54 protein-coding genes (1 of these 54 running past the window's edge) are annotated in these 57671 nt (G+C 40.3%); 24 read left to right on the top strand and 30 right to left on the bottom strand.

Annotated elements, in window-relative coordinates:
* The 3 genes from ACFSR6_RS08935 to ACFSR6_RS08925 all read right to left on the bottom strand — a co-directional run.
* A protein-coding gene (locus tag ACFSR6_RS08935; RefSeq protein WP_379077834.1) for a response regulator transcription factor crosses the window boundary here: on the bottom strand, positions 1–210 show its 5' end (the start). Its footprint begins 486 nt before the window's first position; only the first 210 of its 696 coding nucleotides appear in the window; it begins with the start codon at positions 208–210; its stop codon lies beyond the left edge, outside the window.
* A 154-nt stretch (positions 211–364) separates the two neighbouring features.
* Positions 365–2185 carry a sensor histidine kinase gene (locus tag ACFSR6_RS08930; RefSeq protein WP_379077831.1) on the bottom strand — a complete coding sequence of 607 codons (1821 nt, stop codon included), beginning with the start codon at positions 2183–2185 and terminating at the stop codon, positions 365–367.
* A gap of 247 nt (positions 2186–2432) precedes the next feature.
* The gene (locus ACFSR6_RS08925; protein ID WP_379077828.1) at positions 2433–2798 is read right to left on the bottom strand and encodes a DUF3127 domain-containing protein; all 366 of its coding nucleotides are present in this window, start codon (positions 2796–2798) and stop codon (positions 2433–2435) included.
* Positions 2799–2869: 71 nt separating this feature from the next.
* On the opposite strand from ACFSR6_RS08925, the gene ACFSR6_RS08920 reads away from it, so the two are divergent.
* The 12 genes from ACFSR6_RS08920 to ACFSR6_RS08865 all read left to right on the top strand — a co-directional run bounded on the left by ACFSR6_RS08920 (position 2870) and on the right by ACFSR6_RS08865 (position 19139).
* Positions 2870–4048, top strand: coding sequence for a THUMP domain-containing class I SAM-dependent RNA methyltransferase (locus tag ACFSR6_RS08920; RefSeq protein WP_379078734.1), 1179 nt, complete (start codon positions 2870–2872; stop codon positions 4046–4048).
* A gap of 67 nt (positions 4049–4115) precedes the next feature.
* A complete protein-coding gene (locus tag ACFSR6_RS08915) occupies positions 4116–4610 on the top strand; it encodes a hypothetical protein (protein ID WP_379077825.1) in 495 nt (164 codons plus the stop codon).
* Between the two features lie 284 nt (positions 4611–4894).
* Positions 4895–5173, top strand: a complete 279-nt coding sequence (locus ACFSR6_RS08910) for a helix-turn-helix domain-containing protein (protein ID WP_379077822.1) — start codon at positions 4895–4897, stop codon at positions 5171–5173.
* Positions 5174–5242: 69 nt separating this feature from the next.
* The gene (locus ACFSR6_RS08905) at positions 5243–5887 is read left to right on the top strand and encodes an HD domain-containing protein (protein ID WP_379077819.1); all 645 of its coding nucleotides are present in this window, start codon (positions 5243–5245) and stop codon (positions 5885–5887) included.
* An 84-nt stretch (positions 5888–5971) separates the two neighbouring features.
* Entirely contained in the window at positions 5972–6502 is a 531-nt protein-coding gene (locus tag ACFSR6_RS08900; protein WP_379077817.1) for a hypothetical protein, read from the top strand.
* Between the two features lie 91 nt (positions 6503–6593).
* Positions 6594–7850, top strand: coding sequence for a putative DNA modification/repair radical SAM protein (locus ACFSR6_RS08895; protein ID WP_379077814.1), 1257 nt, complete (start codon positions 6594–6596; stop codon positions 7848–7850).
* Between the two features lie 119 nt (positions 7851–7969).
* On the top strand, positions 7970–8734 hold the full coding sequence (locus tag ACFSR6_RS08890; protein WP_379077811.1) for a TIGR03915 family putative DNA repair protein: 765 nt from the start codon (positions 7970–7972) through the stop codon (positions 8732–8734).
* 384 nt (positions 8735–9118) lie between these two features.
* Positions 9119–9409: a co-chaperone GroES gene (locus tag ACFSR6_RS08885; RefSeq protein ID WP_379077808.1), complete on the top strand. Its 291-nt coding sequence runs from the start codon at positions 9119–9121 to the stop codon at positions 9407–9409.
* 134 nt (positions 9410–9543) lie between these two features.
* Positions 9544–11181, top strand: coding sequence for a chaperonin GroEL (gene groL / locus ACFSR6_RS08880; RefSeq protein ID WP_183766384.1), 1638 nt, complete (start codon positions 9544–9546; stop codon positions 11179–11181).
* 353 nt (positions 11182–11534) lie between these two features.
* Positions 11535–17435: a PKD domain-containing protein gene (locus tag ACFSR6_RS08875; RefSeq protein WP_379077805.1), complete on the top strand. Its 5901-nt coding sequence runs from the start codon at positions 11535–11537 to the stop codon at positions 17433–17435.
* Positions 17436–18455 carry a PorP/SprF family type IX secretion system membrane protein gene (locus ACFSR6_RS08870; protein ID WP_379077801.1) on the top strand — a complete coding sequence of 340 codons (1020 nt, stop codon included), beginning with the start codon at positions 17436–17438 and terminating at the stop codon, positions 18453–18455.
* A 24-nt stretch (positions 18456–18479) separates the two neighbouring features.
* Positions 18480–19139 carry an MgtC/SapB family protein gene (locus ACFSR6_RS08865; protein WP_379077798.1) on the top strand — a complete coding sequence of 220 codons (660 nt, stop codon included), beginning with the start codon at positions 18480–18482 and terminating at the stop codon, positions 19137–19139.
* On the opposite strand, the gene ACFSR6_RS08860 is transcribed toward ACFSR6_RS08865, so the two are convergent.
* Complete coding sequence (locus ACFSR6_RS08860) at positions 19120–19611, bottom strand: RDD family protein (protein ID WP_379077796.1); 492 nt, start codon at positions 19609–19611, stop codon at positions 19120–19122. The two genes, ACFSR6_RS08865 and ACFSR6_RS08860, sit on opposite strands and share 20 nt — an antisense overlap.
* Positions 19612–19723: 112 nt before the next feature.
* On the opposite strand from ACFSR6_RS08860, the gene ACFSR6_RS08855 reads away from it, so the two are divergent.
* Both ACFSR6_RS08855 and ACFSR6_RS08850 read left to right on the top strand, forming a co-directional pair.
* Positions 19724–21151, top strand: a complete 1428-nt coding sequence (locus tag ACFSR6_RS08855; protein ID WP_379077793.1) for an L-serine ammonia-lyase — start codon at positions 19724–19726, stop codon at positions 21149–21151.
* A gap of 112 nt (positions 21152–21263) precedes the next feature.
* The gene (locus tag ACFSR6_RS08850; RefSeq protein ID WP_379077790.1) at positions 21264–22457 is read left to right on the top strand and encodes a C1 family peptidase; all 1194 of its coding nucleotides are present in this window, start codon (positions 21264–21266) and stop codon (positions 22455–22457) included.
* A gap of 196 nt (positions 22458–22653) precedes the next feature.
* Here the strand turns inward: ACFSR6_RS08850 and ACFSR6_RS08845 are convergent, their stop codons facing one another.
* From ACFSR6_RS08845 to ACFSR6_RS08800, 10 genes are all read right to left on the bottom strand, one after another.
* Positions 22654–23565, bottom strand: a complete 912-nt coding sequence (locus ACFSR6_RS08845; protein ID WP_379077787.1) for an AEC family transporter — start codon at positions 23563–23565, stop codon at positions 22654–22656.
* 81 nt (positions 23566–23646) lie between these two features.
* Positions 23647–24120: a Dps family protein gene (locus tag ACFSR6_RS08840; RefSeq protein ID WP_183766398.1), complete on the bottom strand. Its 474-nt coding sequence runs from the start codon at positions 24118–24120 to the stop codon at positions 23647–23649.
* A 157-nt stretch (positions 24121–24277) separates the two neighbouring features.
* Positions 24278–25507 carry a DEAD/DEAH box helicase gene (locus ACFSR6_RS08835; protein ID WP_379077784.1) on the bottom strand — a complete coding sequence of 410 codons (1230 nt, stop codon included), beginning with the start codon at positions 25505–25507 and terminating at the stop codon, positions 24278–24280.
* A gap of 189 nt (positions 25508–25696) precedes the next feature.
* On the bottom strand, positions 25697–26143 hold the full coding sequence (locus ACFSR6_RS08830) for an Hsp20/alpha crystallin family protein (protein ID WP_379077781.1): 447 nt from the start codon (positions 26141–26143) through the stop codon (positions 25697–25699).
* 57 nt (positions 26144–26200) lie between these two features.
* Positions 26201–26581, bottom strand: coding sequence for a glycosyltransferase (locus ACFSR6_RS08825; protein WP_379077778.1), 381 nt, complete (start codon positions 26579–26581; stop codon positions 26201–26203).
* A gap of 6 nt (positions 26582–26587) precedes the next feature.
* Positions 26588–26827 carry a hypothetical protein gene (locus tag ACFSR6_RS08820; RefSeq protein WP_379077776.1) on the bottom strand — a complete coding sequence of 80 codons (240 nt, stop codon included), beginning with the start codon at positions 26825–26827 and terminating at the stop codon, positions 26588–26590.
* Between the two features lie 8 nt (positions 26828–26835).
* On the bottom strand, positions 26836–27102 hold the full coding sequence (locus ACFSR6_RS08815) for a hypothetical protein (protein WP_379077773.1): 267 nt from the start codon (positions 27100–27102) through the stop codon (positions 26836–26838).
* Positions 27103–27428: 326 nt separating this feature from the next.
* Entirely contained in the window at positions 27429–27773 is a 345-nt protein-coding gene (locus tag ACFSR6_RS08810; RefSeq protein ID WP_379077770.1) for a hypothetical protein, read from the bottom strand.
* Positions 27774–27784: 11 nt separating this feature from the next.
* The gene (locus ACFSR6_RS08805) at positions 27785–28336 is read right to left on the bottom strand and encodes an RNA polymerase sigma factor (protein ID WP_379077767.1); all 552 of its coding nucleotides are present in this window, start codon (positions 28334–28336) and stop codon (positions 27785–27787) included.
* A gap of 404 nt (positions 28337–28740) precedes the next feature.
* Complete coding sequence (locus ACFSR6_RS08800) at positions 28741–29502, bottom strand: DUF4197 domain-containing protein (protein WP_379077765.1); 762 nt, start codon at positions 29500–29502, stop codon at positions 28741–28743.
* A 208-nt stretch (positions 29503–29710) separates the two neighbouring features.
* Between ACFSR6_RS08800 and ACFSR6_RS08795 the strand changes: the two genes are divergently transcribed.
* On the top strand, positions 29711–30289 hold the full coding sequence (locus ACFSR6_RS08795) for an RNA polymerase sigma factor (RefSeq protein ID WP_379077762.1): 579 nt from the start codon (positions 29711–29713) through the stop codon (positions 30287–30289).
* The gene (locus tag ACFSR6_RS08790) at positions 30282–31580 is read left to right on the top strand and encodes a carboxypeptidase-like regulatory domain-containing protein (RefSeq protein ID WP_379077759.1); all 1299 of its coding nucleotides are present in this window, start codon (positions 30282–30284) and stop codon (positions 31578–31580) included. The genes ACFSR6_RS08795 and ACFSR6_RS08790 overlap by 8 nt, the downstream gene beginning before the upstream one ends.
* 297 nt (positions 31581–31877) lie before the next feature.
* Here ACFSR6_RS08790 and ACFSR6_RS08785 read toward each other — a convergent pair whose 3' ends face one another.
* The 8 genes from ACFSR6_RS08785 to miaB all read right to left on the bottom strand — a co-directional run bounded on the left by ACFSR6_RS08785 (position 31878) and on the right by miaB (position 39802).
* Entirely contained in the window at positions 31878–32888 is a 1011-nt protein-coding gene (locus ACFSR6_RS08785; protein ID WP_183766416.1) for an inorganic phosphate transporter, read from the bottom strand.
* A gap of 12 nt (positions 32889–32900) precedes the next feature.
* Positions 32901–33542 carry a DUF47 domain-containing protein gene (locus tag ACFSR6_RS08780; RefSeq protein ID WP_379077756.1) on the bottom strand — a complete coding sequence of 214 codons (642 nt, stop codon included), beginning with the start codon at positions 33540–33542 and terminating at the stop codon, positions 32901–32903.
* A gap of 179 nt (positions 33543–33721) precedes the next feature.
* Positions 33722–34747: a sensor histidine kinase gene (locus ACFSR6_RS08775; RefSeq protein ID WP_379077753.1), complete on the bottom strand. Its 1026-nt coding sequence runs from the start codon at positions 34745–34747 to the stop codon at positions 33722–33724.
* 122 nt (positions 34748–34869) lie between these two features.
* Positions 34870–35232 carry a preprotein translocase subunit SecG gene (gene secG, locus ACFSR6_RS08770; protein ID WP_379077750.1) on the bottom strand — a complete coding sequence of 121 codons (363 nt, stop codon included), beginning with the start codon at positions 35230–35232 and terminating at the stop codon, positions 34870–34872.
* A gap of 14 nt (positions 35233–35246) precedes the next feature.
* Positions 35247–36410, bottom strand: a complete 1164-nt coding sequence (locus ACFSR6_RS08765; RefSeq protein WP_379077747.1) for a hypothetical protein — start codon at positions 36408–36410, stop codon at positions 35247–35249.
* Positions 36411–36483: 73 nt separating this feature from the next.
* Positions 36484–36999: an LptE family protein gene (locus tag ACFSR6_RS08760; protein WP_379077744.1), complete on the bottom strand. Its 516-nt coding sequence runs from the start codon at positions 36997–36999 to the stop codon at positions 36484–36486.
* A 69-nt stretch (positions 37000–37068) separates the two neighbouring features.
* Positions 37069–38316 carry a sigma 54-interacting transcriptional regulator gene (locus ACFSR6_RS08755; RefSeq protein WP_379077741.1) on the bottom strand — a complete coding sequence of 416 codons (1248 nt, stop codon included), beginning with the start codon at positions 38314–38316 and terminating at the stop codon, positions 37069–37071.
* A 70-nt stretch (positions 38317–38386) separates the two neighbouring features.
* A complete protein-coding gene (gene miaB, locus ACFSR6_RS08750) occupies positions 38387–39802 on the bottom strand; it encodes a tRNA (N6-isopentenyl adenosine(37)-C2)-methylthiotransferase MiaB (RefSeq protein ID WP_379077738.1) in 1416 nt (471 codons plus the stop codon).
* Positions 39803–40077: 275 nt separating this feature from the next.
* Here miaB and ACFSR6_RS08745 point away from each other — a divergent pair, with 275 nt between their 5' ends.
* The 5 genes from ACFSR6_RS08745 to ACFSR6_RS08725 all read left to right on the top strand — a co-directional run bounded on the left by ACFSR6_RS08745 (position 40078) and on the right by ACFSR6_RS08725 (position 45595).
* Positions 40078–40347, top strand: coding sequence for a hypothetical protein (locus ACFSR6_RS08745; RefSeq protein WP_379077735.1), 270 nt, complete (start codon positions 40078–40080; stop codon positions 40345–40347).
* A gap of 13 nt (positions 40348–40360) precedes the next feature.
* Positions 40361–42148 (top strand): AsmA family protein, encoded by a 1788-nt coding sequence (locus tag ACFSR6_RS08740; protein WP_379077733.1) that lies wholly within the window; start codon positions 40361–40363, stop codon positions 42146–42148.
* A 68-nt stretch (positions 42149–42216) separates the two neighbouring features.
* On the top strand, positions 42217–44031 hold the full coding sequence (locus ACFSR6_RS08735; protein ID WP_379077730.1) for a hypothetical protein: 1815 nt from the start codon (positions 42217–42219) through the stop codon (positions 44029–44031).
* A gap of 50 nt (positions 44032–44081) precedes the next feature.
* A complete protein-coding gene (locus ACFSR6_RS08730) occupies positions 44082–44639 on the top strand; it encodes a LemA family protein (protein ID WP_379077729.1) in 558 nt (185 codons plus the stop codon).
* A complete protein-coding gene (locus ACFSR6_RS08725; protein ID WP_379077726.1) occupies positions 44639–45595 on the top strand; it encodes a DUF3137 domain-containing protein in 957 nt (318 codons plus the stop codon). The genes ACFSR6_RS08730 and ACFSR6_RS08725 overlap by 1 nt, the downstream gene beginning before the upstream one ends.
* A gap of 87 nt (positions 45596–45682) precedes the next feature.
* Here the strand turns inward: ACFSR6_RS08725 and ACFSR6_RS08720 are convergent, their stop codons facing one another.
* The 8 genes from ACFSR6_RS08720 to gltX all read right to left on the bottom strand — a co-directional run bounded on the left by ACFSR6_RS08720 (position 45683) and on the right by gltX (position 55208).
* Positions 45683–46048, bottom strand: coding sequence for a response regulator (locus ACFSR6_RS08720; RefSeq protein ID WP_379077723.1), 366 nt, complete (start codon positions 46046–46048; stop codon positions 45683–45685).
* Positions 46049–46068: 20 nt separating this feature from the next.
* Positions 46069–46653 (bottom strand): chemotaxis protein CheB, encoded by a 585-nt coding sequence (locus tag ACFSR6_RS08715; protein WP_379077720.1) that lies wholly within the window; start codon positions 46651–46653, stop codon positions 46069–46071.
* Positions 46638–47456 carry a CheR family methyltransferase gene (locus ACFSR6_RS08710; RefSeq protein ID WP_379077718.1) on the bottom strand — a complete coding sequence of 273 codons (819 nt, stop codon included), beginning with the start codon at positions 47454–47456 and terminating at the stop codon, positions 46638–46640. The genes ACFSR6_RS08715 and ACFSR6_RS08710 overlap by 16 nt, the downstream gene beginning before the upstream one ends.
* A 3-nt stretch (positions 47457–47459) precedes the next feature.
* Positions 47460–47831: a response regulator gene (locus tag ACFSR6_RS08705; protein ID WP_379077715.1), complete on the bottom strand. Its 372-nt coding sequence runs from the start codon at positions 47829–47831 to the stop codon at positions 47460–47462.
* 15 nt (positions 47832–47846) lie between these two features.
* Positions 47847–51437, bottom strand: coding sequence for a response regulator (locus tag ACFSR6_RS08700; protein ID WP_379077712.1), 3591 nt, complete (start codon positions 51435–51437; stop codon positions 47847–47849).
* An 18-nt stretch (positions 51438–51455) separates the two neighbouring features.
* The gene (locus ACFSR6_RS08695; protein WP_379077709.1) at positions 51456–52589 is read right to left on the bottom strand and encodes a sensor histidine kinase; all 1134 of its coding nucleotides are present in this window, start codon (positions 52587–52589) and stop codon (positions 51456–51458) included.
* A gap of 104 nt (positions 52590–52693) precedes the next feature.
* On the bottom strand, positions 52694–53536 hold the full coding sequence (gene ypfJ / locus ACFSR6_RS08690) for a KPN_02809 family neutral zinc metallopeptidase (RefSeq protein WP_379077707.1): 843 nt from the start codon (positions 53534–53536) through the stop codon (positions 52694–52696).
* 163 nt (positions 53537–53699) lie between these two features.
* The gene (gene gltX / locus ACFSR6_RS08685; RefSeq protein WP_379077705.1) at positions 53700–55208 is read right to left on the bottom strand and encodes a glutamate--tRNA ligase; all 1509 of its coding nucleotides are present in this window, start codon (positions 55206–55208) and stop codon (positions 53700–53702) included.
* Positions 55209–55431: 223 nt separating this feature from the next.
* Here gltX and ACFSR6_RS08680 point away from each other — a divergent pair, with 223 nt between their 5' ends.
* Genes ACFSR6_RS08680 through ACFSR6_RS08670 form a run of 3 tightly spaced genes read left to right on the top strand, consistent with a single transcriptional unit; the run spans position 55432 to position 57542 of the window.
* Positions 55432–56640, top strand: coding sequence for a sensor histidine kinase (locus ACFSR6_RS08680; protein WP_379077702.1), 1209 nt, complete (start codon positions 55432–55434; stop codon positions 56638–56640).
* A complete protein-coding gene (locus tag ACFSR6_RS08675) occupies positions 56621–57130 on the top strand; it encodes a DinB family protein (protein WP_379077699.1) in 510 nt (169 codons plus the stop codon). The genes ACFSR6_RS08680 and ACFSR6_RS08675 overlap by 20 nt, the downstream gene beginning before the upstream one ends.
* On the top strand, positions 57120–57542 hold the full coding sequence (locus ACFSR6_RS08670) for a hotdog fold thioesterase (protein ID WP_379077696.1): 423 nt from the start codon (positions 57120–57122) through the stop codon (positions 57540–57542). The genes ACFSR6_RS08675 and ACFSR6_RS08670 overlap by 11 nt, the downstream gene beginning before the upstream one ends.
* The last annotated feature ends 129 nt before the right edge of the window (positions 57543–57671 follow it).

The following is a 57671-nucleotide window of genomic DNA, read 5'->3' as shown; positions in this document are numbered from 1 at the left end:
TTTCCTAATGTCTTTACCTAAGGTAAATCCATCTTTTTTGGGCATCATTACATCCAGAATACATAAATCGAAACTTTGCTTTCCAAAAGCCCGTAATCCCTCCTCGCCGTCAGTGCACAGCACAACATCAAATTTACCTTTTAACTGTAAATAGTCCTGTAATAATAAACCTAAGTTTGGATCGTCTTCTACCAAAAGTATTTTCTTCATTTTCTTAATTTTATTCACATGTGTAGTGTTACCTACTTTGAAAGTTTGATTCGAAATCGGCCTAACAGTTTAATCTCTACATCACTTTAAATTAATGCGCCAGCTATAAGTAAATTAAAGCTGTTCCGTTTTAATGTACCCATGGTTAACAGCATTATAAAGGTAAACATATTTCGAACGTGGTTCCCTTATCTTTTTCGCTACTTACCTTAACTGTTCCATTCAATTTTTTAATCACATCCTGAACGTAATTTAAACCTAAACCAAAGCCTTTAACATCGTGCAAATTACCTGTTGGCACCCTATAAAACTGATCGAAAATCCGTTTAGATTGCTCCTTGGTCATACCAATGCCCTTATCGGCTATTTCGATAATTAAATTTTTGGCGGTATTACGGGTGGTAATGGTAATCTCAGGGGTATTGCTGCTGTATTTGTTTGCATTATCGATGAGGTTGTAGATTACATTGGAGAGATGCAGCTCATCGCCATATACAACAGCATGCTCTGCATCGGTATTTACGTTAATAATGGCATTTCTTTTCTGTAACTGCAACTCCATGCTATCCAATACAATGACGATCAAATCGTTTACATCTACTTCGGCATTCTCCATTTTAAGCTCGCCTTTTTCTAAGCGTGCTATACTTAAAACACGCTCGATATGACTCCCCAGGCGAACATTTTCATCATAGATAATCCCTGCCAAACGTTTTAACCGGGCTTTATCTTCTGTTACTTCCGGATCTTTTAAAGCTTCGCTGGCAATCATAATGGTGGCTACAGGTGTTTTAAACTCATGTGTCATGTTATTGATGAAATCTGTTTTCATTTCCGATAGCTTTTTCTGCTTCAAAATAGCATAAAGCGTATAGGAAAAAATAAAAACAAGTACCAGTAACAGACCAATTGATGATGCAAGCGTTGCACTGAGGTTGGATATAATAGCTGAATTTTTATTCGGGAAACTAACAAAAAGCATTCCTGGATCGCGAAAGATATCGTTTCCGAATAAAGGTGTTTTATAGGTGTTTTCAGGCAAAAACTCTCCTTTTATATTAGATGCTGCCATAAAAATGGTCGAATCTTTTCTGGCTAACGAAATGCGGTAAGAGGGCTTCAGTGTAATGTTATTGGCCAGGAGTTCCTGCTTTAGCAATGTGCCCAAAGAACTAAAATTAATCCGTTTATAGATCGGCACATTGGTTTCCTGCAATTCCTTTGATACGTCTTCTACCATGCTTAAACGATTGTAAGAGAAAGTATCTTTTCCTAAGGCAGCGATTTTAAGCTCCAGCTTTTTGCGTGCAATTTCATCATCACGCTTAAATTTCTTATCTAAATCTGTCGGGATTTTCGGCACATTGGCAAAACCCGGACTACCATCTCTCGGATCGAAAACCAAATACCTCAAGGTATCGGGTAAATTTTGTAAACTTTTAAATTCAAATGTCTTTGGCGGGGCAGAAAAAGGCTTGGTACGCATGCTGTAGCCTTTCAAGATCAGGCTTTTGATATCAATAAAAGCATCCATCTGCAGATCCAGCTTATCCCCGTTTTTCGATGTTAAAGAGGTATATTCTCTTTCCGAAATCACATTTGGTGCGCGGTACGATACCCTGATAATACTATCCTGCTGGTTCAGGTAAGCCTCAATTTGGTTTTCCCTTTCGGCCTGCCGCAATTCGGCTTCCTGCATATACTGCTGCCTCAGCTCTTTAATATCGAGCGCACGCTGCCTGGAATCCTGGATTTGTTTCAGTTTATTTTCAGCATCCTTGCGGGTTAGATGATCGGCAACATTTCTGCGCTGGATTTTATTCACCACGGTAGAAAGTGTCTGGTTTACCTGTTCATCAAAGAGCTGGGATTTTAGTTTGTACGATTCCCGGATGTAATACAGCTGCATTACAAAAACACCAAGTAAAGCCACCGTCATTAAAACGGTAATTAACCAAAAACTCTTTTTCTTCATGAACTAGATTGGTTTTAAAGCTAAAAAAACCAGGGCATAATCTTCTTAAATCTAAACAGATATCAAAAATACTGATTAGCTAAGCGAAGTGTTTGTTTTTAACATATTTTAACAGCGCTGAGAAGACTTTCGAAGTTTTCGCGAGCACGGGCCTGGTAAACTTCGGAAGTCTGGTGCAGGCAAAAAAAATGCCGGAGCAAAAGCCCCGGCATGGTTCAAAATTGTTTGCTTAAAAAAGATTCTTTATTTAAAAAGGCAAATCATCATCTTCACCTGGTGCATTGCTTACATCAACAGGGGCTGCATAAGCCGGCGTAGCTGCCGGAGCGCCTGCTGCAACTGCATTGATACGCCAAATTACCAAGCTGTTAAAATATGATGTTTTACCTTGTTTATCTGTCCAAGGGCGACCACGTAAATTAAAGAAAACCTCAACCTCATCGCCAGCTTTAAATGTATCTAATAATGCAGTTTTATCCTGTAAAGCCTCAAAACGGATATATTCTGGGTAAGTTGGATTTTCTGCATATTCTACTATTAAATCACGTTTTTTAAACGTTTCACTTACTTGCTGCGTGGCACCTACTTCGTGTACTTTTCCTTTAATTTCCATATCTAATACTACTTAATGTACTATAAACATCAAATCTCTATAATTTTATTGATAACTTCGCATATATTATGATGCAAGTTTTCCACAATAAAAGCAAGGTAATTATTACCTGCAACAAGCGCCTTTCGCCTTACTTACAAGAAGAGGTTAAGGCTTTAGGTTATGTTATCGAGCGGTCTTTTGCAACGGGTGTTGAACTCAATATCACCCTTAAAGAGTGCATTAAACTAAATTTGAACTTGCGCTGTGCCAGCCAGATCCTGTATGCCGTAAAAAGTTTCAAAGCCGTTACGCCTGACGATTTATACAAAGAAATTAAAGCCATTGAGTGGGAAGAACTGATCGATTTTTCGGGTTATTTCTCCGTAACCTCTAATGTTGATAACCCAAATATTACCACACCGCTTTTTGCAAACTTAAAAGTAAAGGATGCAATTGTTGACCGCATAAAAGAGAAAAAAGGTATCCGCCCTAACTCTGGTTCGGATGCAAATAAAACGGTAGTGCATTTATACTGGAAAGATACCGATGCCGATGTTTTTATGGATACTTCGGGCGAAACCCTTGCCAAGCACGGTTACCGTAAAATACCCGGAAAAGCACCTATGCTGGAGGCTCTGGCTGCCGGGGTTATTTTAGCAAGCAACTGGGATAGGAAATCGCCATTTATTAACCCCATGTGCGGATCGGGCACATTGGCTATCGAAGCGGCTTTGATTGCCACCAACCGTGCGCCCGGATTATATCGCATGAATTATGGTTTTATGCATATCCTAGGCTATAATGAAGAAGATTTTTTCGCCGAACGCAGAATTTTAAAAGACCAGGTAATTAAAAATATCGACCTTAAAATTATAGCTTCCGACCTATCAGAAGATGCGGTTGAAGTAACCCGCAGAAATGCTAAAACTGCTGGTGTTGATACTTTAATCGAATTTGAAGTGTGTGATTTTGAACTGACGCCGGTTCCGGAAAATGGCACGGGTGTTGTAGTATTTAACCCGGAGTATGGCGAACGTTTAGGGGTGCACAGCAAGCTGGAATTAACCTATAAACGCATGGGCGATTTTATGAAAACAAAATGTAAGGGCTATTCGGGGTATATTTTCACCGGAAACCCTGATCTTGCAAAGAAAATTGGATTAAAGGCCACTAAAAAAATTGAATTTTATAATGGTAAATTAGACTGTCGTTTACTGGAGTATGAATTATATGATGGATCTCGCCGGGCGCCATTGATTGATGCTTAGTCTTTTTCATTGAAAATTAATATATTACACTCTCTTACGTACCATAACGTAAAAAATTTTGAAGAATATGGAATTTGATGACATGGATCATATGCCCGAATGGGAGCATTTTAGCCGATTTGGCCGAGATGATGAGGATGAAGAAAACCTATCAAGTGTTGATGCCGAAAAGGTGAGGTTGAAAGTAACCAGGGCCAAAAGCCTGTATAACCAGGCAAGAGCCGTGTACAAATATGCTGCCCTGTTCTGCGAAACACTGGAAGGAGAACTGGCAGAAATGACCGCTAACTTAATTATGCAGAATGCCCTGATGTTATGTCCTAAAATTGTTGGGGCAGAAGGTGCAGACATGTATATTTTAAGAATGGAAAATGCATCTATTATCCGAACCAACTGCCGTGAATTGGAAACCCAGGTAAGAGCAGCAGATATGTTCGAAATCTGCACCCCGGAATATAAAGACATTGTTCTGGAAGAAATTGAAAAATTTCGCCTGCTCTTTATCGAATGGGTTAAGTATTTCGAAAAAGACGATTTTGAAGATGACTGGGGATTATATTAGCCCCTCGTAATTAATTTTTGCTTTTTTGCCTTCCCTTTCTATTATTAATTTAACCTCACGCCTCATGTTTCTAAATATCATCGCTCGTATCTCTTCTATTCAGCACAACACCACCACACCAACCAAACAGAACGCTTAAACATTTGGGTCGTTCCTTTGTTGTATTAAACAGTTCTTTCTGCTGTTTACATGATTCCTATTCGTGCTAAAATGTACCGTTTCAGAAATCTGTTAAAACATGATTTTCGTAAATACTTTAAGAACATTAAAATTTATCCCTTTTTATGGAAGATTTGGCATTAAAGACAAAGAATGTTGCCGGGAATATTAGAAAAATCAGAGAATACAGAGATTATACTCAAGATTACCTGGCAGCGAAACTAAAAATATCACAAAATGCTTATAGCAAAATTGAGCTTGGTTATAGTAAACTAACTGTCGACCGCTTATTTCAGATTGCAGCTATTTTAGAAGTTGAAGTGTCTCATTTACTAACGTTAAATCACAGTGATTTGATTAAAATCATTGTTGACGATGAAAAGAGGACAGCAACGGCCAGTTAAACGCCGCTGTGGATATCATTTTTTTATTCCTGCAGGTAATTCCAATAACTTTGGAAAAAATTCAATTTTATGCAGGCTACCATAGAAAAAACCATCGATTTTGTAAAAGAAACCTTAGCACATGCTGAGGCCGGCCATGATTGGTTTCATATCGAACGTGTTTTTAAAACGGCTCAAACCATTAATCAGCAAGAAAACGGTGATGAGCTTGTAATAGCCCTGGCCGCATTGCTGCATGATATTGCCGATCCTAAATTCAATAACGGTGATGAAGAACTGGGGCCTAACATGGCTGCTTCATTTTTAGCATCGATCGCTGTTGATGCTGAGGTTATAGCACATGTTAAGCTGATTATTCAAAACATGTCCTTCAAAAATAGTTTTGATTGCGCAGGCTTTACTTCAAAAGAAATGCAGATTGTACAGGATGCAGACCGTTTAGATGCTATTGGGGCTATTGGGATTGCTAGGGCATTTACCTATGGGGGATTCAAAAACAGGGTGCTTTACGATCCGGCTATTTTACCTGAAGCACACCTTAGCAAAGAAAGTTATAAAAATACCACAGCGCCTACCATTAACCATTTTTATGAAAAACTGCTCTTGCTGAAAGATATGATGAATACTGAAGCAGGAAAAGCAATAGCAGCAGAAAGACATAACTTTATGCTGCTATACCTGGAACATTTTTATAAAGAGTGGGAAGGCAAATAACCTGCAAAAAGCCTGTTTTAAAATACCTATTAATAAGTATTTCAGAACGGCACATAAGGATTTAACTTTAAAAAAATTATCCTTATGTATCCTTATAAACTAAAATACCATAAAAATAGTGTTTTGTTAATCGCGATGGTTGGCATTCCGGTATTATTCATTTCCTTAATGTTGTATTGTCTTTTTAGTTTACCATCATCGCTTTCCGAAACTTCCACTTTGATATTTGTTTCGCTGTCGATTATCTTAATGGCACTCTTTTTATTATGGATTACCAAAACGCAGATTTTTGTACAAAGCAAGGTCTCTATTAGCGAAAAAGGCATAAGTTTTAAATTAAAAAGTACTTCTCTCCTGTACAGAAGAACTGAATTTTTTTCTGACTGGGAAAATGTAACCAGCGTAATTGAAATGTTTGATAACCATAATGGAGGTTACTTTTATCAAATTACATTTAAAAATCCGGCTTTTGTGGCGAACTTTAGTGCACTTAAGAATCATGAAATAGAGGCCGATCGTTTCTTTTCTGAACTAATACATTATCAGGAAAGTTATAATATTGCACATCAACTGCCTTTGAGCAGAAAGTTGAGCCCCTCAAAAAGTTTTAGTTAAATACGATTATTCCAAAAACGAATAGATTAAGCAGTCTTGTTTTGCTAATATTTTTAGTTATTAAGCTATCTTTGTTAGTAAAACACTTTCTATGTCTGACCGTATTCGCGAAAAATTAAATATTCTTGCTGACGCCGCTAAATATGATGTTTCTTGTTCATCAAGCGGCGGCACAAGAAAAAACGATAATAAAGGTCTTGGAAACAGTCACGTTTCCGGTATCTGCCATACCTATACTGAAGATGGCAGATGTGTATCCTTGTTAAAAATCCTGCTGACCAATCACTGCATCTACGATTGTTTATTCTGTGTTTCGAGAAAAAGCAACGACATTAAACGTGCCGCTTTTACTGTTGATGAAGTGGTAGAACTGACCATGAATTTTTACCGGCGCAATTACATTGAAGGCCTGTTTTTAAGTTCAGGGATTTTTAAAAATGCCGATTTTACCATGGAACGGCTGCTCCTGGTGGTAAAAAAATTACGGTTAGAACAAAATTATAATGGTTATATTCACCTTAAAACCATTCCGGGGGCCAGCGATGAGCTGATTAAAGAGGCCGGGCTTTATGCCGACAGGATGAGTATTAATTTAGAAATGCCCACAGAGGCTGGCTTAAAACTCTTGGCTCCTGAAAAAAACCATGCCGATGTAATTAAACCCCTCGATTTTGTACAAAAACAAATTACCCAGTTTTCGGCCGATAAAAAACTGATCAAACACACCCCTAAATTTGTGCCTGCAGGACAAAGTACCCAAATGGTTATTGGCGCAACGCCTGAAAGCGATAAAGACATTATGTATACTGCCAATGCTTTTTACCAAAATTTTTCACTAAAAAGAGTTTATTATTCGGGCTATGTGCCCATTAGCAACGATAGCCGCATGCCTGTTTTAGGCACCCAGCTACCTTTGCTAAGAGAAAACCGTTTATACCAGACAGACTGGCTGATGCGCTTTTACGGCTTTAAGGTGCAGGAAATTTTGAACGATGCCAATCCCAATCTCGATGTAGATATCGACCCCAAATTAAGCTGGGCCATCCGCAACATGCAGCATTTCCCGGTTGATATTAACCAGGCAGATTATAAAATGATTTTGCGCATTCCAGGAATCGGGGTAATGTCAGCCCAGAAAATCGTACAGGCCCGCAAGTTTGGTAAACTGCGCGTCGATCAATTGAAGAAAATAGGTATCGCCTATAATAAAGCCAAGCACTTTATGGTTTGCGCCGATAGTCCATATCAGCTGAGAGATTACCAGGGCACTCAGATAAAGGCCTTTATCCTGGCCGAAAGCAAGAGCAAATATTTAAAAACGGATAATAACCAGATGCTTTTGTTTTAACGATGTTGTCATCCTGAACGCAGTGAAGGATCTTTTAACCTTGAGCGGTTTTGGGTTCTATCTTCATCGTTTGCGGATTCTTCACTGCGTTCAGAATGATAATTTAAAGTAGCAATATAATGATCTATATCTTCGATGGTTCTCTTCCCGGTCTTTTAACAGCCGTTTTTGAATGGTTTGAGCGTAAACCCGGCAAAGTAGTGCTCAAATCAATCGGGATATTTCAGCCCGAAGCCTTTGCAGAAAGCTTTACGGTTACCACCGATATGGGAAAAGCCGACCGTGTTTGGAAAGGACTTCAGCAGAAATTATCAAAAATATGGTTGCGTAAATTTTACTGCAGTTATTTATCAGAAATTCCGGAAGCCTGTAACCATCTCTTTCATTTTTCAATATACATTTTTAAACACGAAGCCGGAGCGGAAGGCAATTACGGCAACGAAAATGTAATGGCCCTTTCTAAATATGCCAAAAGTGTGGAGCGCGAAAAACACCGGATGGAAGCCTTTATCCGTTTCCAAAAAACAGGAGATGGTTTGTTTTATGCCAGTATTGATCCTGATTTTAATGTGTTGCCTTTGATATCAAACCATTTTAAAAACCGTTACGCCGATCAGCCATGGGTAATTTATGATTTAAAACGCAAATATGGCTTATACTACAATTTAGATACGGTATCAGAAATAACAATAGGTTTTGCCGAAGGCATTAACAAGCAAAAACCTGCTCCCGGACTTATGGATGAAAACGAAGCACTTTATGCAGCACTTTGGAAAGATTATTTTAAAAGTGCGAACATTATCCCCAGAAAAAACACCAAATTACACGTACAGCATGTTCCTAAAAGATATTGGAAGTATTTAACCGAAAAGGCGATATTTTAAGGTTTGGAGCCGTCACCCTGACCTGGAGCGAAGCAGAAAGCTACGAAATAAACCGAGCCTTAAGCGAGTTCACCGAAGGTAATTTATTTCAAGGGGTGTCAGGAAAGATGCTGACCACGAAGTGACTATCAGACCTTTAAAACATTTAAAAAACGGATAATAACATAAATTCAGCATGACGACCGAGGGGAGGTTAAGAATTAAACTATAAATCTGGCTAAAAAAGTAAAACTTTACTGCCATGCTGACACGCTCATAAGCAATTAGCTTGAAAAGATTGACAGTTTGGGGTGAAAATTTGTCCCTACACACCTATTGGCATAAAAAGTGTTGACTGTAAGCTTAGTTAAAAAAACAAAATCAAAATAAAAAATAATAAAAGTTATGGCGTTAAACCTTAAACCAATTGCTGGCAGTTCGAACAGAGTAATCGTTGAACCAGCTGCAGCAGAAGAAAAAACTGCATCAGGTTTGTATATTCCTGATACTGCTAAAGAAAAACCATCTAAAGGAACTGTGGTTTCTGTTTCTGACGAAGATGCTGAAGGTAAAAAAGCCAGCGTAAAAGTTGGCGATGTTGTAATTTATGGTAAATACGGTGGCACAGAGTTTCCTTACGAAGGTAAAGATTACCTGATTATGCGCGAAACTGACATCTACGCTGTTGTTGGGTAAAAATCAATGATTAAATGACTGAATATCTTAAATGAGTAAATTCAGCATAAATCAACAAATAAAACAATAATGTTAGAATGAAAAACGGATAAAGTCAATCATTCTCTCATCCAATCATTCAAAATTTAAAAATAATGTCAAAACAAGTAAAATATAACGTTGAAGCACGCGACGCCCTGAAAAGAGGTGTTGATATTTTAGCTAATGCAGTAAAAGTAACTTTAGGTCCAAAAGGACGTAACGTAATTATCGATAAAAAATTCGGTTCACCGGCAATTACCAAAGATGGTGTTACAGTGGCTAAAGAAATCGAATTGAAAGATGCAGTTGAGAACATGGGTGCTCAAATGGTAAAAGAAGTAGCGTCTAAAACAGCTGATATTGCTGGTGATGGTACTACTACTGCTACCGTTTTAGCACAAGCAATTATCACTACTGGTATTAAAAACGTTGCAGCTGGTGCAAACCCAATGGATTTAAAACGTGGTATTGATAAAGCTGTTTCTGCCGTTGTAGAAAACTTAAAAACGCAATCGCAGACTGTAGGCGAAGACAATAACAAAATTAAACAGGTTGCCTCTATTTCAGCTAACAACGATGAGGTAATCGGTGCTTTAATTGCTGAGGCAATGAGCAAAGTTGGTAAAGATGGTGTAATTACTGTTGAAGAAGCAAAAGGTACTGAAACTGAAGTAAAAACAGTAGAAGGCATGCAGTTTGACAGGGGTTATTTATCTCCATACTTCGTTACCAATGCAGATAAAATGGAAGCTGAATTAGACAGTCCTTACATTTTAATTTACGACAAAAAAATCAGCAACATGAAAGAATTGTTGCCTGTTTTAGAAAAAACTGTTCAAACTGGTAAACCATTGGTAATCATCTCTGAAGATTTAGATGGCGAAGCTTTGGCTACTTTGGTAGTAAACAAAATCCGTGGTTCACTAAAAGTTGTTGCTGTTAAAGCTCCAGGTTTCGGCGACAGAAGAAAAGCAATGTTAGAAGACATCGCAATCTTAACCGGCGGTACCGTTATCTCAGAAGAAAGAGGTTACAAATTAGAAAATGCTGATTTAACTTATTTAGGTTCAGCAGAAAAAGTAGTTGTTGATAAAGACAATACCACTGTAATTAACGGTGCAGGTAACACTGACGATATTAAAGCACGTGTTAACCAGATCAAAGCACAGATCGAAACCACTACTTCTGACTACGATAAAGAAAAATTACAAGAGCGTTTGGCTAAATTAGCTGGCGGTGTTGCAGTGCTTTATGTTGGTGCAGCAAGTGAGGTTGAAATGAAAGAGAAAAAAGACCGTGTTGATGATGCTTTACATGCAACCCGTGCGGCTGTAGAAGAAGGTATTGTAGCTGGTGGTGGTGTAGCTTTCATCCGCGCTGTAGCTTCTATTGCTGATTTAAAAGGTGTTAACGAAGATGAAAACACAGGTATCCAGATTATCCGTCGTGCTATTGAAGAGCCATTACGTCAGATTTGCGAAAATGCAGGTATTGAAGGTTCTATCGTAGTACAAAAAGTTAAAGAAGGTACTGCTGATTTCGGTTATAATGCACGCACTGGTGCTTACGAAAACTTAATTGGTGCCGGTGTTATTGACCCAACCAAAGTAAGCCGTGTAGCTTTAGAAAATGCCGCATCTATTGCAGCCATGTTATTAACCACAGAAGTTGTTTTAGCAGACGAACCTGAAGAAGGTGGTGCTCCTGCTATGCCGCCAATGGGTGGCGGTGGTATGGGTGGTATGATGTAATACCATTCCATTACGAAACGATTTCGTGTAAAAATATACCCTCAGGGCAATTAAGCCCTGGGGGTTTTTTATGCCTTTTTACTACATAAAACCAAGTTTAGCGGAGCCTACAACCTACTCATTTAGTTGATGTTGGTGTAAAAAATTTACGAATGTGATCTAAAAAACATATTCTTTGTATTGAATATTTATTAGCGAACCTTTAAGTCTGAATACTCAACCTTGAGTACAGACCGGCAAGTTACCAACCGTAACTTCCGGAACGCAATAAAATCATTCCTTAGTGTTAGAGGTTTATGAAAATTCGCTGCAAACGGAAATGGCTTTTTTTTGTCCTGTTTTTCGGGGTATTTTTGTTCACGTCAAATGTTTTCGCGCAGGTAACCATTGGCACTGTAGACCCGGGACCATATACCCCGGGCAGTACCATTGCTGTTCCTTTTAAAATACCAACAAGCTGCATTTCACAGGGAAACCAGTTTCAGCTCTACTTATCAGATCAGAACGGAAATTTCGCAACAGAAACACTTATAGGCACTTATGCCGGCTTTTATAGCACTTACATAAACGGATTGCTCCCTGCAGGTCTTACACCAGGCACAGGCTATCGTGTTCGGGTAAAAACGACAGTTCCTGTAACAGCAAGCAGCCCTTCTACTCCTTTTGAGGTCAAGGCAGGAACCGCAGTTGAAGCCAAACTTACCTCAACCTATTTAAACAATACGAACAGAGAAACTTTTGGTACCTGCACCAGTAAACCCAATAATAGCTTTTTAATTAGCAACGAATCTACCGCAAACAGTACAGTTACCGCAACCGTAACCGACGAAGGCAGCGGAGGGGGCACTACTATAATTAATTTTCCAACAGACATACAGAGCTTCACCGCCCAGCAATCGCACTACACCATTTATACCAAAGCAGTAATGCCGGATGGTACCGTTGCCACTAAAGCCTACCTGCTGATTAATAATAAAACAATTACCGCTTTTGCCAACACCGGTAACACAGTAGTGTGTTTACCATTAGGAGCTTTAACTTTTAATGTTGATGTTACCTCGGGGGCCGGCATTCAAAATAACTTTCCTGGCGATATTTATACGATTAACTGGGGCGACCAAACCACCACCACCTATACACTTTGCGAGATTATAAATAATGGCGGTATTGTAGCCCACTCGTACATAAAATCATCATGCGGAAGCGTTTCAACCTCCAGTGCAGGTACCATTTTTAATGCGTTTGATGTATCCATCAATGTATCAAATCCCTTTTGTGGGATAATTGGTACACCGGTTTCCTCTTCGGCCAAAGTAGTGGTTAAACCGATAAATTCTTTTACTTTTAATACCCCTGGCTGTACCAACGCTGATATTACTTTTGTAAATACTTCTACACTGGGCGAAAATCCAAATACCAATACCTTAGGATGTACCCCCAATGAGGTTACTTACAATTGGTACGTAGATGGTGTACCGGTGAAGGCAAATCAGCCAAGGTCTTATAACCTGGTGTATAAATTTACCACACATGGCGAACACACCATCCGGTTAGAATCTAACAGTTCAGGCGCATGTAACGCCGATCCGGTAGAAATGAAAATCTGTATCCAGGACCCGCCAAAGCCAGCCTTTAGCTTGCCATCACATACGATTTGTGCCGGAACAACATTAAAAGCAACTGACCTTTCAGTTTTAGATAATACCTGCGAAGCAGCCAACAACTATTCATGGTCAGTTAGTCCAACTGTCGGTTTTGCAGGAGGCACCAATGCAGCCAGCAAAGAGCCCGAATTTAATTTTACCAATCCCGGCACCTATACTGTTCTTTTAACAATTACGACACCATCCTGTGGTCCAATTGCCAGTCTTCCACAAACTGTTGTGGTAAATGAAAGTCCAAATGCGAGCCTTTCGCCTAATATTACTTTGTGTAACCTCGCTACTTACGATTTTAACAATACCACTACCGGACCAACCAAAACGCTAATCAGCGGAACTACGCAGGAACTGTCTGATACCTATACATGGACCGTTAGCCCTTCTGGAGCTGGCACCTATAGTTTTACCGGAGGTACAACCGCAAACTCCAAATATCCATCGATAAAATTCGATAATTACGATACCTATACGATAAAAGTTGTTCATAAAAATAATTGCGGCACAGCCGAAGCTACCCAAACCTTAACATTCAGTACCGCACCGATAGTTAATGCCGGGACAGATCAGAGCATTTGTTTTAACGACCCTGGTTTTACCCTCAGTGGAACGGTAACAGGTACCACTACCTCGCAAAGCTGGATTGGGGGACAAGGTATATTTACACCTAACCGGAACGATTTAAATGCTGTTTATACACCAACATTGGACGAAAAGAGGGCTGGCATAGTTACTTTAACATTAAGGGTTACTACTGCACTGGCCCCTCCCTGCAATCAGATTGATGATGATATTATCTTAAAAATTAAGCCCGATATCAGTCTAACGAGTGCCGCAACCCAAACCATCTGTACAGGTAACAGCGTAGCGTATACCCCAACCTCTGCCATTGCAGGCGTTACCTACACCTGGACAGCCACCGGAACACCGTCTGCAAGCGGCTATACTACTACCGGAACGGGAAATATTAATGATATACTCAGCAATACCGACTTAAATGCCGATGCAAGCGTAACTTATACCATTACCCCACATTTAGATGGCTGCGACGGAACGCCTTTTAATTTAGTGGTTACCGTTAAGCCCAATCCCATTATCACCGCCACTCCACTTAGTTCAACTATTTGTAACAAAACATCATCAGCCATCACCCTATCGGGCAATTTTGCCGGGATAAATTATACTTATAGCAGTACAGTAACCGGGAGTATTACAGGCAACAGCAATAGAGCGGTGGCATCTGCAGGTAATCAGATCAACGATATTCTAAATAACGCTGGCACCACCGCAGGTACGGTAACCTATACCATTACCCCCATATCTGCAAATGGATGCCCCGGTACGCCCGCCAACATTACTATTACAGTTTTGCCAAGTGCAACACTGGCAAATGCCGGACCTGATGAAGCGATCTGTAACCAAAGCATTTATACCTTAAAAGGCAACACCCCTGTTGTAGGAACCGGCAAGTGGACCATCGTATCGGCCCCAACCGCCATAACTTTTACCGATGATACCCAAAACAACACACAAATTTCAGGTTTAGCTGCAGGTAACAGCTATGTATTACGCTGGACCATCAGCGATGCAGGCTGTTCGAGCTCAAGTGATGATGTTCAGGTTACGGTTAACCCACTTAGTGTTGGTGGCACTACAACAGGAGATGTAAATGTGTGTGCGGGTACAAATGGCGGAAACATCAATTTAACGGGGCATGTTGGAAATATTGTCCGTTGGGAAAGATCTATCGATAACGGCGTAAATTGGTCTACCATTACCTCAACTGCAAATCCTTATGTATTTTCTAACCTCACCATAACCACACAATACCGGGCAGTGGTACAAAGCGGAAGCTGTGCCGAAGCATTATCTACCGTAACCACCATAACAGTAAATCCCGGAACTGTTGTGGCCAATGCGGGTCCAGACCAAAATCTATGCAGCGGGAACAGCATTAGCCTGAATGGAAATAATCCGGCACCAAACAGTGGTACCTGGACTATCGTAACGGCTCAGACCGGCGTTGTCATTACCGATCCGACCCTGTATAACACTTCGGTTACGGGTCTTGTACCTGGGCAAACCTATACCTTCAGGTGGACCATTACTGGCTTTGGTGGTTGTCCGCCTTCTACTGACGATGTAACCATTACCTATTATTCGCCGGTTACCAATACCATTAATGCGGCGGTTGCCTCCATTTGCGCCGGCCAAAACATTACCCTTACAGGGGATGTGCCTACCGGCGGAACAGGTACTTATGCCTACCAATGGCAAAGCAGTGCCGATGGCAGTACCTGGGCCAATATTCCCTCGGCCATAAACCAAAATTTAACCACAACAGCAACCGTTTCCAGCTATTTCAGGCGGTTGGTAAATAGTACTATTTGTACTTCAATAAGTAATTCGGTTCAGGTTACTGTTTTACCTGGTTTGACAAACAATATTATTAGTGCCGATCAGAACATCTGTATCGGCACGGCTGCTGCAGCTTTAACAGGCACTACGCCAGGTGGCGGTAGCGGCACGTACACCTATCAATGGCAATCGAGTTTAAATGGAATCGATTGGAGCGATGTATTGGGTGCAAATAGTGTAAACTTTACCCCACCTATACCAACTGTAAGCATTTATTACCGCCGATCGGTAGCCAGTGGGGCTTGCAGCAACAATTTAAGCAACCAGATTAAGATCACGGTTAATCCACATGCTAAGGCAGAAATAACCTACATTACCAACACCGACTGCGCTCCTTTTAAACTCGAAGCAAGCAATATTGCGGCTAAATTATATCCCGATCGTAATGCAATCTACACTTGGTTTGCCAATAATGTACAGATCGGAGTAGGAGCAACATTTCCGGGTTATACCATCACAAATGGTAACGAAAGTGTAACCATAAAACTTGTTGTTACCAGTAGCCTGGGTTGTAATCCAGACGAAAAAAGCGAAGTATTTAGCACTTTATCTGTTGTTACGCCATCGTTTACACAAAGCGCTACCGAAGATTGCGGACCACTTAGCGTTACCTTTACCAATACCACCAATCCACTTAATGGAGCAACTTATAGATGGGATTTTGACAATGGCCAAACTTCTACCTTAGCACAGCCTGCAGCAGTAACTTTCCAGGCTGATCCAAGCGGGAAAGACAAAACATATCACATTACGCTAACAACAACCTCTCCTTGCGGTCCACCTGTGGTAACAAACGCCACAGTAATTGTACATGCCAAACCGGTTGCTATATTTTCGCCTGATAAAACAACAGGATGTGCTGATCTTCTTGTAAACTTTATAAATACCAGTCCGGAAAGCACAGGAACAACCTATACCTACGATTTTGGCGATGGCAGCGCCACTGAAACTTATACCGACAGGCAAACCGTAAGCCATACGTTTAAGACATTGGCAGTAAAGGATTTTACGGTAAACATGACCGCCAGGAATGCCTGCGGTGTTGCAAACGCCATCCCGGTTGTAATCAGGGTGTCGCCAAATGATATTATACCGGCTTTGGTCGTAAATGGTAATGAGAAAAAAGGCTGTGCTCCCTGGAAGGTAAACTTTTTAAACAATACCAGCGGAGCAAGCCGCTTTGTTTATACCATTATTAACGAAGATTCCGGAGAAGCGCCAATTTTAATCCCAACAACAAGCACAGGCATTTTTCCTTATACTTTTAGTAAACCAGGACGATATACCATCAGGTTAGATGCTGAAAATGATTGTTCCAAAAATTTCGCTACAGAAACCGTAACCGTACTTGCTCAACCTACGGCAAGTTTCAGTGCCGATAAAACTGTTGGTTGTACCAACCTCGTGGTTAAATTTAAAAATACAAGTGTTGGGGCTATTGGTTATGCCTGGGATTTTGGCGACGGCTCACCGGTTTCAAATGAGTTTGAGCCCCAACATACCTACACCGGTTCGGGGGTAAATTATACTGTTACCCTAACCACCACAAACAGTCTTGGCTGTACCAACAATTTAGCCCTGCCTGACTTTATCCAGATTGTTGCTCCACCGATAGCTGCTTTCACCGTAAGCCCGGGTAATGAGCTTTCCATACCGAATTACAGCTTTAGCTTTAAAGATGTAAGCACAGGCCCTGTGAGCTGGGAATGGTCTTTTGGTGATGGTGCCAAATCGACCTTACAAAACCCTAACCATACTTACGCCAACGAAGGCACTTACAACGTAACGCTGAAAGTGTTGAACAAAGAAGGTTGTTCGTCCAGCACTTTTCAATCAGTTCGCATTATCGGTGTACCTGGCTATCTGAACATCCCCAACTCCTTTATGCCTGCAAGTGCGAAAAATGAGATTAAAACCTTTAAAGCAAAGGGCCGGGGTATAAAAGAGTGGAACATGTCTGTTTTTAACAAATGGGGAGAGCTGCTTTGGGAAACAACCAAACTGGATGATGGTGCCCCTTTAGAGGGCTGGGACGGCACTTATAAAGGCCAGGATCAGCCACAGGGTGTTTATTACTGGAAAGTAGACATCAAATTTATTAATGGCAGCGATTGGAAAGGGATGACCTACGATTCCTCTCCTCCGAAAAAAACAGGCGTAATATATTTAATCAGATAGATGATGGAGAGAAGGATAACCATATTGTTGTTTTGCTTGCTGCCAATGGTTTCGTTGGCCCAGGATCACATTTATTCGCAATTTTATAATGCCCCGATTTATTTAAACCCTGCATTAACAGGTCAGTTTGAAGGCGACATCAGGTTTAACGCACTCTATCGTAATCAATGGACGGGTTTGGCCAGCGACTATTCTTATATGACAGCCTCAGGAGACCTCAATCTGCGTAAACTGAACAGCGGCATTGGGGTTATTTTTAACCGCAGCAGCGAGGGTACAGCCTACCTGGTAAAAAACAATATTGCTTTAAGCTATTCCTATATCATCGGCGGAGACGATTTCGCCCTCTCATTTGGTTTGCAGGGAGGCATTACTAACCAGAAGTTAAACTGGGATAAACTGGTGTTTGGCGACCAGATCGATATCAATACCGGTTACATCCCTGGCAGTGTATCGGGAGCAGAAAGGCCAAGTGTAGATAGCCGCTATTATTTCGATTCCAGTGCGGGTGCCAACCTGGTAGTCGGGAAATTTATGATGGGATTGGCAGTACACCACCTCAACCGCCCGGATGAATCTTTATCAGGTTTTCAGGCCAGGTTACCCATGCGTATCTCGGGCAACTTAAGCTACAAATTAACCCTGGTGCCTGATGAGTACGATCGCGACGGGAATTACCTCATCCCATCTATCGTTGCCTACAAACAGGGCAATGTAAAATCGTTCAGCGCGGGCATGCAATACAAATATGCCAGCATAAATGCCGGTATCTGGTACCGAAACGACGGCAATTCGAACGGAAATGATGCAATTGTATTCTCTGTAATCTTTGATATTTTTAACAGAAGAACCAATGGTGAAAAATTCAGGTTAGGGATCAGTCACGATGCTACCACTTCTAAAATCAACTACAGCAACACGGGCGGAACATCCGAAATTGGTGTAGGTTATGAAAAATATTTTCCAAATAGTTCAAATGGTGGCCGTGCAAATGGCTTAAGATGTTATGATTTTTATTAATTTGCTGTTGATAACCCAGGGGCAATGAACGATATCTTAAATCAACACCATTTTATTACGCAAAGCGAAATCAATAAGTTTTTATTGGCCACCCTTCTTTGTGGTATTATCGGCGCTGAACGTGAATACAGAAGTAAATCGGCAGGTTTAAAAACCATGATGATGATTGGTTTAGGCTCTACCTTATTTACCATCCTATCCATTAACATCGGGGCCAGCAGTCAGGACCGCATTGCATCAAACATTGTAACCGGCATTGGTTTTTTAGGTGCAGGAGTAATTTTTAAGGAAGAAAACCGGGTTAAAGGATTAACCACAGCCTGTATCATCTGGATTGTAGCCGCAATAGGTATGGCTGTTGGTTCAGGGCATTATGAACAGGCTATTGGAGTTACCGTTGTAGTCATGCTGGCCCTGATTATTTTTCCTTTTTTGGAAGAAATAGGCGACCGCCGTTTTACCAAGCGGGTTTACCGCATTGTTAAAAGACAACATAGCCACTTTAATTTAGAAAGCTATGAGGAAGTTTTTAGAGAAAGTAAACTGAAACCCCAGCGTGGTAAGCACCAGTTGGCAGGCAATATTATTACCGGAAACTGGGTAGCAACCGGCACCCCACAAAACCACCAAAAGTTTGTAGAGCGCATGCTTAGGGATACCGACATTATTGAATTTGATTTTTAACCGAATCGAACAGGTCTACCCTTTGGGTTTGTAATGCCAGTTTTTTCTCATCAATTACCATCGTATCCGACCAGCGATCGTGCCAGGGATCACAGGGATTACTGAGGGCACTAAGTGCATTAAAAGGAATTACGCGGATCATATTCCTTGTAAATGCTTTTTGTAAATCAATTTCACTGCCATCTAAGTTTACGGCTTTTGTTCCTGTAATGAGTTTACCGATCGATTTCCCATGTGAAACGGCTTCTATTAAACTCATTATAAAGCCGTAACAAAACATCGCAATCAACCGGTCTAAAAGACTATTAATCCCATCTAAAATTCCAGGAAATAAGATTTCTATAAAGATGTAAATACCAAAAAGAATAATGTAAAAGACAATTAAGTCGATAATATAGTTGGCAAGTCTTTTACCGGAACTGGCGCGGCAGTAATCCAGGTCAACTTCCTGGTAGCTAGTGTTAAAATCCATGTTTGAGCATTTAAATTAGATTTTCCTAAGGTAAAATATTTTGATGTTCGCTCAAAATTAATTTAACCAAAATCATAAAACAAATCATAGCTTTGTATAACTAACTTTCGTAATGATCAAGGAACAGATTTCAGTTTTCGATATTTTTAAAATAGGTATCGGTCCATCAAGTTCGCATACCCTGGGCCCTTGGAGGGCGGCACAGCAGTTTACTGCTTCGCTAGGACAAAACCATCCAATTGATACCGTAGAGGGCATAAAAATACTGCTTTACGGTTCGCTTGCCAAAACCGGCAAGGGCCATGGAACTGATGTGGCCATTTTACTGGGATTAACAGGAGCCGATCCGGTAACTTTTGATGTGGATGCCGTAACCCCAACCTTTGAAGCGATCCAGAAAGATAAAAAGCTGAATCTCGCCAATCAAATTATTATCGATTTCGATTACAGTGAAGATCTCCTGTTCCTCTTTTCCGAAAGTCTGCCGTTCCATCCTAACGCCGTTACTTTCCAGGCTTTTTTAAGCAATGGAAAAGCTTTTTCAGAAACCTACTACTCCATTGGTGGGGGTTTCGTCGTAAAAGAAGGTGAAGATAACAGCAAAAAGCCACAGGTAGACCTGCCTTTTCCGGTTGAGAAAGCCAAAGAGCTTTTGCACTGGTGTCTTTCTACAGGTTTAAAAGTGAGCGAAATTGTAATGGAAAATGAGCTGGCCTGGCGACCAGAAGCGGAAACAAAAAAAGGTATTTTACAGCATTTTGCCGTGATGCGCGATTGCATTTACCGCGGCTGCCATACTACAGGCTTCTTACCTGGTGGCTTAGATGTTGCCCGCCGTGCTTTCCCGCTTAACAAAAGGTTGATTGGCCAAAACGAATACACCAATTACGATACCTGGGTAGAGGCCATTAGAAACGGAGGAAATGGGTTTAATTACATTTTAGATTGGGTAAGCTGTTTTGCACTCGCTGTTAACGAAGAAAATGCTTCATTTGGCCGTGTAGTTACCGCACCTACCAATGGTGCTGCAGGCGTAATACCGGCTGTACTTCAATATTTTATTACCTTTTGCAATGGCTATACTGAAGAAAAAATTATCCAGTTTATTGCCTGTGCTTCAGAAATAGGCAGTATTTTCAAAAAAGGAGCAACCATATCAGCAGCTATGGGCGGGTGCCAGGCCGAAATCGGCGTTTCATCGGCTATGGCTGCAGCTGCACTTACCGAGTGCCTGGGCGGCTCGCAAAGACAGGTATTAATGGCTGCCGAAATTGCCATGGAACACCACCTGGGTCTAACCTGCGATCCGATTGGCGGACTGGTGCAGATCCCATGCATAGAACGAAATACCATGGGTGCCATAAAAGCGATTACGGCAAGTCAGCTAGCTTTACAAAGCAATCCCGATAAGGCCAAAGTAAGTTTAGACGCTGTAGTAAACACCATGTGGGAAACTGCCTTGGATATGAACGCAAAGTATAAAGAAACCTCTGATGGAGGCCTTGCAACCAATATCCCGATCAGTTTGCCAGAATGTTAAATCAACATTGTTGCATTTAAATGACGAATATTATGCATTTTATTGCAAACATTTCTGTCGTAAATCAGCAAGTATTTCTACATTCGCTCAATTTTAATATTATTCATAAAAAATGATCAACTACACCAAAATCAGTGTGATTGGTCTGGCTTTGTCGTTATCTACCTTGATAACCTATGGTCAGGACAATCTTGTTAACTCTTTAAAAAACAACCAAAGCGAAAACAGTAAAGCATCTTTTAAATTTACTGATGTTATTAATTTAGCCAATACACCCGTTCAAAACCAGGGTTCGTCAGGTACCTGCTGGAGCTATTCTACCAATTCATTTCTTGAATCGGAAATGATTAAAGCAGGCAAACAGCCTGTTCAGTTATCGCAGATTTTCTCAGCCCGTAATGCTTATGTAGAAAAAGGGATTAACTATGTACGCATGCACGGTGCGGTTTCTTTAGGCGATGGCGGTGCTTTGCACGATGTAATCAACATGTACAGAAAATATGGTGCTGTACCTCAGGAAGTATATACAGGCCTGAATTATGGCACTAAAATTAATAAAACGGCTGAGCTTGGCGACATCGAAAAGGGTGTTTTAGAGGCAGTAGTTAAAAATGCCAATGGCGAGTTAACACCAAACTGGTTAAAAGCCTATACTGGCGTTATTGATGCTTATTTAGGAGCCGTTCCGGAAAACTTTACTTACAAGGGCAAAAAATACACTCCTAAAACTTTCGCTAACGAAGTAGTAGGTATCAACCCTGATAACTATGTAGAATTATCTTCTTTCAACGATCATCCTTTCTACAGCAAGTTTACTTTATTGGTTCCTGATAACTGGTCGTTCGATCAGGTATACAATGTTAAAGTAAACGAGATTACCGATATCATTGACAATGCCTTGAAAAACGGCTACACTGTGGCCTGGGCTACCGACGTAAGTGAAAAATCTTTCAGCTATAAAAACGGGGTGGCTTTCGTTCCGCAAACACCTTATATGGAGATGACAGCGAAAGAAAAAGCCGATATGTTTAATGGTCCGCAGGCAGAGATGGAAATTACACAGGAAAACCGTCAGGCTGCTTTTGATAACTACCAGACTACTGACGACCATGGTATGCACATTGTGGGTTTAGCCAAAGACCAGAACGGTAAAGAATACTACATTGTTAAAAATTCGTGGGGTGTAACCAACGATTATAAAGGTTATTTATACGTAACCAAAAACTACGTAAAATATAAAACCACGGCATTTTTATTGAACAAAGCAGGCATTCCGGCCGCTATTGCCAAGAAATTAGGCCTGTAAAAAAATTAAAATGATGGGAGCCGCAGAAGAAATTTTGCGGCTTTTTTTTGCAATTAACAATAATAAGCATTGGTGGTATTTTTACCACAGCGCGAGCAGAGGTATTCACAGAGCACACTGATGGCTAACTTAAAACCGCAGTAAGATTATTATTAAAATAATCCGTGATTCCGTGCCCAATAATTTGCGGTCGAACCTAAACCAGCCCCGAGTAAGTAAGCACCAGCCACCATAAAGCCGTGGTCATAAAGGCCAGTACAATCCCCACTCCTACTACCAGATTAGCCAGTTTCGGGTTCAGGTTATACTGATCAGCAACCACACCAGCTGTTACCAAAGTGGGCATGGCCATTTCAAAAATGGTGATCTGTGTAATGGTACCATTCAAACCCAAAAACAAGGCAATGGCCAAAACTACCGTGGGTGCCAGTATTAATTTGTAGAGTAAAGCGAAGCTGATGTGTTTCAATTCGCCGAACCAGCCACCAAATTTAAGTTGTAAACCAATTGAAAATAAAGCCAGTGGGCCAACCGTTCCGGCCAGCTTTTCGAAGAGCAATTCGATGGGGTTAATATTAATAAAATGTGGTATAGTTAAGGCTAAAATACAGCCAATAAGCGGTGGAAATGTAAGCACCTTTTTAAAAACCAGCCCTGCGCTCAGTTTTTGGTTTTGCGAAGAACGGATGGCTACTATAATACCAATGGTAGATAAAAGCATAAACGTAGCCTGATCGCAGATAATGGCTATACCTTGATCTTTCTCGCTAAAATAGGCCGCAATTAAGGGAAAGCCCAGAAATGAGGTATTACTTAAAGCGCTCGTGAGCTTTAGCCCGCCTGTTGTTGCCTTGCTCAATTTCTGGCTGCGACTATATACGGTAACAAAGAGCCAGCCAAATAACCAAACACAGGCGGGTGCCAGTGCCGGAAAAAGCAATTCTTTTGTCCACACAATGTGCGGCAAATATTTAAATGAGGCCGCAGGCAAAGCGATATAAATAATCCAGGCGTTAATGCCCTTATGTGCATCTTTGGGCAGAGTTTTGCTTTTTCTAAAGAGGATGCCCGCCAGTATGCACAGACCGATGATGATGAAATTTGCCATGGAATACCGTAAAGATAGCCATAAAACAAAAACGCCAATAAGAATTTATCCCATTGGCGTTTAAAAAATCATTCTGATAATTTATTTGATATGCGCCCTTAAAAACCAGGCCATTTCTTCGTGGGTTTCCATGATTCCGGTAATAAAATCGCTGGTTCCGGCATCACCATAATCGTTTGCAATCGGATTGATGTTACCCCTTATAAATTCAATTACGGTTTCGTGATCGGCCAATAAATCTTTAATGTACCCCAGGCTATCGTTGTGGCGTTCGCTGTATTCAGTTAAATGCGTTAAGGCTAAAAAGTTTTTCAGGGTTGCAGGTGCGTAATGACCTATTTTACGGATACGTTCGGCAACACTGTCAATAAACTCATCAAGCTGGTTATACTGTTCTTCAAAAAACTTATGCTTGGCCAGAAAGTCGATCCCTTCCACATTCCAGTGTGCATTACGGGTTTTAGTGTACAAAACGTATTCGTCGGCCAATAGTTTAGCCAATTGTTCTGAAACGGCCTGTCTATGTTCTGCGGTTATTCCAATTTTTGCGTCCATTTTGATTCTGTTTTTATAAAGCTAATTTACTCTTTATAGTTGTCAAAACCACAATAGAATATCACCATATTGTTAAATAAATAACAAAATAAACTGCTTTTCAGAAGAACAAATCAATGAAAAATTGGCGTTAAATAAGAAGGCACGTGAACCGGAACTAACTCGTTGGCTTTGGTTTCGGTTTCTTCTTGCGCCAAACGCGTTTCTTGCCGTTATTGTTATGCTGAGGCCTTTTCTCCTCCACATGGGTAATTTCCATACCAGCAATGTGCTCAGGCAAAGGCATCCGCGGCACCTGCTTTTCAATCAGTTTCTCTATATTATCGAACTTACGCTTATCCCTGCCGTTAACCAGGGTAATGGCCGTTCCCTTAGTTGCGGCCCTTGCCGTACGGCCTATCCGGTGCACGTAATCTGCAGGATCGCCGGGTACATCATAGTTAATAACCAGGTCAATTCCTTCTACATCAATACCCCTTGATAATACATCGGTTCCGATTATAATCCCTAACCTCTTATTTTTAAATGCCAATAAAATATCTTCACGCTCTTTCTGGCCTAAATCCGAGTGGAAGGCTTCCGCTTTAATACCTAAGCTTTTAAAAGTTTTATACAAGGCCTTTACCTTCTCTTTGGTTGAAGCAAAAATGATACTGCTTTTATATTTGCCTTCTTTAAAAATCTCGGTCAGTAAAGCCTGTTTTTGCTGATCGTGAATATTGTAGGCTTGCTGGTCAATTCCTTCGGCAGGTTTAGCAATCGAGATGGTAATTTGTTTAGGCTCATGTAAAATTTTACCTGCCATATTTCTGATTTTCGGCGCCATGGTGGCCGAAAACAGAAGTGTTTGCCTTTTTTTAGGCAAATAGCTGATGATCCGGATAATATCATCGTAAAAGCCCATGTCCAGCATCCTGTCGGCTTCATCCAAAATTAAATGCTGCAAATGCTCCAGTTTTAACACGCCCGATGATAAGTGTGCCATTAAACGCCCTGGTGTGGCAATAATAATGTCAACACCTTCGCGCATCGAACGTTTTTGCTGCTCGTAAGCAATGCCATCGCCGCCGCCATAAACAGCTAACGAACTGATATTGGTAAAATAAGCCAATGCTTCTACCTGCAAATCGATTTGTTGGGCTAGCTCACGGGTTGGTGCCAAAATCAACGTATTGTTATGCCGATCCGTGGCGCGGCTAATTTTATCCATTACCGGCAAAAGATAGCTGGCCGTTTTCCCTGTTCCCGTTTGGGCGCAGGCAATCAGATCGTGATTATCCAAAATTACCGGAATGGCTTGTTCTTGTATCGGAGTAGCGCTTTTATACCCCATGGCCATTAAGCCTTCAAATAAATCGGGGTTAAAATTAAAGTCGTTAAAATTCAATCTGTTTATTTTTGTCTTTTAGCAAAAGTACCTCAAATTAAGGCCAATAGCAAACGCATTTCAATAACCTTGAAGGATTAACCATTTTAGTGGCAATAGCCCCGGTGTTAAATCCCATTCCAACACTAAAATTCAATAAAAAATGCCCCGGCATAACCGGAGCATCAGCGAAATTATAATAGACAAAACTTAGTCCACCAGAATAGCCTTTTCTGGTGTATTCGTTTCGGGGTTTTTAGGTAAGGTTACCTTTAAGATTCCATCAGTATAAGCTGCTGCAATCTGATCGTTAAGTACCTTTCCGTTTAAAGCAAAGGCTCTTTCAAAAGCACCATTGCTATATTCGCGGCGGCTAAATTTTTCGGTTGGTGCTTCTTCAGCCGGTTGATAAGAAATGGTTAAAACATCATCTTTTGTTAGCACTTTCAGGTGCTCTTTAACCAGGGCCGGTGCATAAAGGTGAATAATGAAACTACTTTCGGTTTCTTCGATATTTACAGGCACGCGCCTGAAACCGCGGTTAAACATTTCGTAACCGTGTTTAAAGCGGCCTCCAAAGTGATGGCCAAATCTGCCGACCCTGTGGCCGCAACCGTGATGCATTTTGCCTGAGTGGCAGCTATGTTCGTTGTACATGTTTTTAAAATTTAATGGTTTGTAATAATTAATTCGCAGGCCTTTATAGCCGGCATTTTAACTGGCAACACCAAACTGTGCTTTAGGTATTCCCAGTAATTGGGTAATGATACTGGCATATGGATACGCGGGAGAAAATACGGCGTAATCGAACTTTAGCCCCCTGATCTGTACCACAATATCATCGATAAATTTCATCGGTTCCAGCAATGCACTAATGAGTCCCGACTTAGTTTCGTCGCTTTTCTTTTGCTGAAAAACATCGAGGTCTGCTTTGTAAGACTTAAAATCAGCCCCTATGCCCTCTACAGGCTCCTGAAACTCATCCGAGCTGAAAAAGGTAACCTTCTGCCCTTTATTAATCAGCTCATTTGCAAGGCCTAAAATCGGGCGGGCAGAACCGTCGTATGGATTAGCTAAAAAAAGTACGCGCGACATATCAGTTTATTTTACAGGGATGATTCTTTCATGCCCTTCTGATTTAAGTTCAAAATTGCCTGTGGCGTTGTTCCTGTGATGATTGAAAGCATGGCTTTTCTGTCCTGGCCCGCAATCATGCTCATGGTAGTGTCTGTTTCTAAAGTCTAACCGATCGCGGTATCCGTTTTGAACGGCCAATACATTTAAACTGTAAAAAGTTGCTCCCGCAGCCGCTAAGGCTAAAAATATTCTAAATGCTCTCATGGCTAAATTTAATTTACGTTTATATTGTTTATTACACCGTTCCCCTGAATGTTCGGACGGTACCATTGACCATCAATTGGGGTAATCTGCTCAAAGGGATTAGGATAGTACCCGCCAAACCTTTGGCCGAAATGCCTGCGCCGTTTATAGGCAAACATCCTGAATACCATACCGATGAGCATAACGATTAAAATAAATTTGAATATGAATGGAACGAAGAATAAGGCTGCACCCAGTACAATTCCGAATCCTATGGCTTTTAATATTTTTTTCATGGCTGTTATTTCCTTGTTTGATTAGGTAGACGGCAGAGAAAAGATTTTACTTTAATTTTTTTGAAAATATTTTTTGAATGGGCTGAAGTGAAATCAGATGTTGCCATCTGACTTTCAGATAAGCAATCAGGTTAGAAGCACTGTTGAAATAAAAAGCCACAGATGCTCAGATTTAATTTATACGTCTGTGGTAATATTTTACTCCCCTTTATTAATCCAGAACAGTCCTTCGACAGGCTCAGGATGACAAACTTTCGTCATTGCAAGGACAATTTTCTGAGGAGACCAAAAACAAAAAAGCCAGCTTAGCTGGCTCCAAATATTCTTTAATGGTGGTCGTGGCGACCCCAGCCACCACAACGCCGTTTATATTCTTCTTTAAACTTTGCCCTTTCTTCCTCGTTCATGCTGTGCCATTTCTCGCGCATATTATGGGCTTTTTCGCGGAAAGCATGGCCACCGCCACCTTTATTAAAATTACCGAACAGTATCCGGCACAGCACGAGCAGGCCAAGTGCCTGCCAGAAATTAAGCCGCCCGGCATGGGCTACTTCAGGTAAAATCCAGTTCCACAAGTACATTACTATAAACCCCAATGCAGTGGCAATTAATGCTACCACAGGTAAAAAGAAAATGAATTTCTTGCCTTTACTAAACTTTCTATTTCTCATCTCCTGCAAATTTAATAATTGATAAATTCCTGATATAAATTTTGTAAGCGGTTGCGCAAATGCTTCACCGCATAACCTTTTCTTGATATTAAAGTTTTGATGTTTTCGCCGGTTTCGTCGGCCAGCTCCTGAAAGGTGCGTTCTTCAAGTTCGTTCTGCACAAACACATATCGCTGGTTTTCCGGCAGCTCTTCCAGTGCTAAAAAAAGCTGGTCCCAAAATAATTTTTTCAACCCCTCTTCTTCAGGTGAGTAAGATTCTGCCAGCAAGATATCCCTAAAATTAATTTCGCCATCCTCTCCTTCAAACGTAAAATCTTCGAGTCGTTCTTCTTTCTGTTTGCGGTATTTATCTGTTATTTTATTTCTCGCTACACGATATAACCACCCACTAATTTGCTCAATGGCGCCGGCTTCGGGCTGGTTGCTCAACTGAAACCAAACATCCTGCAGAATATCTTCGGCATCCTCATCCGTATTCACCCGCCCACGGATGAAACTAAAGAGGCGTTTACCGTAGCTGGCAACTGTAGAAATGATATTTTGAGGGTCGTTTTTTGGCACTATTAATCTTTTGTAAACCAGTAAACGGATGAAACCCAATATTACTTTAAATTTTCTTCACTTTTTTTAGAAAGGCTAATATTTTGAAAATCAATCACCCAGTTACTCTGGAAATGTTTTCCTGATGAGGCGTATCATAATTTAAATTGTCATCCTGAGCCTGTCGAAGGATCTCTTTTAAATGTCGCAAAGGCATTTCGACAGGGCTCAACGTGAAAAATTAGGGGCGAAATTATATCTTATGATAAAGTCTCTTACCTCTCCATCAAGCCCTATATAAAAATGGGCGTAAGCTGGCCAGCTGAATGTTAAACTTTAATATATAATTTTACAAATTGCTTTTAAACAAAAAAATCAGGCCCCTTGCAGAACCTGAATCTCCTCTTTCATGGTGTTATCCCGACTTAACTTTTCTTCTTATCGGCGTAACCAAATACTTTTTGCAATAAGGTAGAACTTCTCGAACTCAGGTTATCCCTTATTTTCAGCTCTTCTTTCGCTACCTCAATAAACAGGCCGTCAATCGCTTTTTGGGTAACATATTCGGTCAGGTTGGTGTTAACCGGTTTTACCAGCGGCAACCTATTATATTGTGTGGTTAGATCGCTGTAATACTTGGTTGCATTTACTTTGTTTAAGCTGGTACTTACAATGGGGCTGAACTTCTGTATCAACTGTGCGGTAGTTACCCGTTTAAAATATTCGGTAGCGGCATCTTTATTTCCTAAAAGAATATTGGTTGCATCAGTTAGGGTCATCTGTTTAATGGCCGAAATAAAAATGGGTTTAGCTTCAGTAGCAGCATCTTCGGCGGCACGGTTTAAGCTTACAATTACATTATCGCAAAGTTTGTTTAAGCCTATTCCACGTAGTGTTTTCTCCACCTTTTGTGCTTCAGGAGGCATCAGGATTTTTACAGCCAAATTGCCTAAAAATCCGTCTTTAACCGAAAGCCTGTCGGCGCCTGCAGAAACACCAATTTGCAGCGCTTCCTTAATCCCCTGTCCTATTTCAAAAGTAGATGGCGTTCCGGTAGCAGCAGTTGCGGTACCTTGCTTTTCGGTTACTTTTTTAAATATATCGCTCAGTTTAATCTGTGCGCTAACATTCAGGCTTGCAAATACCATTATAGTTAGTGATGCCGATAAAATATTAATCTTTCTCATTTTGTGTGTTTAATCATGCATAGCAAAACAACTGCCATATTTTATATCAAAGATAAGTCTTTGTGTAAGGCACAATATATAAACTGCTTAAAAATATCGCCGGGAACATAAAATATTTGACTGTTCTCTTCCTAAAAAATTAGTTTATGTCCCATCACTCAGAAATATTTTTTATACTTGAAATATAATTCGAAATAGCTGCCATTTTTTGAGATTTATAAAAAATACAGCTGGGAATTCCCAGCAAGATGATGCAAAATTGATTGCCGAGTATAAAAACACTGGCGATTTAGATGCATTGGGCACGCTTTACAACAAATACATGCACCTGGTTTTTGGGGTTTGCCTAAATTATTTCAAAGATGAAGAGCAGAGCAAAGATGCGGTGATGCAGATTTTTGAAGAATTGGTAACAAAGTTGAAAATACATGAGGTACAGAACTTTAAAAGCTGGCTTCATGTTTTAACGCGGAACCATTGTTTAATGGCATTGCGGAAATCGGCGAAGCAAAATAATGTCTCCATAGACGATACTTTTGTGGAAAACAGCGAGTTTGTGCATCTGGATATAGACAACACAAAAGAAACGCAGCTTACCATAATGGAAAAGTGTATGGAAACTTTGCCTGAAGAACAGCGAAAAAGCGTAGATTTATTTTATTTACAGGAGAAGTGCTATAAAGAAGTGGCCGACATTACAGGCTACGACATGCTAAAAGTTAAAAGTTACATCCAGAACGGCAAGCGGAATTTAAAGATTTGTATAGAGAAAAACAGTGGTGAATAACGATTGGTTAGATATTGATGTGCTGGAAGATTACCTCGATGGTAAGCTTGATGCTAAAGCTATGCACTTTGTAGAAAGGCAGGCTTTGGAAGATCCTTTCGTTGCCGAAGCTCTAGAAGGCTTAAAAAAATCGCCAAAGCGCAAACAGACCCTTTCTATTTTACAAAAACAGCTCCACGACCGCATTTCGGAAAAACCTGTCAGACGTAAGCTTTGGGGCATAACCACCCACAGGTTGAGCATTGCTGCTACCGCCACAGTTGCTTTTATTGCGGTAAGTATCTTGTTTTTTATGCGCGAAACCAACCGTAGAAATGCAGAAACCGCGGCACGCAAACAGAATGGTGTGGTGGTTCATTTAGACAGCTCAACCGCTGTTGCATCAACCCAGGTTAAAGAAGATACAACAGCACAGGTAAATACCAAATCTGCCCTGGTTGATAAAGCCATCGCAGATGCCAAAAACAGCGATTTGGCTAAGAATACCCAAGCCAAAACAACTGTACATCCTGCTGAAAGGGAAATGCTGATTCCAAAACCTGTTGAAGCTGCTAGTGCGGGTGCCGTTAGATTTAGGAGTATAGAAGCTTATGCAAGCAAGGCTAAAGCCGCACATAGCACCCTAAAAGACAGCACTTTAACCGCAGCACCAACATTAGGATCGAGCAAAATTGCATTTAGTGGTAATGTGGTTGATCAAAGCAATGGTAAACCTATACCAGGGGCCGTTGTAAAATTAGCAGGCTCAAGAAATGTTACTGCAACCGATGCCAAAGGATATTTTTATCTCCCTGCTGATAGTAATGCAAAGGATAAAGATTTACTGATTAACGCTATTGGCTTTAAGGAGTTGCCGGTAGCAGGCCTGCAAGACCCCAATGCAATTAAAAATGCATTAAGCGGTAGTAAATCATTAAACGAAATTGCGCTGATTACCGGATCGAACGGCCGCAAAAAAGAAAATATACCCGCACCTAAGATTACGCTTCGTGCTGAGCAGAACCTGGATGGAAAATCGGCCGATGAGATCACAAAACCTGTTCCGGTTTCTACCATTAACTATAGCCAGTACCTGGAGAATAATAATAAGCTTTATAACCCCAAAGGCCCTGAACAGTTTGTGATTTTAAGTTTTAAAATTAAAAGCAATGGACGGCCTACCGATATTACCGTTATAAAATCGCTGAACAAAAAAGCCGATGCGGAAGCAAAACGGTTGATCCAGGAAGGTCCGGATTGGGTATTACCTAAAAACGGCAACAATATTGTTGAGCTGAGCGTTAAGTTTTAAATTTTCTTTTTTGCAGTTTAAACCACGAAACACGTAATACTACTGTCATGCTGAGCGCAGTGAAGCATCTTCAGTCGAGAATAATGCACAATTTATTAATTGTTCTGTTTGAGGGATAATTTCATTTATAGAAACACATTCGCTGTGCTATGGAGATAACTAAACCTCGGTGCGGCGCTATTGGACTACCGACCTTAATCTTTGCGGAAACTCCGAGTTCTTTGCGATAAAAAAATACCAAACAAAAAGACCAAAGCTAATGCCCTGGTCTTCTGCGTATATTAAAGGATTTTGTTTTTACTTTAAGTAATAAATAGCGGCGTAAATAATGGCAGCTAATGTAGCCGATACCGGAATGGTTAAAATCCATGCCCAGATTAAGTTGATGGTTACGCCCCAACGTACAGCCGATACACTTTTAACTACACCTACCCCAACAATAGAACCTGTAATGGTGTGTGTAGTAGAAACCGGAATACCAAAATGCTCGGTAATACCTAGTGTTACCGCACCAGCACCTTCGGCAGCAACACCCTCGAGTGCAGTTACCTTGGTAATTTTCGATCCCATGGTTTTAACGATTTTCCAGCCACCGCTCATGGTACCTAATGATATGGCCGAATAACAGGCAATTGGCACCCAGGCAGGCATAGCTTCAAAATCGGGAATTACCTTAGAGGCAATTAAAGCCGTTGCAATAATACCCATTACCTTTTGTGCATCGTTACCACCGTGGAAGAAACTTAGGGCTGCAGATGAAATAAGCTGCAGACGTTTAAACCATTTTTCGGCAGTTGCCGGCTTGGCATAACGGCAGATATTGATAATAATGAGTGTTAATACCACCGAAATTACCATACCAATGATTGGTGCTAACACAATAAACGACACAATTTTAATTACATATTGCATATTTACGGCATCAAGCGGGCTTGCACCGGTAAGTAAGGCATGTGTCATTCCGGCTCCGGCAAAACCACCAATTAAGGTGTGCGATGAGCTGGAAGGGATACCGTACCACCAGGTTAACAGGTTCCAGATGATGGCCGCCAGTAAACCGGCAAAAATTACATGCAATGTAATGTAGTTTTCTATAACAGTTTTGGCAACTGTATTGGCCACTTTGTGGTCGGTAAAATAAAAGTAAGCCGCGAAATTGAACAACGCAGCCCACAGAACAGCCTGAAAAGGCGTAAGTACTTTTGTAGAAACAATGGTTGCAATCGAGTTGGCGGCATCGTGGAAACCGTTAATATAATCGAAAGCAATAGCCAGAATTACAACAACAACCAATAAGGTAGTTACCATGTTTGTTTTTTATTAAGCGTTTTTAACCAGGATAGTTTCAAGCACGTTCGCCACATCCTCGCACTTATCCGTTGCTTTCTCTATCGTTTGTAAAACCTCTTTTTGTTTAATTAATTCAATCGCATTGGTTTCGTATTCGAATAAACGGGCCACGGCTAATGTAAACACATAATCGGCCTGGTTTTCGCCACTGTTAATGCGGATACAGGCATCGGCAATTACACGGATATTTTTGAAACTGCGTAATTCTTTAATGGCTTTATCAATATCGGTACACATTTCTACCAAAAGCTCAGCAATTTTAACAATTGGCTCGTTAATGGTATTCATGTTATACATCTGCATGCGGTTCGCCGTTCCGTAAATATAATCGGCAACATCATCAACGGCAGTAGCCAATGCATGGATGTCTTCCCTATCAAACGGCGTAATGAAGTTCCTGCTCAGTTCAAGAAAGATCGAATGGGTAATGTCATCCCCAACATGCTCCAGGCGTTCAATTTCTTTAAAAATAGCTTTTCTGCTTTCAGCATCACCAGTGCTAACCATTTCTAAAAGGGTTTCTGCAATTTTTAATGCATTACTGCCAGCTTGTTCGAAAAGAGGGTGGAACTTTCTGTCTTGAGGTGTAAAGAACTTAAAAATATTGTTCATGTTAATTTCTAATATGTTGCAAAGCTACAAGCCCAATGTTAAGTTAATGTTAATTTATTAATTATATTAACTAATGGTGATCTTATTTTATTCAGGCCTAGCTCATTTCTAAAGTTTAGCCTGCTGATAACGAATGGTTAAACAGGCATAAAAAAGGACATTGAGATAAAAGAAACTGATTAACCGCCTTTTTGCAGTGTAAAAGCAAAGGTAGTACCTATGCCTGGTGTGCTCCTTACCGAAATGGTTTGCTGGTGGGCTTCTAAAATGTGTTTTACAATAGCCAACCCTAAGCCAGTCCCCCCTACTTCCCTGGCACGATGGGTATCGATGCGATAAAAGCGTTCAAATAAGCGCAACAGGTGTTTTTCTTCAATCCCGATACCATTATCCGTAACTTCTATCAAAACCTGGTCATGCAGTTCAAAAATTTTAATGGCCGTTTCTCCGCCATCAACGCCGTACTTAATGCTGTTTACCATTAAGTTGATTAGCACCTGCCTGATCTTTTCGCGATCGGCAGAAACCAATGTAACGGCGGTATATTTATCTTTAAAAAAAAGTTTTATCTTTTTTACGGCTGCGCGGTCTTCAAGGTTTTCCATTACCTCTTTCGCCAGCTGCACAAAATCGAATTTTTGATAGTTAATAGGCAGCTCGCCTGTTTCCAGCTTGGAAATAACGTCTAAATCATTAATTAAATAACTTAGCCGCTCCACATTATTTTCAGCCTTTTTCAGGAATAAAACAGCCTGATCAGGGTCATCTACCAGGCAATCCTGTAACGTTTCAATATAACCCTGAATAGCAAAAAGCGGGGTCTTAAATTCATGCGAAACATTCGAAAGAAACTCTCTTCTAAACTGTTCTTGTTTTTTCAACAGATCTATTTCTTTTTTCTTGGCGCCTGCCCATTCCTTTACCTCTTGTTCTACATCATTAATCGGATCGGAGCTCACATATTCGCCGAGTGCATCTTTTAAATCTTTACCCAGCTTAAGGTTATGAATAAGCTTGTAAATCAGTTTAATTTTAGTGTAAATGTATTTTTCGAGCAGGTAATAAAAAACAAGAAAACTGCACAGAAACGATACACCGAAAGAAATGGCCAGGTAATACCAGCTATGCTGAAAATAAAAATTAACCATCCCGATGGATAAGCCCACGGCAAGAGCAGTAAATAAAACCAGCGCACTTAATTTCATATCGCAATTTAAAGCTTTTTATGTTAAATGTGTGTTAACAAGCAGTCTGACACAATAAATATTGAAAACAAAAAAAGCTTTCCCTTTGGAGGAAAGCTTTATAAAATACTCGTAAATATTATTTATTTTTTTGTCGAATCGGTTTTAGCCGGAGCCGGAGCCGCAGGTTTGGTACTGTTTAAATTTCCACCGAGTGGAGATGGTGATGGTGTTTTATTTAAGCGCTCCTGAATGGCCGAGTTTCCAACTGCTGCAGTACCTCCGCTGGTTTTAGCAATGGTAGTAACAGCAAGGGTTAACACTACGATAAGGGTTAACAATATCCACGATCCTTTTTCTAAAACATCGCCGGTACGTTGTACACCAAACATGTTACTGCTGCCACCTCCTGTAGCTAAACCTCCGCCTTTAGGGTTTTGCACTAAAACAAATAAGCCTAAGGCCACACACGCAATAATTAATAAAATGATTAAAAAGGTTACCATGGTAATATTATATTTTAAAATTTCTTTTCTATAGATTGGATAAGGTCGGCAAAGTAACGGCTTTTTTCCGGATATTTCAAACTTAATTTTTTATAAGTATCTATGGCTTTGTGATAAAGCATTTGCTCGATGTAAATTTTAGCTAAAGTCTCCGAAACAAGGTCGTAATTATCTTCTGCGCTCTTCTTAGCCTTATTTTCATTGTCTATCTGCTCTGGTTTAGGCGGCTTGATGGTAGGATCTTCTTTCAAAAAGCGCTCAATAATTTCTGCACCCTTCGTATCCTTAATTTCGGCAGCAGGATATTCGGCTAAATGGTCGGCTACTTCGAAAGGTGTTTGGATATGGAAAATGTGCTCAACATACTGTTGTTGAAACTCGGCACCATCCTGCTGATTATTTTGCGGCCGCGGTTTTAATGGTACCTGCTTAGCTGGTGCATAAGGTTGAAAAATCTGCTCATGCTCTTTACGCGTTTTGGCCAACCACCATAAAAAGGTATAAGGAAGTTTATCGTCGTGGTATTGTGAAACAAAATTATGTTCAGGATCGTCGGGTATTACCGTTTCTATTTTAGGTGCCTCCGTTACCCCGTCGGTACCCATTTTCTGCTCAAAGGCAAAAAAATCTATCGCTGCTGCACTTTCTATAAATGAATCATCTGCCGCAGGTAAATCTGTTAACTGATCATTACCCGGAAGATTTTCCGGTGTTTCTACCCCAACTGCTTGCCCTGAAGTTATAGCCCCATTGGGCGTAATTTCGCCAATCTCTTCAAAAATTTCTTGTTGATCGTGATTAGCCTCGGCAACTACTGCATGATCAGTTTCTGGCACTTCTGCTGTTAATGGCGCCTGCTCTTCGCTTGCTAATGCCCCGATTTCCTCAAAACCCCCTTGCTCATCATTACCATGAGCTGTAGTTTGATCGTTAATTTTAACAGGCATTTCCTCCTCTACTTCATCAACAGGAAGCATATTCAGCACATGAAACAATACGTGCCCCTGACTATACAATGCGGCCTTTGGAATAAATGAAGCTTTAGCTTTGGCCAAAAGTAAATGGATAGGCTGTGAGTACGGAAATTGCTCAACCATTTCCTGCAACATGGGTACATGCTCTGGCCTAACCTTTCCAGGTTGCACGAGTAAATCTGCCAGTAGCTTTTTGTTATCCATTATCGAGGTTTGCCGCTAAGTTAAAAAAATGTAGATGGGTTTTGAAAATTTTGTCTTTTAGAGCTGTGCTTTATTACCACTGCGCAAATGCACGGTTAAAAATATCTTCCGACAATTGTTTGTTGATATTTTCGATAGCGCCAGGCAGTAATGTTTGAATTGGTGCCCCACCGACCGGAAAATCAAAAAATTTTGTGAAGCTTTCTTCAAAACTTTCTTTTTCGTGTTCCTTTATATTGTTCTTATACTTTACCGAAACGGTTATGGTTAATCTATTTGCACCTGAAGTAGGTGTAGCGCTATTTTGAAGTGCCACGGGTTTAATATCATAACCTGTTATTTTCCCCTCAAACGATGCATCGCCCTCGCCTGTTGGCGAAATAATCAGTTTTGTTTGATTACGGATACGGGTTTTTAACGATTCTGTAATCTGGTTGCTCAAGGTAGGTACCACAAGCGGCGCATTGTTTTCGAACACGCGCACCACCACTGTTTTTAGTCCTGTTGTAGAGGCCCCGCTAAATTTATAAGAGCAGGCACTAAAAACAGAAGTAAGCAGGATGAAGACAAATATTTTAATTTTCATCATTATCGAAAATGTTATCTAAATTATGGAAAACGTACTGTTGCCGGGAATTGATATAAGCAATTTTAAAAATTACAGGTTTAGTTCTTTAATCTTCCTGTACAAGGTACGTTCTGATATGCCCAGCTCCTGCGCAGCAAATTTACGCTTACCCTTATGTTTTTTGAGTGCTTTTTTGATCAGATCGGATTCTTTATCAACCAGCGACAGTGATTCTTCAACCTCCTCTGCCTCATGCGCAAAATAATCAGCATTGTTGTTGCTGTTGATGTTATTATTGCTTGGTGCAGCCTGCTGAATGGTAAAGGCATGCTCTTGTCCAACCGGCAATTCCACATCTCTATACAATTGATTGATATACTGAGGATTGTCAGCCAAAACAGTGGCCGTATTCCCGCCGTGCTGGATAATTTCGGCAACCAGTTTTTTAAGTTCAACCATATCCTTTTTCATATCGAAAAGAACTTTATACAAAATATCACGCTCAGTAAAATCTTCTTTCGATTGAGAATTGATGGCCATTGGTAAATTACTGCCGGCCTCGTTCGGGATATAATTTAAAATGGCCTGCCCGCTTACATTACGGTCTTTTTCCAGCACACAGATCTGCTCAGCAATATTTTTTAGCTGGCGAACATTTCCAGGCCAGCTGTAATTGGTTAAAATCTGGATGGCATCTGGCTCCAGGTGTAAAGCCGGACTACGGTATTTATCGCTAAAATCGGCTGCAAATTTTCTAAACAACAGGTAAATATCTTCTTTACGCTCTTGCAAAGGCGGGATACGCAATGGAACGGTATTTAACCTATAATATAAATCCTCTCTGAATTTTCCGTTTTTTACCCGGTTGTATACATCAACATTGGTAGCGGCAATAATGCGTACATCTGTTTTTTGAACTTTAGACGAACCTACGCGTAAATATTCGCCGCTTTCTAAAATACGCAATAAACGGGCTTGCGTGCCTAAAGGCAGTTCGGCAACCTCATCTAAAAAGATGGTACCGCCGTTAGCCACCTCAAAATAGCCTTTACGGGCCTCATGAGCTCCAGTAAAAGATCCTTTTTCGTGACCAAAAAGCTCCGAATCTATTGTTCCTTCGGGGATAGCACCACAGTTCACCGCAATAAAAGCACCGTGTTTCCTGGCGCTCATTTGATGGATAATCTGAGAAAAAACCTCTTTACCGCTACCACTTTCGCCGGTAATTAATACCGACATATCGGTGGGTGCTACCTGACTTGCAATATCTATGGCGCGGTTAAGTAAAGGCGAATTGCCTATAATACCGAACCGCTGTTTAATGTTTTGTGTATCCATTTCTTAGATTTGAGTATTGAGATCTGAGATTTGAGACCTTATGCCTCCTTCCTTCTACCCTCAACCTTTTTTAAACTATTTTACCAATCAACGTAGCAGATGTACATTTCTCGATATACACATTTGCATACTCGCCTGGTTTAACCCCCTCAATTATAGGAAAAATGGCCATTGCACCGCTATCACCTCTTCCGCAATAATCAAGGTCTGATTTTTTAGAAGTACCTTCAATCAATACGCGGATGGTTTTACCCACCCACTCCTGCAAGCGCATTAAAGAGTGTGCCTGTTGTTTAGCCAAAATTTCGGCTAAACGGCGTTTTTTAACCTCTTCCGGAATATCATCTTCCAATTTGCGGGCCGCTAAAGTTCCGGGCCTTTCTGAATAAATGAAATTATAGGCAAAATCATATTGCACATAATCCATCATGCTCAGGGTTTCCTGGTGCTCTTCTTCCGTTTCGGTACAGAAACCTGCAATAATATCCGTAGAGATTGCACAACCCGGAATAATTCTGCGTATGGCATCAATACGGTTAATATACCACTCGCGGGTATAAGTCCTGTTCATCAATTCCAACACACGGGTATTACCAGATTGAACAGGCAAGTGGATATAATTACAAATATTATCGTATTTGGCAATGGTATATAAAACCTCGTCGGTAATATCCTTTGGATGTGAAGTAGAGAAACGCACCCTTAAATCAGGGCTAACCAAAGCCGTTTGTTCTAACAGCTGTGCAAAGTTTACCGTTTCTTTCCCATCTTCTGATGTCCAGGTATAAGAATCTACATTCTGGCCTAAAAGCGTTACCTCACGATAGCCTGCTTCAAACAATGCTTTTGCCTCTTCTACAATCGAATGGGCATCGCGGCTACGTTCGCGGCCCCGGGTAAAAGGCACCACACAGAAAGAGCACATGTTATTGCAACCTCGGGTGATAGAAATAAATGCGGTGATCCCATTACTGTTTAAACGGACAGGACTGATATCGGCATAGGTTTCTTCGCGCGATAACAGTACGTTAACGGCTTTATGCCCGCTTTCTACCTGTTCAATTAAATTAGGCAGGTCACGATAAGCATCAGGTCCAACCACTACATCAACCAAACGCTCTTCTTCCAAAAATTTAGATTTTAAACGCTCGGCCATGCAACCTAAAACCCCAACAATTAATTTCGGGTTTCGTCGTTTTTCTACCCCAAACTGCGATAAACGGTTCCGTACCCTGGTTTCGGCATTTTCGCGAATAGAGCAGGTATTAATGAAGATCACATCTGCCTGGTGGTAATCACCGGTGGTTTCAAATCCGGTTTCAGAAAGAATAGAAGCAACAATCTCACTATCAGCAAAATTCATAGCACAGCCGTAACTCTCGATATATAATTTACGAGCATCAGCTTTTTCCGGCGTATCTAAAATTAGCGCCTCACCTTGCCTTGCTTCATCGTGCGTCTTATCTGGTAGTTGTAAATCAATCATTATTTAAAAACATTTTGGGGATTGCAAAAATACATAAATAAAATTAAAAGTGACAAATTGACATATTTAGTTTAAATGTTTACAGTATGATTATGATTTTCGTCAATTTCGAAGAAGGTAGCCAAAGTGTTCTAAAAAAATATAAATGCCTTTTTTGGAAATGTAAGGTTCTGTGCAAATGGCAGCCTGCACTCCCGCCCCCGCTTCTGCCCCAATTGAAAAAATTAAGGGTATCCCGCTTAAGGTCGGGTTTAGGAACAAAGGGCTGTACATGAATGAAGCAAACCACCATCAATTTTAGCGCTAAACTGCCGCCTAGCCCTTGGCGAAGCGGTATCCTGCAGGCCGGGAGGCATCCCGATTTCTTCGGGAAAGCGTACAAGCGAAGCAAAGGGATAAACATTGTTACCCGCCCTGCCCCTGCGCTCCAAAAAATTAACAATAAAACCACCCTCAATATCTCCTCTCTCTTTAGCCTTTCTCCTTTAGACTTTTCGCTTGCTGCCCAAAAACCTTTCGCGTTCCCATCTGTTACCTATCGATAGCCATAATAAATAAATGACAGCGCAGCATAGAACTAAAATTTGGGCCTGGATAGGAAGCATATCCGGCATATTGATTTTAATTGTTGCATTTGGTGCCATGTTTTTGAGCGCCCGATGGAAGCCTATATTAACTGAAAAAATTAAGGCTGGCGTTTATAATGGTTCACGCCACCTGTACCGTATAGATTTTAAAAGCATTAACCTCAATGTAATTACCGGTAGTTTGGCTTTGCGCGATGTTACCTTAATTCCAGACACCTCGGTTTTTGATAGCCTGAGGAAAAAACAACTGGCTCCTGTACATACTTTTGAGCTTAAATTAAAGAAACTGCAGATTACAAGGGCTGGAATACTAACGGCCTATTTTAAAAAACAGATAAATGTAAATGAGATCCTTTTACAGCAGCCTTCCATCAACATGTTTTTTAATAAGGTGGCCAGGAAAACCGATACCATAAAAGACGAAAAATCGCTTTATGACCTGGTTTCCAAAACCTTTAAATCTGTACACGTTAAAAGCATCAAAATTGTAGATGCCGATTTCGACTATATCAATAAAACCACGCCTAAAAAAAACAAAAAATCCATTAAACACCTGGATATTAACGTAAACGATTTCCTGCTCGATTCACTCTCCTCTAATGATATTACGAGGTTCTGCTACACCAAAGAAATCTCTTTTCAGCTGGCTGGTTATAAATCGGTTACTAAAGATAAAATGTACTCAATGAGGGTCGATACCATTAAAGGTTCCACTTCTTCGAAAAAGATAACAGTTAAAGGCTTTAAACTTACACCCTTATACGATAAACTGACTTTTGCCCGTAAATATAATTTACAGAAAGACCGTTACAACTTTGCTTTCGAAAAGATAGAATTCAATGGGGTCGATTTTCTGTCATTAAATACCGATCAGAAACTACATGCAAAATCGCTGAATATCGGGCCGGCAAATGTTGAGGTATTTATGAGCCGCGAATCGCCATCGCCACCGGGCTTTGATAAAGGCCAGAACTACCCGCATATGGCACTGAAAAGATTAGGTATGCCCGCATTAATTGATACAGTGAAGCTTATGAACGTAAATGTAAACTATTCAGAATTTAATCCGGCGAGCAAAAAAATCGGTTCAGTTGATTTTAAAGCCCTCAGCGGAACGATCTTAAATGTAACCAACGATAGTCTGCAGCTTGCCAAAAAGAACCATGCAGTGGCCGATCTGCATTCGCTTTTAATGGGCACCGGAAAACTGAACGTAAAAATTGATTTTAACCTTACCGATAAGAATGGTGCATTTACCTATAGTGGGCGTTTAGACCGGTTTGATATGAAAAGCCTAAATCCACTATCTAAAGCACTGGGCTTGATAGAAATAGAAAGCGGGGATATACAACATATTGATTTCAGGGCAAACGGAAATTTAAGATCGGCAACAGGCTCTGTGAAAATGCTTTATACCAACCTGAAAGTAAAGCTCTTATCAGACAATATTGATGGGGAGGGGACCAAGAAAAAAGGGTTTTTGTCTTTTTTGGCCAATACCATTCTGATTAAGGATGAAAACCCGCAAAAAGGCGAAAAACCGAGAACAGCAAGTATAACGAACACCAGGATTAATTCGGCTTCGTTTTTTAACCTGATGTGGAAAACCGTTTTTGTAGGCATAAAAGATATTGTAGGTGTTAGCATTGTACCCGAAAAAAATCCGGTAAAACAGCAAAAAGTAATTGCCAAAAAAATAAGAGAACAAAAACGGGCAGACAGGAAGGCGGCAAGAAAAGCGCGCAAGGAAAAAAACTAACGGCACATTTCTGTAATTTATGTTTATAACCGTATATTGCTGGTAAAACCACAGCCTCTCATTTTTTGATGCCTGATACAAATAGAAACCGTTATAAAGCTTTTAAATGGATTTCGGGTATATTACTCGGTATTTTTATTGTACTGGCTGGTTTAACCTGGTTTTTAAACGTAAAATCGCGGCCAATATTAACCGACAGGATAAAAACACTCCTTTATAAATCAACAGACAGTTTATATACAATAAGTTTTACCAAGATTTCTACAAATGTAGTAACAGGTAATGCTACTTTGCAAAATGTAAAAATAAGGCCTGATACCAACCGGTTTAAACAGCTTATTTCCCTAAAAAGAGCACCGAACAATCTTTATAGCATTTCATTAAAGAAACTGGTGGTGAAACGTTTCCACCCTTTAACCTTGTACCGGGAAAAAAAGCTGCAGGTGGAGGAAGTTGTTTTTGATAAGCCAGAGGTAACCATGGTTAACCGGCAGTTTCCTTTTAATGAAGGCCGCGCACCCCGACCGATTAAATCGCCCTACGATATTATCTCCAAAAACCTGAAGGAATTTAGCATAAAAACCATCCGTTTTAAAGATGTAAGCTTTAAATACATAAATAAAAACGTTCCCAATTCGTTACCTTTCGATATTGACGACCTTAACATAACCCTAACCGATCTTTTGGTAGATTCTACCTCTGCTGATGATCCCAGCCGGTTTTACCTGCTTAAAGATATTACAATCAATCTTAACAACTATGTGTACCGTACACCCGATAAAATGTACGATATTAAGCTGGATCAACTCGATTTTAGGGCTACTACGGGCAAACTAAGGGTAAATAGCTTTGCATTGGTTCCCTTATACGATGAAATGAAATTCGGCAAAGTTGCAGGTTACCCCAGAGAACGTTTTGATATTGGCATGCGCAATATCATACTCAACCGTATCGACTTACCGCTCTACATCAGCAAACAAGAACTCTGGGCAAAAGAAATGGCCGTTTCTAATGGTTTTATATCTGTTTTTAACCAAAATGGGGCCCTGAAGAAGCCACAGGAGAGTAAGATTGGAAAATTTCCGCATCAGCTTTTACAGCGGCTTAAAGCGCCCATACTGGTACAGAAAATTCAGCTGAAGGATATAAATGTTACCTATTCGGTTTTTAACCACGAAAGCAACCAACGAGGACGGATTAGTTTTGAAAACACCTCCGGAATTATAAAAAATGCCACCAACCTTGATAATATTAAAGCCATAAACCCGATAATGGAGGTTAAGCTTAACACTTACCTTTTCGGACAGGGAAAACTTGATGTAAATTTTAATTTTAATCTTACGGCCAAAGATGGAGAATTTTCTTACAATGGGGTTTTGCATAATTTTAACGCCAGGGTTTTAAATCAGATTACCAAACCGCTTGGCCTGGTACGCATTAACCGTGGTAATGTAGATAAGCTGAAATTCAGTTTTAAAGCCAACGATTTTGGTGCCAAAGGAAGGGTGGCCTTCTCTTATTATGATCTTTCTGTGGCCCTGATGAAGAATGATCCTGAAAAAGATCATTTAGTTACCCGCGGATTTCTTTCATTTTTGGCCAATGCACTCATTATCAAATCCGAAAACCCGGGCGCCGACGGTAAGTTGAATGCAGTAGATGTTGATTACAGCCGGCCATCAAACACCTCATTTTTTAACCTGATCTGGAAGAGCCTTTTTACAGGGATAAAATATAGCATTGGCATTACCGAAGAAAAACAAAAGGAAGTGCGGCAGCATATTGCACGTTTTAAAGCTATGCGTGCCAGTCATAACCTACGGGTTAAAAAAAGATTGGAACGTCGCTTGCAAAGACAACGGGAGCAAAATGAAAAACGGTAACATTCTGTAACCTTTTCTTATCTTTATTCTCTAAACCTTAAACTAAAATTATGATTATTGCCCTCGTTATTATAGGATTCATCTTTCTTGTTGGGATTTTCTTTTACAACTCGCTTATCGGAAAGAAAAATCAGGTAACAAATGCCTTCTCGGCCATTGATGTAATGCTTAAAAAACGGTTCGACCTGATTCCAAACCTTGTTGAAGTGGTAAAACAATATACGTCTTACGAGCAGGGAACTTTAACTAAAATCGTCGAACTGAGGTCGAAAGCAAGCTCACCAAACATCAGCAATACAGAAAAAGCAGAATTAGATGCACAATTGAGCAGCAATGTAAAAGGTTTAATGGTTAACATCGAAAATTACCCTGATTTAAAGGCCAATACCAATTTTATTAACCTGCAAACTACCTGGACCGAAAGTGAAGAACAGATTGCAGCTGCCAGAAGAGCTTACAATGCTTCAGTAACCGATTACAACAATTCGATTATGATGTTTCCGGGCAGTTTATTTGCAGGGATGTTAAACTTCCAGGCGATTGCCGTTTTAGAAACCGCAGCAGAAGAACGCAAAAACATTAACGCAAGAGAACTCTTTAATCATTAATGCTATTGGATATTGCAAACAATGCGGCCTTACAACAAGTTCTGGCTGCAATGGAGATCACGCGCAAAAGAATTGCAGCTACCCAAACCAAAGGTTATATTTTTATTGTAGCCGGTATCATACTTTGTATTTTGGGCTTCATTTTGGGGTTCCCTGTTACCGCTATAATTAGTGGCTTAATCCCTTTAATTTACGGGGGTATTTTATTATTTAACATCAACGATTCGTTAACCGCTTATCAAATTGCCTACAAAACCAATGTAATTGGTGCTGCCCTTAAATTTTTAGACGAAAGCTTATCGATTAACCCCGATCAGGGTATTGAAGCTTCGGAATTCATGTACACACAGTTATTCAGTACTGAGCCCGACCGTTATAAAACAGAGGACCTGGTAAGTGGAAGTGCCGATAAAACCCGGTTTTATTTTGCTGAAGTACATGCCGAATATAAAACAGTAACCCAAACAAAAAACGGAACCCGAACAGAGTGGCACGACATTTTTAGAGGAATAATATTTGCAGCCGATTTTAATAAGAAATTTAATGGCGTAACCCTCGTGAGGCCAAAAGATTTCGGAGCAGCTTTTGGTGCATGGTTTTCAAAAAACCTATTTTCTTTTGGCAGTAACCAGGTTATTCAATTGGAAAATGTAACATTCGATAAGACCTTTGTCACATATGGTTCAGACCAGGTCGAATCCAGGTATATCCTTACCCCTGCGCTGATGGAACGTATACTAAACCTCAATCATCAAACAAAGCATACCATCAGTTTATCCTTTATCGAATCGAGGATGTATATCGCATTCCCATTAAACCGGAATTATTTTGAAGCACCTGTTTTTAAGTCGCTACTAAATCCTGAAACTGTAGATCAAGATATCTCCACCATAAAGTTTATGTATGATATTGTTAAAGAGCTGGATCTGAATACAAGGATTTGGGGGAAAGAATAAGCCGGTTTTTTGTGAAATTGGGCAAAGGGTTTTATAATTTTAACAGTAGAGGCTATTGCTTTACCAGGCGGTTAAATAATAAAAACATTAACTCAAATGTTTCTTTACAATTTCTTCGAGTGCAGCAATATCAAACGGTTTGGATAAGTAACTATCAGCACCAGCTTCGTTAGCTAATGCAGATATATCATTATTGGCCGAAAAATAAATAACCGGAATATGCTTTAAATATGGGTGGTTTTTTAATGCCTTAGTGGCTTGTATCCCTCCCAGATCGGGTAACCAATTATCCATAAAAATTAAATCCGGCATGTATGCAGCAACCTGTTCTTCTATATTATTGGCATTTTCAGATGTTTTTATCTCATACCCGGCATCTTCCAAAATAAATGTACAGAGATCAAGGATATCCCTGTTATCATCAAAAACAAATACCTTCTTTGCAACTATCATATTAACCTCCCGAAAAGCAATTAATCATTTAACTTATTTATATAATCTGCCATATCATGGCTATCCAATACCACATGTGGCTCAACATTCAGAACAGCCTGTTGCGGCATATAGGGCATTATTGCTGTATATGGGTTCTGTATAACCACCCTTCCCTTAAAATTGTTTACACTTTTTAATCCTTCTACCCCATCTGCATTGGATCCTGAAAGTAAAATGCAGACTAATTTTTCTTTAAAAACCTCGGCTGCTGATTGAAAGGTAACATCAATTGATGGCCGGGAATAATTTATTTTTTCTGAATAATCTAAAGATATACTTTGGTCTTGCTCTATCAGCATATGATAATCTGCAGGCGCAATAAAAACTTTACCCGGGCTTAAAAACTCCTTTTCATTTGCCTCGCTAACAGCCAAATTAGTACGTGATTTTAATAAATCGGTTAAAAGAGATTCGTTACTTGCCTTACGGTGTACCACTAACACTATAGGAAAAGGGATATCATTCCGAAGGGCAGGAAAAATTTCGAGCAATACATCTAAACTACCGGCCGAACCGCCAATAAATAAAGCGGCACAGGGCATAGCATCTATAGTTTCCGCCATATTTTCTCCATTTTAACCCTTTTGTACTCTTTGGCTTTTGGCCAAAACTCTAAACTTTCTTTGCTTCCGAGCGCAAGGTAGCCTAATTTCTCGATGCTGCCATCAAACAGGTTAAACACCTTATGCTGCAGTTCTTTATCGAAATAAATTAATACATTTCTACATAAAATTAGCTGAAATTCATTAAAAGAATGATCGGAAACGAGATTATGCGTAGAAAAAATCATTTTACTGTTTAAACTTTCATCAAATTTGGCCAAAGAATAGTTCGCGGTATAATAAGTAGAAAAATCTTTTAAGCCACCCGATTGCAGGTAATTTTCGGAATATTGTTTTAGGTAATTTAGCGGAAACATCCCTCTTTTTGCTTTTTCTAAAACCGATGGATTAATATCAGTAGCATAAATAAGTGATTTATTAAGTAAATTAAGCTCTTTTAAAACAATGGCAAGCGAATAAGCCTCTTCTCCTGTAGAACAGCCTGCCACCCAAATCCGGATAAATGGATAAGTGCCCAGCACGGGAAGCACATCATTACGCAAAGATTTATAAAATGAAGGATCGCGGAACATTTCGGTAACATTAACCGTAATCTCCTCTAAAAACCGCTTAAAATATTGCTTATCAGTCTTAACTGTATAGCGAAATTCGGCAAAACTGACAAAATTATCCAGTCCGTAAAGCCGTATAATCCTTCTTTTTATTGATGCATGAGAATATGCCAGAAAATCATAGCCGTGAGTTTCTAACACATCATTCAACAGAATTTCGACCTGTTCGTTATTTATTGCATCACTTATCACCTGTTATTTTGTAAAATTTTCTATTTGCATTAATAACTCATCAACATTTATCGGTTTTGAAACATAGCCTGATGCCCCTGCGCTTAAGCAGCGTTCCTTATCGCCCACCATGGCCTGGGCGGTTACAGCCAATACAGGAATATCGCGCATTTTAGGCGATTTTTTCATTGCTGCAATGGCCTGATAACCGTCCATATCCGGCATCATCATATCCATAAGAACAATGGCAACATTGCTGTTCTCTTCTAAAATAGAAAAACCTTCCTGGGCACTTATTGCAGATAAACAATCGAAGCCTTTGGCCTTTAAAACAGCTTTTAAAGCAAAAATGTTTCGGCTATCATCATCAATTATTAGAATCAATTTTTGAGGCATAAAAATAAAAATAGGTTATGATTTATGATGATTTTCGTAAAGCCAGACACGCAAAAGCGAAATCAACTGGTCCATATCAACCGGTTTGCTAATATAATCAGACGCACCCGCAGCAATACACTTTTCACGATCGCCCATCATGGCTTTAGCTGTTACGGCCAAAATAGGCAGGTTACGGTATTTTATATCCTGCCTGATGGCTGTTGTTGTTTCATAACCATCAAGCTCAGGCATCATCATATCCATTAAAACTACATCAACTTCCGGATTTTCGTTCAATAACTTAAGTGCTTCTTTACCATCGGTAGCTGCCACCACTTTCATTTGGTGCTGCTCCAGCATTTTAGTGAGCGAGAAGATATTCCGCACATCATCATCGGCAACCAGCACCGTTTTTCCTACCAGTACATCCTGTAGTTCGGAGAATTTTTTAGGCGTTTTGCTTTTTTCTTTGCTCTTTTCTTCAACCAGATGAAGGAATAAGCCTGCCTCATCTAAAATGCGTTGGTAAGAGTGTGCCGTTTTTACCACAATCGAATCAGCATATTGTTTAATGCGGTTCTCTTCGCCTTTTGAAAGGTTTTTACCCGTAAAAATAATAATCGGGAGGTTTTCCAATCCGGGAGTTTTCTTTACCATTTCAAGCGTTTCGTAAGCATGTTTATCAGGGATACCCATATCCAGAATTACACAGTTCACTTCTGGCTTATGTAAAGCCGAAACACTTTCCTTTACCTGGTTAACAATTTCTGTCTGGATATTAAAATTGCTTAAAAAGTAGCTTAATGCTTTGGCATGTTGCTCATTTTCTTCAACAATGAGTACTTTTTTAGGATGACGGCTTAAGGCATGCTCCAGTTTTGAAAAAATCTCTTGCATGTGCTCAAAGGCAAAAGGCTTATTTATAAAATCTACCGCACCTTTTAACAAACTTTCTTTCTTAACCTGTAGGGAAGACATAATGTGTACCGGAATGGGGCGTGTTGATGGATCCGATTTCAGTTCTTCCATTACCTGCCAGCCATCTTTAACCGGCAATTGGATATCAAGTAAAATGGCAAGCGGCTTAAATATTTTCGCCATTTCAATCCCCGCATCGCCACGAACGGCAACCAAACCTTTATAATTTCTCTTCCGTGTAAAATCTAAAAGTGTTTTAGCAAAAGGTGTATCATCTTCAACGATTAAAATTACCTTATCATCAGGCTGAATATTATCGCGGTCGTCTTCAATCTCCTGCGGGATATTTTCAACCGTTAGAGGGTTCGTTTTCTTCACCACAGGCTCTGCCGGAGCCACTATTTCAGGCTTTTCTAAGCTGGCAACCACCCCATCAAAACCTTTATTTTTATCGATCGGAAGGGTTAAAGTAAATGTACTTCCTTCGCCCTCCGTACTTTTTAAATCGATATAACCACCCAGTAATTTGGCCAGCTCCCTACTGATGGATAGCCCCAGTCCTGTACCTCCAAATTTTCGACGGGTAGAGCCATCTGCCTGTTGAAAAGCTTCAAATACCATTGCCTGTTTCTCAGGTGCAATACCTACTCCGGTATCGGTAACTTTAAATACCAATGCCCCTAACTTTTCGTTTTTACGAATGTTTAGGCTTACCGTACCTACAGTAGTAAATTTAATGGCATTTGACAGCAGGTTTTTTATAATCTGCTCTAAACGCATTTTGTCGGTATGAAAAAATTCAGGAACCCCGTCTGATTTTTCGACAACAAAGTTCAGGTTCTTATCTTTAGCCAAAGGATTAAACAGCGAACGCATGTTAAGGATAACCTCATCAACTTTAACATTGGTCCTGTCAAGTTCCATTTTTCCTGCCTCTATTTTAGAAAGGTCTAAAATTTCGTCGATTAAACTTAAAAGACCCTGACCTGAGCTTTGAATAACCTCTGCATATTCCTGGTGCTCGCGGTCCATAGACTCATTTTCGGCCATCAGCCTTGATAACAATAATATCGAATTAAGTGGTGTTCTTAACTCATGCGACATATTGGCTAAAAACTCAGATTTGTACCTTGTGCTCAGTTCCAAAGCTTCTGCCTTTTGCTGAATTTCAATATTCCGTTCTTCAATCAGCTCATTTTTTTCTTCCAATAAGCTGCTTCTTTCTTCCAGCTCCTGGTTGCTTTGCAATAGCTCCTCCTGCTGTACACGTAATTCTTCTTCGCTGGCCTGAAGTTTCTGCGCCTGCGCTTCCAGCTCGGCATTTAACCCTTCCAATTCATTGTGCTGAACCTGTAACTCTTCCGATTGTGCCTGAGTTTCTTCCAATAAGTGCTGAAGCTTTTGCCTGTTCTGTGCGCCCAATAATGCGGTTCCCACATCAGATAAAACCAATTTTAAAAAGTGTAGTTGCAGATCGCTGTACTTACCAATGGTACCTAACTCCAACCCGCCTATTGAAATTTCATTTCTGATAATTGGAAGCACAATTATTTGTGCCGGTTTAATATTCCCCGTAGCGTGTGTAATGGTTAACTCGTTCTGTGGAACATCATCTAACAATATTGGTTTACCTGTTTTAACCACCTGGCCAATTAAGCCCTGGCCAAGTTCTATGGTTTGGGTTAGGTTTTGTTTTTGCAAAGCATATTGCCCTTTTAAATGCAGGTATCCATCATCTTTAAATAAATATAGCGCACCAACCTGGCTTTTGGTATAATTGGCCAAAAACTCTACAATATCTTCTGCCAGGTGGAAAACATCTTTTTCGCCAACCATTTTTACGTTTAAGTTAGCTACACCGGTTTGCAACCATTCATTTTCTTCTAAAATATTGAAAGATTTTTTCAGCGATGATGACATTGCATTGAGTGACTCAGAAAGCTCGCCAAGATCATCCTGGATCTGGCTATCGAGCTTTACTCCATAATTACCATTGGAAATTTGATAGGCAATTTCTTTAATGGCAGCAATGCGTTTTTCAATCTCATACTTCTTATCTTCCATTTCTTTTTGAAGCCTAACACGTTCATCGAAATCGATTGATACCCTTCGGTAAAAAAACAAAGTGATCAAGATGGCAAGCAATGCTGCAATTAAAATTAGTATTGGGGTATAAGACGTAAGTTTATTTAATTCTTTGGTTCTCTCTTCAAGCAATCTTTTCTCTTCGGTAATGATGTTGCTTACAATAGACCTGGCCTCATCCATATAAACCTTTCCCTGAAACAGCACTGTGGGATCAACAACACCGCCTAAAGATTTGATCTCTATGGTCGATTTAATGATATTCATCCTTTTCACAAGAATATTTTTAAGCGCGGCTATATTTTTTCCCTGAACACTGTTATCCTTCGTATCGAGCTCAACTTTTTTTAGTATTACAGCAGCCGAATCACTTGCACCATAATAAGGTGCTAAAAACGTCTTGTTTCCGGTTAATAAAAACCCGCGCTGACCAGTTTCGGCATCTTTTAAATAGGATAGGATATTCTCTGAGTTTAAAATAACCTCATCACTGTGTTTAACCAGATCGGTGCACTTAATAAGGTTGCCAATACTTATATAGGAGGCAAGCGAACTGATAAACAGAATAATTAGCGATAAGCCAAGGCCTAAACGTAAATTATTTTTAAGAGTTGTTTTCATTATATGGATTAAGGATAATTAGATTTGATTTTTAAGAATTTCTTCTTCTACAGTGGGGATGATAAAATAAAACTCGGAGCCTTCGCCGGGCACACTGTTTACCCCAATTATGCCTCCGTGGCGGGTAATAATTTCCGAACAGATGTATAAACCTATCCCCAGGCCATTAAACCTGTTGTTGTTGTCTTCTACGCGATAAAATTTATCAAAAATCTTGTCTTGCTGCTCTTTTGAAATACCTATTCCAAAATCCTTTACTGCCAGGTAAAGTTTTTGATCTTTAACATTCATAGTTACATTAATCTGGTTGGTACCCGGGGCATATTTAATGGCATTGGTAATAAAATTGATCACTACCTGCTCCAGGCGCATTTCATCACCAAATATCATTTCGTCTGATTTACCCAGCTTTCTGATGTTAAAATCGGGGTTAGATTGCTGCAACATTTCGATTGCATTGTTTACCATGTTATCAGCACAAAAACTTTTCATATTAAACTTCATCTTTCCGCTTTCAATTTTAGAAATATCAAGCAGGTCGACAATTAATTCGTTTAATTTTTCAAGCTGGGTGCTGGCTTTTTCGAGATGGTTCTGGGCCATGGTCTTATCATCTCTGTTAAGGCTGCGCTGTAGCAATTGGATATATCCTTTTACACTTGTTAAAGGTGTTTTTAGCTCATGGCTGGCAATGCTGATAAATTCGTCTTTTTTGTGTTCAGCCTGTTTTCTGAATTCAATTTCTTCAAGCAATTTCTCCTGCACCTCGTTAAGTTTTCTATTCTGCTCGTAAATGCGATAAAATGTTTTTATTTTAAGGAGCAGTACATTGATATCAACAGGTTTGGTAATATAATCCAATCCTCCGCTGAGGTATCCTTTTGTAATAAATTTTAACGTTGTATTTACAGCAGAAAGAAATATAATAGCAGTATCTTTTGCCTTACTGAAACCTGAAATGGCTTCTGCCACCTCAAAGCCGTCCATATCTGGCATCTGTACGTCCAGAATAATCAGGACGTAATTGTTTTTAAGAACTTTTTTCAGCGCTTCTTCGCCAGATGATGCGGTATCAACCTCAAAATTGTGTGTTTGGAGTACTTTCTGTAACGAGATCAGGTTTTCTGGCCTGTCATCAACTATAAGGATCATCTTTATTAAAAAAAATAAGAAGCCGGGATAATTATGTTTGGTTTCGAGATAAAAATCTCGTTAACTGTAAACAAACAATGTGGGTTTAAAAAAGTTTTAACTTTTTATAAATTATTTGAATTAAAGGTATCGCCCTGCCTGATATCACCGGTTTCAAAGCCTTTTTTAAACCAATACATGCGCTGTTCGGAGGTACCATGGGTAAAAGAATCGGGCTGTACACTGCCTGTAGCCTGTTTTTGCAATTTATCATCGCCAATGGCATTTGCAGCGGTCAGTGCTTCTTCAATATCACCCTCATCTAATTTAAAATCTTTAAGGTTTTGAGCATTGTGTGCCCAAAGTCCGGCAAAAAAATCGGCCTGTAATTCTAATTTCACCGAGAGGCGGTTATATTCTTTTTCACTAACCTGGCCACGTGCCCGGTCTAGTTTTTCTGAAATTCCCAATAAATTTTGGACATGATGGCCAACCTCATGCGCAATTACATAAGCCTGGGCAAAATCTCCGGCCGCTCCAAAACGGTTCTTCAGATCATCATAAAATGATAAATCGATATAAACTTTATGGTCGCCAGGACAATAAAACGGACCAACATTGGCGCTGGCATTTCCACATGCGGTTTGTACAGCATCACGGAACAGCCTTAATTTTGGATATTCATATTGCCTGCCCATGGCCTGGAATTCTTTATCCCAAACCTGCTCTGTAGATTCTAAAACACCCGATACGAACTGTGCCTGCTGATCGTTAGCGGGTACGCCCTGCCTAACCTCTTCTGTGCCTGTGGTAGCCGGAATCTGACTAACAAGACCGGTTAAATCCTTACCAAATATTAGTCCGAGCACTACGATTATGATACCCACACCGCCACCAAGGATGGTTTTTCCACCACCGCCGCTTCTGCCGTCTTCTACATTATTACTGCCTTTACCAAACCACTGCATAATTTACTTTTTAGTTTAATGAATAACCTTAATTATGGGAAAATTGTTATACTAAAGTATAAATTATTTTTATTGATTTATTCTTTTGAGTTGTGGCAAAAAAAGAAGCTAAGCTTAAAGCTTAGCTTCAGGTATTTATCTTCTGTATTCTCAGGAGAGTATACTAACTATTAAAAAGAGCAATTGCTTTTGTTATCCTTGCTTTAGTTTCTGCAGTGCCCAATAATACGGCTATGTCAAAAACGCCCGGACCAAATTTACCACCCACCAGCATAATGCGGAAAGGCAACATCAATTCACCTGGTTTAAATCCTTTTTCTTCAGCGAGTGCTTTAAATGCTGCTTCAGCAGAGACGGCGTCTTTTAATGTTAAACCACCAGCAAAGTCATCAAAGAAACTGGCCTTTTCTGCTGTCCATTTTGGTTTTACCGAATTCAAGTCATATTCTGCAGGTGAGGCAAAAAAGTAATTGCTTTGTGCCACAAAATCGGGCAGTAAAGTGCAGCGGTCTTTAATCAGGTCGATAACCGCATGTAAAAAAGCATCATCATTAACTCCGATACCTGACTTTTCCAGTTCTGCTTTAACGCTCGGCGCCAAGCGCCCTGCGCTTTCTGATTTAATCCACTCATGGTTATACCATTTGGCTTTTTCGAAATCGAACTTAGCACCTGCTTTACTAATTCTTTCTACAGAGAATTTTTCTTCCAGCTCTTTTAGTGTGAATAACTCCTGGTCGGTACCGTCGTTCCAGCCTAAAAGTGCCAGCATATTGATAAAAGCTTCAGCCATGAAACCCATTTCTTTAAATCCCTTCGTTACATCGCCTGTTTTAGGGTCGGTCCAGTTCATGGCATAAACCGGAAAACCTAATCGGTCGCCATCCCGTTTACTTAATTTTCCATGTCCATCCGGCTTTAAAATTAAAGGTAAATGTGCCCATGCTGGCATATCGGCTTCCCAACCTAAATATTTCCAGAGTAAAATATGAACCGGAGCCGATGGCAACCATTCTTCTCCCCTAAAAGCATGACTAATTTCCATTGCCTTATCATCTACAACAACTGCTAAATGGTATGTGGGCATTCCATCGGCTTTTAACAACACCTTATCATCAACCAACGAAGTTTCGAAACTTACATCCCCGCGGATTAAATCGTTAAAATGTACAATTTCATCTGCAGGTACTTTAATCCGCACTACGTGGGGGGTTTTAGCGGCTAATAATTCTTCTACCTCACTCACGGTAAGTGTTAAAGAATTCCGCATCTGCATGCGTGTAGCCTGCCCATACTGGAAATTTGGGATTTCTTTCCGTTTAGCTTCTAACTCTTCAGGGGTATCGAAAGCGTAATAGGCATAACCATCGCTAATTAACTGTTCGGCAAATTTACCATAGCTTGGTTTACGTTCGCTTTGGCGGTATGGTCCGTAAGCGCCCGGGTTATTTGGGCTTTCATCTGGTGTAATGCCGCACCAATCTAAACAGTTTACAATATATTGTTCTGCGCCCTCTACAAAGCGGTTCTGATCGGTATCTTCTACACGAAGTACAAAAGTTCCATTATTTTTTTTGGCAAATAAATAATTGAACAAGGCAGTACGCACGCCGCCTAAATGTAAACCTCCAGTTGGGCTCGGGGCAAATCTTACTCTAACTTTTTTATCCATGATTGAATTGTTGAGCGGTTAGCGTGAGGCGTGAGACGTATTAAAACACCTATCGCCATACGCAAAGCGCAAGACGGCACAAAGATATGTTTTTCATCCATTTTATTGTGTTTTCATCTGCAATGAAGCGATTATGCATTCGGGATGATTGTTCGAGGTTTTTAAAAAGCATAATGGTTTTATGTTTTTTTCGTTTTGTTATTGTAATTTGGCTAGCTAAAGCATGAACCCTTATCAAAAGAAACGCCGCTGGAAGTTTTTCCTTCTCATTTTCGCCATTTTAATTGGCATTGCCTCGGTATTCTACACCGATTCTTTTGTAAAAAAAATGGAACGAGAAGAGGCAGACCAGTTTCACCTTTGGGTGAAAATACAGGAACGGGCCATGTTTCTGTATGACAATGATGATTATCGTACTATCGTAGAAACGGTGAGAAAAAACACCAAAACCCCTGTAATCATGACAGATTCGGCCGGAATCATCACTTCTTTTAACGGCCTCGACAGTACAAAAACCAATTACCCCATTTCAGATGCCAAATTAACTTACGATAGTCTTTATTTTGTGCGTCAGTTAAGACAGATGAAAGCACAGCATCCACCTGATCAGATGAATATTTTTGGCCGGAAATTTAAGGCTTACTACCGCGATTCTTTCATTTTAACACAGTTGAGATATTTCCCATACATCCAAATGGGTGTTATTTTCCTTTTCCTGTTAACTGCTTATGCAGCATTTAGCTCGGCCAGAAGGGATGAGCAAGACCATGTTTGGGTGGGTTTAGCTAAAGAAACTGCACACCAGCTAGGTACGCCGATATCATCACTCATGGCCTGGACGGAACTGATGAAATCTAAGTTCGATGCAGAAGATGATCCGCTCATTGCCGAAATGGAGAACGATATTAAACGCCTGGAAATTATTACCGACCGTTTCTCTAAAATTGGTTCAAAACCGATACTCGAAGACCATACAGTTTATATCGTTATCAGCGATTTTATCCGCTATTTTAAAGTGCGAACGTCAGACAAGGTTAAATTTAACATTACCGGCGATGAACAGGTAAGGGCCATGTTAAATGTTCCGTTATTTGATTGGGTGATTGAAAATCTTCTGAAAAATGCGGCAAACGCCATCGAAAACGAAGGTTCGATTTCGGTTAATATCATAGAAAATCTAGCCAAAGAGCAGGTATTTATTGATGTAAGCGACACCGGAAAAGGTATTCCAAGATCTAAGTTTGATGCGGTTTTTCAGCCCGGCTATACCACGCGCAAACGTGGTTGGGGCTTGGGTTTATCGCTCACTAAACGGATTGTAGAAAATTACCACAGCGGAGAAATTTTTGTAAAAGACTCTGAGCTGGGTAAAGGCACAACTTTTAGAATAATATTAAAAAGCAGTTTAAGATATGAACCGACCACAGCCTAACGAATATCCAACCTGGGGCGAAACCTATATCAGTAAGGTTGACCGAGATATTTTCGAAATTCTAAATGATCAGATCCAAACTCTTCCGGCTCTGTTCAGGGCGAACGCCGATAAGGCCAATTATGCTTATGCCGAAGGGAAATGGACGCTTAAAGAAATGCTGGGCCATATTATCGATACAGAGCGTGTATTTGCATACCGCATTACCTGTTTTGCCCGCAAAGAGCAACAGCCCCTACCTGGTTTCGATGAAGACGATTATGTACTCAATGCCCGCTTTGCGCAACGTGATCTGGAAGACCTGATCGAAGAGTTTATTGCACTTCGCAAAGCCAATATTTATCTTTTTAAGTCTTTAAATGAAGAAGAACTGGAAAGAAAAGGAATTGCTTCGGGCAGGGAAATTAATGTAAAATCGATCTTATTTATTGTTGGTGGCCACATTATCCACCATGTTGGGGTTTTAAAAGAACGTTATCATGTGGTTTAAAGATTTTACTGTTGAAGAGCTGAACAACCGCCCCAAAAACCATATCGGCGCACTGTTGGATATTCAATTCACCGAAATCGGGGAAGATTTTATTACGGGCACCATGCCTGTTGATGAGCGGACGCATCAACCTGCAGGAATTTTGCATGGCGGCGCCTCGGTAGTTTTGGCCGAAACCCTAGGCAGTATTGCCTCTTATATGTGCGTCGATCCTGAAAAGTATATGGCTGTTGGTTTAGAAGTAAATGCCAACCACCTCAGGCCCGTAAAAAGCGGCCTGGTAAAGGGCATTTGCAAACCACTGCACATAGGTGCCAAAACGCAGGTTTGGGAAATTAAAATTTACGATGAGCGGGGCAAAATGAATTGCATAAGCCGGTTAACGGTGGCCATAATTGTTAAGCCGCAGTAAACCTGGACTGCCCCCAAAAAGTTGGACACTTTAATAGGAGCATTTTATGAGCAGAAAAATTAAGTATAGTCTGGAATTTAAACTGGCTATCATCGGTCAGGTCTTAAGTAGAGAGAAATCTTTGGTTTC

This window comes from Pedobacter vanadiisoli (assembly GCF_042684385.1).
Lineage (GTDB): Bacteria > Bacteroidota > Bacteroidia > Sphingobacteriales > Sphingobacteriaceae > Pedobacter > Pedobacter vanadiisoli.
The sequence above is the reverse complement of the archived record's forward strand: the minus strand, read 5'-3'. Positions and strand labels throughout refer to the sequence as shown.

What these genes read in the sequence shown, in the direction of transcription:
- ypfJ (WP_379077707.1), bottom strand. Translation starts at nt 53,536, where the DNA reads ATGCAGTGGTTTGGTAAAGGCAGTAATAATGTAGAAGACGGCAGAAGC.
- ACFSR6_RS08745 (WP_379077735.1), top strand. Translation starts at nt 40,078, where the DNA reads ATGAAGCAAACCACCATCAATTTTAGCGCTAAACTGCCGCCTAGCCCT.
- ACFSR6_RS08920 (WP_379078734.1), top strand. Translation starts at nt 2,870, where the DNA reads ATGCAAGTTTTCCACAATAAAAGCAAGGTAATTATTACCTGCAACAAG.
- ACFSR6_RS08915 (WP_379077825.1), top strand. Translation starts at nt 4,116, where the DNA reads ATGGAATTTGATGACATGGATCATATGCCCGAATGGGAGCATTTTAGC.
- ACFSR6_RS08870 (WP_379077801.1), top strand. Translation starts at nt 17,436, where the DNA reads ATGATGGAGAGAAGGATAACCATATTGTTGTTTTGCTTGCTGCCAATG.
- ACFSR6_RS08905 (WP_379077819.1), top strand. Translation starts at nt 5,243, where the DNA reads ATGCAGGCTACCATAGAAAAAACCATCGATTTTGTAAAAGAAACCTTA.
- ACFSR6_RS08845 (WP_379077787.1), bottom strand. Translation starts at nt 23,565, where the DNA reads ATGGCAAATTTCATCATCATCGGTCTGTGCATACTGGCGGGCATCCTC.
- gltX (WP_379077705.1), bottom strand. Translation starts at nt 55,208, where the DNA reads ATGGATAAAAAAGTTAGAGTAAGATTTGCCCCGAGCCCAACTGGAGGT.
- ACFSR6_RS08780 (WP_379077756.1), bottom strand. Translation starts at nt 33,542, where the DNA reads ATGAACAATATTTTTAAGTTCTTTACACCTCAAGACAGAAAGTTCCAC.
- ACFSR6_RS08730 (WP_379077729.1), top strand. Translation starts at nt 44,082, where the DNA reads ATGATTATTGCCCTCGTTATTATAGGATTCATCTTTCTTGTTGGGATT.
- miaB (WP_379077738.1), bottom strand. Translation starts at nt 39,802, where the DNA reads ATGATTGATTTACAACTACCAGATAAGACGCACGATGAAGCAAGGCAA.
- ACFSR6_RS08720 (WP_379077723.1), bottom strand. Translation starts at nt 46,048, where the DNA reads ATGATAGTTGCAAAGAAGGTATTTGTTTTTGATGATAACAGGGATATC.
- ACFSR6_RS08865 (WP_379077798.1), top strand. Translation starts at nt 18,480, where the DNA reads ATGAACGATATCTTAAATCAACACCATTTTATTACGCAAAGCGAAATC.
- ACFSR6_RS08725 (WP_379077726.1), top strand. Translation starts at nt 44,639, where the DNA reads ATGCTATTGGATATTGCAAACAATGCGGCCTTACAACAAGTTCTGGCT.
- ACFSR6_RS08675 (WP_379077699.1), top strand. Translation starts at nt 56,621, where the DNA reads ATGAACCGACCACAGCCTAACGAATATCCAACCTGGGGCGAAACCTAT.
- ACFSR6_RS08820 (WP_379077776.1), bottom strand. Translation starts at nt 26,827, where the DNA reads ATGAGAGCATTTAGAATATTTTTAGCCTTAGCGGCTGCGGGAGCAACT.
- ACFSR6_RS08810 (WP_379077770.1), bottom strand. Translation starts at nt 27,773, where the DNA reads ATGAGAAATAGAAAGTTTAGTAAAGGCAAGAAATTCATTTTCTTTTTA.
- ACFSR6_RS08775 (WP_379077753.1), bottom strand. Translation starts at nt 34,747, where the DNA reads ATGAAATTAAGTGCGCTGGTTTTATTTACTGCTCTTGCCGTGGGCTTA.
- ACFSR6_RS08885 (WP_379077808.1), top strand. Translation starts at nt 9,119, where the DNA reads ATGGCGTTAAACCTTAAACCAATTGCTGGCAGTTCGAACAGAGTAATC.
- ACFSR6_RS08735 (WP_379077730.1), top strand. Translation starts at nt 42,217, where the DNA reads ATGCCTGATACAAATAGAAACCGTTATAAAGCTTTTAAATGGATTTCG.
- groL (WP_183766384.1), top strand. Translation starts at nt 9,544, where the DNA reads ATGTCAAAACAAGTAAAATATAACGTTGAAGCACGCGACGCCCTGAAA.
- ACFSR6_RS08670 (WP_379077696.1), top strand. Translation starts at nt 57,120, where the DNA reads ATGTGGTTTAAAGATTTTACTGTTGAAGAGCTGAACAACCGCCCCAAA.
- ACFSR6_RS08740 (WP_379077733.1), top strand. Translation starts at nt 40,361, where the DNA reads ATGACAGCGCAGCATAGAACTAAAATTTGGGCCTGGATAGGAAGCATA.
- ACFSR6_RS08800 (WP_379077765.1), bottom strand. Translation starts at nt 29,502, where the DNA reads ATGAGAAAGATTAATATTTTATCGGCATCACTAACTATAATGGTATTT.
- ACFSR6_RS08910 (WP_379077822.1), top strand. Translation starts at nt 4,895, where the DNA reads ATGGAAGATTTGGCATTAAAGACAAAGAATGTTGCCGGGAATATTAGA.
- ACFSR6_RS08830 (WP_379077781.1), bottom strand. Translation starts at nt 26,143, where the DNA reads ATGTACAACGAACATAGCTGCCACTCAGGCAAAATGCATCACGGTTGC.
- ACFSR6_RS08695 (WP_379077709.1), bottom strand. Translation starts at nt 52,589, where the DNA reads ATGATCCTTATAGTTGATGACAGGCCAGAAAACCTGATCTCGTTACAG.
- ACFSR6_RS08840 (WP_183766398.1), bottom strand. Translation starts at nt 24,120, where the DNA reads ATGGACGCAAAAATTGGAATAACCGCAGAACATAGACAGGCCGTTTCA.
- ACFSR6_RS08860 (WP_379077796.1), bottom strand. Translation starts at nt 19,611, where the DNA reads ATGGATTTTAACACTAGCTACCAGGAAGTTGACCTGGATTACTGCCGC.
- secG (WP_379077750.1), bottom strand. Translation starts at nt 35,232, where the DNA reads ATGGTAACCTTTTTAATCATTTTATTAATTATTGCGTGTGTGGCCTTA.
- ACFSR6_RS08850 (WP_379077790.1), top strand. Translation starts at nt 21,264, where the DNA reads ATGATCAACTACACCAAAATCAGTGTGATTGGTCTGGCTTTGTCGTTA.
- ACFSR6_RS08705 (WP_379077715.1), bottom strand. Translation starts at nt 47,831, where the DNA reads ATGCCTCAAAAATTGATTCTAATAATTGATGATGATAGCCGAAACATT.
- ACFSR6_RS08700 (WP_379077712.1), bottom strand. Translation starts at nt 51,437, where the DNA reads ATGAAAACAACTCTTAAAAATAATTTACGTTTAGGCCTTGGCTTATCG.
- ACFSR6_RS08855 (WP_379077793.1), top strand. Translation starts at nt 19,724, where the DNA reads ATGATCAAGGAACAGATTTCAGTTTTCGATATTTTTAAAATAGGTATC.
- ACFSR6_RS08765 (WP_379077747.1), bottom strand. Translation starts at nt 36,410, where the DNA reads ATGGATAACAAAAAGCTACTGGCAGATTTACTCGTGCAACCTGGAAAG.
- ACFSR6_RS08715 (WP_379077720.1), bottom strand. Translation starts at nt 46,653, where the DNA reads ATGGCGGAAACTATAGATGCTATGCCCTGTGCCGCTTTATTTATTGGC.
- ACFSR6_RS08890 (WP_379077811.1), top strand. Translation starts at nt 7,970, where the DNA reads ATGATCTATATCTTCGATGGTTCTCTTCCCGGTCTTTTAACAGCCGTT.
- ACFSR6_RS08760 (WP_379077744.1), bottom strand. Translation starts at nt 36,999, where the DNA reads ATGATGAAAATTAAAATATTTGTCTTCATCCTGCTTACTTCTGTTTTT.
- ACFSR6_RS08755 (WP_379077741.1), bottom strand. Translation starts at nt 38,316, where the DNA reads ATGGATACACAAAACATTAAACAGCGGTTCGGTATTATAGGCAATTCG.
- ACFSR6_RS08930 (WP_379077831.1), bottom strand. Translation starts at nt 2,185, where the DNA reads ATGAAGAAAAAGAGTTTTTGGTTAATTACCGTTTTAATGACGGTGGCT.
- ACFSR6_RS08680 (WP_379077702.1), top strand. Translation starts at nt 55,432, where the DNA reads ATGAACCCTTATCAAAAGAAACGCCGCTGGAAGTTTTTCCTTCTCATT.
- ACFSR6_RS08900 (WP_379077817.1), top strand. Translation starts at nt 5,972, where the DNA reads ATGTATCCTTATAAACTAAAATACCATAAAAATAGTGTTTTGTTAATC.
- ACFSR6_RS08895 (WP_379077814.1), top strand. Translation starts at nt 6,594, where the DNA reads ATGTCTGACCGTATTCGCGAAAAATTAAATATTCTTGCTGACGCCGCT.
- ACFSR6_RS08925 (WP_379077828.1), bottom strand. Translation starts at nt 2,798, where the DNA reads ATGGAAATTAAAGGAAAAGTACACGAAGTAGGTGCCACGCAGCAAGTA.
- ACFSR6_RS08785 (WP_183766416.1), bottom strand. Translation starts at nt 32,888, where the DNA reads ATGGTAACTACCTTATTGGTTGTTGTTGTAATTCTGGCTATTGCTTTC.
- ACFSR6_RS08815 (WP_379077773.1), bottom strand. Translation starts at nt 27,102, where the DNA reads ATGAAAAAAATATTAAAAGCCATAGGATTCGGAATTGTACTGGGTGCA.
- ACFSR6_RS08825 (WP_379077778.1), bottom strand. Translation starts at nt 26,581, where the DNA reads ATGTCGCGCGTACTTTTTTTAGCTAATCCATACGACGGTTCTGCCCGC.